Origin of the sequence: Desulfovibrio piger (genome assembly GCF_951793255.1) — a bacterium.
GTDB lineage: Bacteria > Desulfobacterota > Desulfovibrionia > Desulfovibrionales > Desulfovibrionaceae > Desulfovibrio.
In genome coordinates, this window is sequence record NZ_OX636706.1 from 1336756 (window position 1) to 1394426 (window position 57671).

At 64.7% G+C, this 57671-nt stretch carries 47 protein-coding genes (2 of these 47 only partly in view); 22 read left to right on the plus strand and 25 right to left on the minus strand.

Annotated features, from left to right (window positions below):
- Positions 1 to 236: the 3' portion of a translational GTPase TypA gene (gene typA / locus Q4I12_RS06045; RefSeq protein WP_168934940.1), read on the plus strand. 1594 nt of this gene lie to the left of the window's left edge; only the last 236 of its 1830 coding nucleotides appear in the window; the start codon falls outside the window, past its left edge; its stop codon occupies positions 234 to 236.
- 83 nt (positions 237 to 319) lie between these two features.
- Here the strand turns inward: typA and Q4I12_RS06050 are convergent, their stop codons facing one another.
- The 3 genes from Q4I12_RS06050 to Q4I12_RS06060 all read right to left on the minus strand — a co-directional run bounded on the left by Q4I12_RS06050 (position 320) and on the right by Q4I12_RS06060 (position 4122).
- A complete protein-coding gene (locus Q4I12_RS06050) occupies positions 320 to 1816 on the minus strand; it encodes an outer membrane homotrimeric porin (protein WP_302261036.1) in 1497 nt (498 codons plus the stop codon).
- 408 nt (positions 1817 to 2224) lie between these two features.
- On the minus strand, positions 2225 to 2581 hold the full coding sequence (locus Q4I12_RS06055; protein WP_300645734.1) for a cytochrome c3 family protein: 357 nt from the start codon (positions 2579 to 2581) through the stop codon (positions 2225 to 2227).
- A 14-nt stretch (positions 2582 to 2595) separates the two neighbouring features.
- On the minus strand, positions 2596 to 4122 hold the full coding sequence (locus Q4I12_RS06060; protein ID WP_302261038.1) for an FAD-dependent oxidoreductase: 1527 nt from the start codon (positions 4120 to 4122) through the stop codon (positions 2596 to 2598).
- 123 nt (positions 4123 to 4245) lie between these two features.
- Between Q4I12_RS06060 and Q4I12_RS06065 the strand changes: the two genes are divergently transcribed.
- On the plus strand, positions 4246 to 4947 hold the full coding sequence (locus tag Q4I12_RS06065) for a Crp/Fnr family transcriptional regulator (RefSeq protein WP_302261039.1): 702 nt from the start codon (positions 4246 to 4248) through the stop codon (positions 4945 to 4947).
- Positions 4944 to 5681, plus strand: a complete 738-nt coding sequence (locus tag Q4I12_RS06070) for a Crp/Fnr family transcriptional regulator (protein WP_302261041.1) — start codon at positions 4944 to 4946, stop codon at positions 5679 to 5681. Before Q4I12_RS06065 ends, Q4I12_RS06070 begins: the two co-directional genes overlap by 4 nt.
- A 125-nt stretch (positions 5682 to 5806) precedes the next feature.
- Here the strand turns inward: Q4I12_RS06070 and Q4I12_RS06075 are convergent, their stop codons facing one another.
- Positions 5807 to 6154, minus strand: a complete 348-nt coding sequence (locus tag Q4I12_RS06075) for a DsrE family protein (RefSeq protein WP_168934941.1) — start codon at positions 6152 to 6154, stop codon at positions 5807 to 5809.
- 90 nt (positions 6155 to 6244) lie between these two features.
- Between Q4I12_RS06075 and Q4I12_RS06080 the strand changes: the two genes are divergently transcribed.
- The 3 genes from Q4I12_RS06080 (at position 6245) to Q4I12_RS06090 (ending at position 13517) form a co-directional block, all read left to right on the plus strand.
- Entirely contained in the window at positions 6245 to 8389 is a 2145-nt protein-coding gene (locus Q4I12_RS06080; RefSeq protein WP_302261044.1) for an autotransporter assembly complex protein TamA, read from the plus strand.
- A gap of 80 nt (positions 8390 to 8469) precedes the next feature.
- Entirely contained in the window at positions 8470 to 12723 is a 4254-nt protein-coding gene (locus Q4I12_RS06085) for a translocation/assembly module TamB domain-containing protein (protein WP_302261045.1), read from the plus strand.
- 218 nt (positions 12724 to 12941) lie between these two features.
- The gene (locus Q4I12_RS06090; protein WP_302261046.1) at positions 12942 to 13517 is read left to right on the plus strand and encodes a GNAT family N-acetyltransferase; all 576 of its coding nucleotides are present in this window, start codon (positions 12942 to 12944) and stop codon (positions 13515 to 13517) included.
- Between the two features lie 182 nt (positions 13518 to 13699).
- On the opposite strand, the gene Q4I12_RS06095 is transcribed toward Q4I12_RS06090, so the two are convergent.
- Positions 13700 to 14923, minus strand: a complete 1224-nt coding sequence (locus Q4I12_RS06095; RefSeq protein WP_302261047.1) for an MFS transporter — start codon at positions 14921 to 14923, stop codon at positions 13700 to 13702.
- Between the two features lie 181 nt (positions 14924 to 15104).
- Between Q4I12_RS06095 and Q4I12_RS06100 the strand changes: the two genes are divergently transcribed.
- Positions 15105 to 15536, plus strand: coding sequence for a MarR family winged helix-turn-helix transcriptional regulator (locus Q4I12_RS06100; protein ID WP_297139971.1), 432 nt, complete (start codon positions 15105 to 15107; stop codon positions 15534 to 15536).
- A 280-nt stretch (positions 15537 to 15816) separates the two neighbouring features.
- On the opposite strand, the gene Q4I12_RS06105 is transcribed toward Q4I12_RS06100, so the two are convergent.
- From Q4I12_RS06105 to hisI, 9 genes are all read right to left on the minus strand, one after another.
- Positions 15817 to 17019 (minus strand): bifunctional nucleoside/nucleotide kinase/histidine phosphatase family protein, encoded by a 1203-nt coding sequence (locus tag Q4I12_RS06105; protein ID WP_297160534.1) that lies wholly within the window; start codon positions 17017 to 17019, stop codon positions 15817 to 15819.
- A gap of 81 nt (positions 17020 to 17100) precedes the next feature.
- Entirely contained in the window at positions 17101 to 17796 is a 696-nt protein-coding gene (locus Q4I12_RS06110; RefSeq protein ID WP_168934947.1) for a hypothetical protein, read from the minus strand.
- A 651-nt stretch (positions 17797 to 18447) separates the two neighbouring features.
- Positions 18448 to 19647 (minus strand): tyrosine--tRNA ligase, encoded by a 1200-nt coding sequence (gene tyrS / locus Q4I12_RS06115; protein ID WP_006007781.1) that lies wholly within the window; start codon positions 19645 to 19647, stop codon positions 18448 to 18450.
- Between the two features lie 496 nt (positions 19648 to 20143).
- Complete coding sequence (locus Q4I12_RS06120) at positions 20144 to 20872, minus strand: hypothetical protein (RefSeq protein WP_297158549.1); 729 nt, start codon at positions 20870 to 20872, stop codon at positions 20144 to 20146.
- Between the two features lie 2 nt (positions 20873 to 20874).
- The gene (locus Q4I12_RS06125; RefSeq protein WP_302261048.1) at positions 20875 to 22137 is read right to left on the minus strand and encodes a sulfite exporter TauE/SafE family protein; all 1263 of its coding nucleotides are present in this window, start codon (positions 22135 to 22137) and stop codon (positions 20875 to 20877) included.
- A gap of 178 nt (positions 22138 to 22315) precedes the next feature.
- Positions 22316 to 23080, minus strand: a complete 765-nt coding sequence (locus Q4I12_RS06130; RefSeq protein WP_168935822.1) for a YkgJ family cysteine cluster protein — start codon at positions 23078 to 23080, stop codon at positions 22316 to 22318.
- Positions 23081 to 23471: 391 nt separating this feature from the next.
- The gene (locus Q4I12_RS06135; RefSeq protein WP_300706042.1) at positions 23472 to 23795 is read right to left on the minus strand and encodes a hypothetical protein; all 324 of its coding nucleotides are present in this window, start codon (positions 23793 to 23795) and stop codon (positions 23472 to 23474) included.
- Between the two features lie 381 nt (positions 23796 to 24176).
- Positions 24177 to 25070: an ATP phosphoribosyltransferase gene (gene hisG, locus Q4I12_RS06140; RefSeq protein ID WP_204626043.1), complete on the minus strand. Its 894-nt coding sequence runs from the start codon at positions 25068 to 25070 to the stop codon at positions 24177 to 24179.
- Between the two features lie 114 nt (positions 25071 to 25184).
- Positions 25185 to 25577 carry a phosphoribosyl-AMP cyclohydrolase gene (gene hisI / locus Q4I12_RS06145; RefSeq protein ID WP_168935819.1) on the minus strand — a complete coding sequence of 131 codons (393 nt, stop codon included), beginning with the start codon at positions 25575 to 25577 and terminating at the stop codon, positions 25185 to 25187.
- Positions 25578 to 26065: 488 nt separating this feature from the next.
- On the opposite strand from hisI, the gene Q4I12_RS06150 reads away from it, so the two are divergent.
- The 8 genes from Q4I12_RS06150 (at position 26066) to Q4I12_RS06185 (ending at position 34851) form a co-directional block, all read left to right on the plus strand.
- Complete coding sequence (locus tag Q4I12_RS06150) at positions 26066 to 27784, plus strand: DEAD/DEAH box helicase (protein WP_204626042.1); 1719 nt, start codon at positions 26066 to 26068, stop codon at positions 27782 to 27784.
- Entirely contained in the window at positions 27781 to 28248 is a 468-nt protein-coding gene (locus Q4I12_RS06155; protein ID WP_302261050.1) for a hypothetical protein, read from the plus strand. Before Q4I12_RS06150 ends, Q4I12_RS06155 begins: the two co-directional genes overlap by 4 nt.
- A 14-nt stretch (positions 28249 to 28262) precedes the next feature.
- On the plus strand, positions 28263 to 29174 hold the full coding sequence (locus Q4I12_RS06160) for a bifunctional riboflavin kinase/FAD synthetase (protein WP_204674500.1): 912 nt from the start codon (positions 28263 to 28265) through the stop codon (positions 29172 to 29174).
- Between the two features lie 186 nt (positions 29175 to 29360).
- The gene (locus tag Q4I12_RS06165) at positions 29361 to 30908 is read left to right on the plus strand and encodes an SLC13 family permease (protein WP_006007808.1); all 1548 of its coding nucleotides are present in this window, start codon (positions 29361 to 29363) and stop codon (positions 30906 to 30908) included.
- Positions 30909 to 30971: 63 nt separating this feature from the next.
- The gene (locus tag Q4I12_RS06170; protein WP_302261052.1) at positions 30972 to 32744 is read left to right on the plus strand and encodes an adenylyl-sulfate reductase subunit alpha; all 1773 of its coding nucleotides are present in this window, start codon (positions 30972 to 30974) and stop codon (positions 32742 to 32744) included.
- A 14-nt stretch (positions 32745 to 32758) separates the two neighbouring features.
- Positions 32759 to 33085 (plus strand): 4Fe-4S dicluster domain-containing protein, encoded by a 327-nt coding sequence (locus Q4I12_RS06175; protein WP_204626038.1) that lies wholly within the window; start codon positions 32759 to 32761, stop codon positions 33083 to 33085.
- A gap of 135 nt (positions 33086 to 33220) precedes the next feature.
- The gene (locus tag Q4I12_RS06180; RefSeq protein WP_302261054.1) at positions 33221 to 33922 is read left to right on the plus strand and encodes a Crp/Fnr family transcriptional regulator; all 702 of its coding nucleotides are present in this window, start codon (positions 33221 to 33223) and stop codon (positions 33920 to 33922) included.
- A gap of 44 nt (positions 33923 to 33966) precedes the next feature.
- Positions 33967 to 34851 (plus strand): histidinol-phosphatase HisJ family protein, encoded by an 885-nt coding sequence (locus tag Q4I12_RS06185; protein WP_168935812.1) that lies wholly within the window; start codon positions 33967 to 33969, stop codon positions 34849 to 34851.
- Between the two features lie 228 nt (positions 34852 to 35079).
- On the opposite strand, the gene Q4I12_RS06190 is transcribed toward Q4I12_RS06185, so the two are convergent.
- The 10 genes from Q4I12_RS06190 to Q4I12_RS06235 all read right to left on the minus strand — a co-directional run bounded on the left by Q4I12_RS06190 (position 35080) and on the right by Q4I12_RS06235 (position 49318).
- A complete protein-coding gene (locus tag Q4I12_RS06190; protein WP_302261055.1) occupies positions 35080 to 35583 on the minus strand; it encodes an AbrB family transcriptional regulator in 504 nt (167 codons plus the stop codon).
- A 281-nt stretch (positions 35584 to 35864) separates the two neighbouring features.
- A complete protein-coding gene (locus Q4I12_RS06195) occupies positions 35865 to 36695 on the minus strand; it encodes a prephenate dehydrogenase (RefSeq protein ID WP_302261056.1) in 831 nt (276 codons plus the stop codon).
- On the minus strand, positions 36692 to 38062 hold the full coding sequence (locus Q4I12_RS06200) for a 3-phosphoshikimate 1-carboxyvinyltransferase (protein WP_302261057.1): 1371 nt from the start codon (positions 38060 to 38062) through the stop codon (positions 36692 to 36694). The genes Q4I12_RS06195 and Q4I12_RS06200 overlap by 4 nt, the downstream gene beginning before the upstream one ends.
- Positions 38055 to 39236, minus strand: a complete 1182-nt coding sequence (gene pheA, locus Q4I12_RS06205; RefSeq protein WP_302261058.1) for a prephenate dehydratase — start codon at positions 39234 to 39236, stop codon at positions 38055 to 38057. The genes Q4I12_RS06200 and pheA overlap by 8 nt, the downstream gene beginning before the upstream one ends.
- Before the next feature lies 1 nt (position 39237).
- Positions 39238 to 40221 carry a 3-dehydroquinate synthase II family protein gene (locus Q4I12_RS06210; RefSeq protein ID WP_168935808.1) on the minus strand — a complete coding sequence of 328 codons (984 nt, stop codon included), beginning with the start codon at positions 40219 to 40221 and terminating at the stop codon, positions 39238 to 39240.
- A 1-nt stretch (position 40222) separates the two neighbouring features.
- Entirely contained in the window at positions 40223 to 41020 is a 798-nt protein-coding gene (locus Q4I12_RS06215) for a 2-amino-3,7-dideoxy-D-threo-hept-6-ulosonate synthase (protein ID WP_168935807.1), read from the minus strand.
- A 484-nt stretch (positions 41021 to 41504) separates the two neighbouring features.
- The gene (locus Q4I12_RS06220; RefSeq protein ID WP_168935805.1) at positions 41505 to 42584 is read right to left on the minus strand and encodes a DHH family phosphoesterase; all 1080 of its coding nucleotides are present in this window, start codon (positions 42582 to 42584) and stop codon (positions 41505 to 41507) included.
- 7 nt (positions 42585 to 42591) lie between these two features.
- Positions 42592 to 43398, minus strand: a complete 807-nt coding sequence (gene cbiR, locus Q4I12_RS06225) for a cobamide remodeling phosphodiesterase CbiR (RefSeq protein WP_302261060.1) — start codon at positions 43396 to 43398, stop codon at positions 42592 to 42594.
- A gap of 543 nt (positions 43399 to 43941) precedes the next feature.
- Positions 43942 to 46857: an insulinase family protein gene (locus Q4I12_RS06230; protein WP_302262092.1), complete on the minus strand. Its 2916-nt coding sequence runs from the start codon at positions 46855 to 46857 to the stop codon at positions 43942 to 43944.
- 1000 nt (positions 46858 to 47857) lie between these two features.
- Complete coding sequence (locus tag Q4I12_RS06235; RefSeq protein ID WP_302261061.1) at positions 47858 to 49318, minus strand: reverse transcriptase domain-containing protein; 1461 nt, start codon at positions 49316 to 49318, stop codon at positions 47858 to 47860.
- A 450-nt stretch (positions 49319 to 49768) separates the two neighbouring features.
- Here Q4I12_RS06235 and rpsB point away from each other — a divergent pair, with 450 nt between their 5' ends.
- The 3 genes from rpsB (at position 49769) to Q4I12_RS06250 (ending at position 53428) form a co-directional block, all read left to right on the plus strand.
- Positions 49769 to 50530: a 30S ribosomal protein S2 gene (rpsB, locus tag Q4I12_RS06240; protein WP_006007837.1), complete on the plus strand. Its 762-nt coding sequence runs from the start codon at positions 49769 to 49771 to the stop codon at positions 50528 to 50530.
- Between the two features lie 241 nt (positions 50531 to 50771).
- Positions 50772 to 51626: a translation elongation factor Ts gene (gene tsf / locus Q4I12_RS06245; protein ID WP_006007838.1), complete on the plus strand. Its 855-nt coding sequence runs from the start codon at positions 50772 to 50774 to the stop codon at positions 51624 to 51626.
- 188 nt (positions 51627 to 51814) lie between these two features.
- Complete coding sequence (locus Q4I12_RS06250; RefSeq protein WP_297139716.1) at positions 51815 to 53428, plus strand: TerC family protein; 1614 nt, start codon at positions 51815 to 51817, stop codon at positions 53426 to 53428.
- 294 nt (positions 53429 to 53722) lie between these two features.
- Here Q4I12_RS06250 and Q4I12_RS06255 read toward each other — a convergent pair whose 3' ends face one another.
- Positions 53723 to 54829 carry an AI-2E family transporter gene (locus Q4I12_RS06255; RefSeq protein ID WP_168935877.1) on the minus strand — a complete coding sequence of 369 codons (1107 nt, stop codon included), beginning with the start codon at positions 54827 to 54829 and terminating at the stop codon, positions 53723 to 53725.
- A 537-nt stretch (positions 54830 to 55366) separates the two neighbouring features.
- Between Q4I12_RS06255 and pyrH the strand changes: the two genes are divergently transcribed.
- The 4 genes from pyrH to Q4I12_RS06275 form a co-directional block, all read left to right on the plus strand.
- The gene (gene pyrH, locus Q4I12_RS06260; RefSeq protein WP_006007843.1) at positions 55367 to 56083 is read left to right on the plus strand and encodes a UMP kinase; all 717 of its coding nucleotides are present in this window, start codon (positions 55367 to 55369) and stop codon (positions 56081 to 56083) included.
- 40 nt (positions 56084 to 56123) lie between these two features.
- Entirely contained in the window at positions 56124 to 56684 is a 561-nt protein-coding gene (gene frr, locus Q4I12_RS06265) for a ribosome recycling factor (RefSeq protein WP_168935878.1), read from the plus strand.
- Positions 56685 to 56819: 135 nt separating this feature from the next.
- Positions 56820 to 57542, plus strand: a complete 723-nt coding sequence (gene uppS, locus Q4I12_RS06270) for an undecaprenyl pyrophosphate synthase (protein ID WP_297139706.1) — start codon at positions 56820 to 56822, stop codon at positions 57540 to 57542.
- A protein-coding gene (locus tag Q4I12_RS06275) for a phosphatidate cytidylyltransferase (protein ID WP_168935880.1) crosses the window boundary here: on the plus strand, positions 57532 to 57671 show its start. The gene runs 673 nt beyond the window's last position; only the first 140 of its 813 coding nucleotides appear in the window; its start codon is at positions 57532 to 57534; the stop codon falls past the right edge of the window. Before uppS ends, Q4I12_RS06275 begins: the two co-directional genes overlap by 11 nt.

A 57671-nucleotide genomic window follows, 5' to 3' on the forward strand; every position in this document is an offset into this window, starting at 1 on the left:
ACAACGACATCGACGTCAACGCCACCAAGGAAAAGAAGCTCACCAACCTGCGCGCCGCCGGCAAGGACGAGAACGTCATCCTCACCCCCGTGAAGAAGATGACCCTGGAACACGCCCTGCACTTCGTGCGTGAGGACGAACTGGTGGAAGTGACCCCCGTGTCCCTGCGCCTGCGCAAGGTGGAACTCTCCGCCCAGAAGCGCTACCAGATGGCCGGGGCCAAGAAGAAGGCCTAGGTCTCCTTATCCCGGATAGAGGAAGGGCCGGCGGACATGTTCGCATGTCTGCCGGCCCTTTTTTCTTTTTCAGGCGGACAGGCCTAGAAGGTATAGGCAAAGGTCAGGTCGACGTTCCAGATGTCCTGCTTGCTGTAGCTGTCCCCAAGATAGGCGTGGCCGTCCTGCCAGGTACCGGAGTCCATCAGGTTGGCGATGTAGCCCAGCCAGAGGCCGATGCTGAAGTTGTCGTAGACCTGGTAGACGCTGTTGATGTTGAACTCCAGCAGCCCGTCATTGGTGGTCAGATAGATCCCTTCGTAATCGTTGGTGTAGTTCCAGTCCGTGCGGGTGGTGGCGTATTTGACCATGGATGGGCTGTTGGTCCCGCCCCAGTAGAGGACGCGGAAGGTATGCTTGAGGTCTTCCATGAAGCTGACGTCCGCCACCTGGAGCCCCAGGCCCCAGGTACCGGCATAGGTCATCTTCTGGTCCTGCAGGCTGCCGCCGTAATGGACGTCGTCGCCCATGACGGACGAGAACATGCCGTTGGCGCGCAGGCTGGGCAGACGCTCGGAACCGTTCTTGATGTCGCCGTCGTCACCGCTGCCGTACCAGCCGAAGATGCCGGGCCTGCCCCAGTCCGTCTTGTATTCCACAAGGGCCTTGGCCAGCCAGCCCTGCCGCTGTGTGCTGCCGCGTACCGGGTCCACGCCGCGTTCCAGGGCATCGTAGCGGCCCATGCCTTCCACATAGCCGTAGTTGAGCTCGAACTCGATGTTCCAGGGATCGAAGGCCGTGATGGCCACGGGCAAACCGGCCCAGAACAGGCTGCCGTACATCTTGTCGGTATCGAGGTCCGTAAAGCCGCGGGCCCCGGCGGCGGTCATGCCGAAGGGATAGGCCCCCATGCTGGTCATGGGGTTGCCGTCGTTCCAGATCTGGGTGCCGTTGAAGGTGTTCTTGCCGCGGATGCCGTACAGCACCCAGGGGGTCATCTCGAAACCTTCAAGACGCACGGGCAGGGTCAGGCCCCAGATGTCCATGTTGTCGAGATAGTTGGTATTGCCCTCGGCGCTGTAGTTGTCGTTGAAGGGGCGCAGCCAGAGGGCCGAAAGCCCCACGGTCTCCGAGAACTGCCAGGAGGCCACGATCCCGGCCACATCCAGGTTGCCCGCGACGGACGAGTTGCCTGCCTTGGTGGGCAGGGTCAGGTTCTGCAGGCCCATGCGGACCTTCAGGCTGGTGTCGGGCACCTGCCAGTCCATGAAGGCCATGCGGACCTTGATGGCCGAGGTGCTGTCGGCCCCCAGGGCGCCGCCGCCGGCCTGCTGGCCCCACTGGATATGGCCGATCTCGAAATGCACGCTGCCGGACAGGCTCTCCGAGGCGACAGCATCCATCTGGAAGCGGATGCGGGAACGGCTGTTCATGACATCATTGCTGTCGGTCTTGTTCCCGCCGACGGATTTGACGAAGTTCCTTTGTGACAGGCCCATGCCCACCTGCCAGATACCTTTGGCCTTGAAGTCGATGGCCTGGGCATCGGCGGCAGCCAGCGCCATGGTTGCGGCGATAAAGAGAATGGCAAGCTTCTTCATCCTTCCTCTCCCTTGTCTTCGGACACGCGTGAGTGTCTTATTTTTTTATTTAATAAAAACAGTATGTTATAATTTTGCCTGGACAAGCGGCAAGATGCGCACGAAAAAGGCTTTCATGCGCTGCCGTCTACGGTGCCATGCATGGGGAAGATCGAAGGAGCGGCTCTCGCGAGCAGGCAAGGGCAATGGCGGCATGCCTGGCAGGGCATGCTCTTTTTGCCGGAACTCTTGCCAAGGAGGCCTGCGGCAGTCATTATCGGTGTGCTAGCGGAGCCTGAGGCTACCGCAGACCTCACGAACAGCGCAGCACGGCCGTACGGTCCCCCCCGTACGTCCCCCCGGCTGCGGCTGTTACTCCCGGTCTCCCGAGGGAAGGCCGCTGGCAGGCGGCTTTCCCCCGGGACCGGTCTACTTGAGCGTGACCCCTTCGAAGTTCTTCACATGGCAGTAGCTGTTGGCACAGAGCAGCTCTGACTTCTTGTGCTCCTTGTGGCAGGTGTAGCAGGGCACCGTATCGCCCCAGTGCGGCGTATAGTGCGGGTTACGCTTGAACCCTTCCGTTTTCTTGATGAGATCCTGCATGGGACCATGGCAGTTCAGGCAGGCTTCGCTGGGCGGCGGCGTGCGGCCCACTTCTTCCTGGTGGCAGTCCACGCAGGCCAGGTCCTGGTGCATGCTTTTGTGGCTCACATAGCTCCCGGCCCAGGCGGCAGAGCTTGCCAGCAAAAGGGCGGCGGCGATCATGCTCAACGTGCGTATCTTCATGGATTCCTCCGTAACTAGGCCTTGATGTTGCGGGCCCGCTTGGCGATCTCTTCCCCGGCGATCATGCCGAACGCGGCGCAGTCGGGCAGGGAGCAGGCGGTCAGGCGCGTGACGCCGAACACCCCGGCAGAGGCTTCGCCGGCCACATAGAGGCCGGGGATGGGCTTGTCGTCCAGGGCGCTGATGGCTTCGGCCCTGGTGTTGATGAGCACGCCGCCCTGCGTGTAGGAGAGGTCGGGCTCGATGGTGCAGGCCGCAAACGGCGGTTCCGTCAGGGGCACGGACAGGGAGCCTGCGATGTCCTTGCCGAACTCGCTGTCGCGTCCGGCAGCGATGTCCTTGTTGTAGCGGTCCAGGGTGGCCTTCAGGGTCTTCAGGTCCAGATGTTCCTTGGCGGCCAGTTCTTCCAGGGTGTCATAGGGGCGCAGGGCATTGGAGAAGAGCAGGCGCTGGCGGCGCTTGTGGTCGAAGAAGGCGTCCATGGTCTTCTTGTCGTAGATGCCCAGGGGGATGCAGCGGTGCTTCTGCATGTAGAGCAGCATGTTCACGGCCAGGTCCGTACGGGGCATGCTCTCGTCGATGAAGCGCTTGCAGGTCTTGGGGTCGATGACCATGCCCATGCGCAGGTCTTCCGAAGCGATGTAGAAGCCGTAGCGGCCCAGGGTCGTATGCACGCTGCGGGCACCGATGGCCAGGGCCGCGCGCAGGGCACCGGCCGTATTGCCGATATGGCAGCGGGTGGCCATCTCTTCGCTTTGCAGCGGCGCTTCGGCCATGCGGAAGGCCAGGTCGCGGGAATAGCCGCCCGTGGCCAGGACGACGCCGTAGCGGGCCGCATAGCGCTTGGGGAGGCCGCCGGCGTTTTCCATGTCTTCGTTCTTGGACTCGTTGATGAAGTCGTAGCGTTCCCGCATGTTCACACCGGTGACGGCGCCGCTTTCATCCTGGATGAAGCTGTCGAACTTGACGCGGCTGCGGATCTCGCCGTTGTACTTTTTGCGGAAGCTGTCCCAGATGGGGACCATGACGCTGGCGCCGAAGCTCTCGACGCCCTGGTGCACGCGCGGTGCGGAATGTCCGCCGAGGATGATGATCTCGGGATTGAACTTGGCGCCGTTCTCGATGAGGAAGTCGATGGCCCGGCCGGAGTTGCGGGCCACGGTGAGCGTCAGGTCGGGATGGTTCAGGCCGCCGCAGGCGGCGCTGATGTCTTCGGCAAAGGCCTCGGGCGTGTCCTTGATCCCCTGCTTGCGGGTCAGCTGGGAGTTCACGGCGCCGAAGTCACCGGTGGCGATGGCCGAGTTGCCGCCGAGATAGCTCATCTTTTCCAGGACGACGACCTTCTTGCAGCCGTTCTTCTTGGCCGCCAGAGCCGCACACATACCGGCCAGACCGGAGCCGATGACGATGACGTCAAAGACTTCGTCCCATTGTTCCTGGGGCTTGGTCGCCGCATGGGCCACCCCTGCGAGGGAACCCAGCGCCATGCTCGCGGCGCTTCCTGCCAGAAAGGCCCGACGAGAGACATGCTGTTTTGTCATATGCAATCCTCCTGATGGATGTCACAGCTTGTGATTTTTTTCTAAATCGGGCAGGACATGAAAAAAACAGCATCCATCAAGTTTTTTGTTTTTTAAAAAACTTCTTTCCGCTCAGGAGGTTCCATGAAGCGGCGCGACATCCATATGCACGCTGTCTATGTCCAGGGGCTGAACAGGATCTGGGCAGATTTCATGCGCCGGGGGCAGCGCCGGAGGGTGATGGCCTCCTCCCGTTCTCCTGTCGATATCGTCGGTGCCCCGCATGAACTGATCTTCCTCGAGGAAGGGCATGTCAGGGTCTACGGCATGGCCCGGCAGGCCCCGCGCCTGCTGTTGCTGATGGGGCCGGGCTGCCTGGTCAATACGGAGTGCCTGGAGGGCGGCCAGACCTCGCATGGCTATGTGGTCAGGGCCATGACGCCGGTGACCCTGCTGGTACGGGACGTCACCGCATGGTACGAGCGCCGTCTGGCCTGCGAGTATCCCGAGCTGTATGTGAACGTGGTGCAGGCTCTGGCCGGGATCAACCTGCTGTTCCTGTACAGGGCCCATGCCGTGACCTTCGGCCCGGCCCTGTCCCGCCTGTGTGCGCTCCTGCTGGACATCCACGATACGAAGGACTGTCCCGTGCTGCGCCAGAAGGATATGGCCGAGCTGGCAGGCATCACGCCCGAAACGGCATCGCGGCTGCTGGCCCGGCTGGAGGGGTCCGGCTGTCTGGAAAGGGTGCGGGGCGGGAACGTCCGGCTGCTGGATATCCCGCGCATGAGGGAACTGAGCTGTCAGGAGAGGACGTTGATCCCCTGGAGGGATGGTGAGGCATGAACAGGAGGACGCAAGCGGAGTTCTGGCTGGAGCGGCTCAACCAGGCGTGGGAGGCGGTCATCCCGCTGGGGAAGCTGGAGACCTACGAAGATCAGGAGACCCTGCGTGTGGAAGGCTGCCGCTTCTTCCACCTGTTGCTGGAAGGGAACATCGACATGGTGAGCCTGAGCGGTACCGGCAAGGAATGGACCCTGTTCCAGGCCGGGCCCCTGTGCCTGATCAACGACATCCCGGCCATCACCGGGATAGACAACCATGTGCGCTACATCTGTTGCGGGCAGGTCCGCACGGTACGTTTTGAGAGCAGGTTGCTGCGGGATCCGTCTTTTTTTCGCAGCTATCCCGATCTGGCCAGGAACCTGCTGACCACCGTGCTGCACAAGATGGAATTCTTTTTGTCCTATGCCATCGAACAGCAGGAATCTTCGGGGCTGGAACGTCTGTGCCGTCTGCTGGTGCAGCTGACGGGCGGCCGTCAGGGCTCTTTTTCCATCGGGATGGGCCAGAAAGAATGCGGCCTGCATATCGGGATGCATCCGGCCTCTTTTTCCCGGCTGGTCACCGGACTGCGCCGTCGGGGCATCCTGGGCGCGTTCACCCGGCACAGGCTGGAGATCCTGGATGCGGACCGCCTGTTGCAGATCGCCGGAGGCATGTCCGGGACGGACCTGGCGCCTGGGAAAAAGAAAAGGCAGAAGAGGAAAGTCCTCTCCTGCCGGAAAGTTTGCCCGTAAGCGGCCGGCATCGCCGCAGGTCTTTCTGCCGGGCAGGCCGCCCGTGACCAGCTCCGCAGCAGGGCGGCACGCCCCGGGCGCTTCCCGCTGCCCGTCAACACTGCGGGCAGCGGGCAAACATGGGATTACGGTCTGATGTAGGCGAAGCCCTTGTTCTGCAGCTCCACGATCTCCACCAGGCCGGCGGGCACCACTTCGCAACCGGGCCAGAGGTCGGCGGCGGTCATCTTGTTGGCATCCAGGGCGTTCTTGCACAGACGCAGCTTGAGGCCGCGGGCCATGAGCTCCTCGGCGGTCTTCTGCAGCTCGGCCTGGGCAGGCACGAACAGTTTGACGGCCGGGCCGTTGGCCACCAGCACCAGCTCGAATTCCTTGCCGGGCAGGCCGTTCATATAGTTGCGGGCATTGACGAAAGCAAAGGCCAGCACAGCGGGATCATTGGCGTCCACATGGAGGCAGAGATCATACGACATGGGAGACTCCTGAAAAAAGAACTGAATAAGCTCATGGTAACAAAGGGGATTTGTCTTGCCAAGCTGTCTCTCTGCGGCTATGGGATTATTATGCGCCGAACATATATCCTTTTTTCTTTTTTGCTCATGGCCTGCCTCTTGCTGGGGGGCTGCGGCCTGTTGTTCGGCGATGCCGCCGGAGAACTACGTGATGACGGCGGGACCAAGATGCCCGCCGCTCAGGGCGAGCGCATCCCCTACAAGCTGTCCATCGAAGTGGACGGGGAGCGCCGCGCCACGGCGGACGAGAAACGCGCCGCGGCCACGGATCCTGACGGGGAATCCGAGGGCGTGTCCCTGGGCGGCAGCCCGGAGGAGGGCGACGAGGCCGGACCGGCAGCCCCGCAGGCGGATGCCCCCCACCGTGAAGGGACGGGAGCCGCGCCGTCTGCCCCCAAGGGGAACAGTGGCCTGTCGGACAAGATGCGCGACCTGAGCCAGCTGGAGCAGTTGCGCTCCGACCCGCCGGACAGCCTGCTGGCCCTGGAGCGCCGGGCCCGGGGCGATGTGGAGACGGCGGTCAAGCTGCTGCATTCCCAGGGCTATTATGACGGTACGGCGACCTTCCAGATGGACAGCACGACCAAACCGGTCACGGTGCGCCTGCATCTGACGCCGGGCCCCCGCTATGTGCTGGGCCGGGCCTCGGTGCGTTATGAGCCTGTCCCCGTGGTGCCCGCGGCCCTCAAGCACGGCAAGCGGCGGGCGCCGTACAGCGGTCTGGGGGCCCTGTGGGGCGACGAGGCCCGCGAAGCGACCCCGCCCCCGCGTTTTCCCGATACCCTGCGCGGGGTCACCCCCGGTGAACCCGTCACGGCCGACCAGATGCTGGAAGCCGTGGAAAAATTGCCCGAACGCCTGCGCCGCCGTGGCTATCCGCTGGCCCAGGTGAGCAGCCAGCGCTATTTCCTCGACCGCGCGGCCCGTACCCTCAATGCCGAGATCGTGGTGGATACCGGTCCTCCGGCCCTGCTGGGCGAGATCGTGGTGGAGGGCAACAAGGACGTCAGCACGACCTACATCCGCGAACGCGCCCCCTGGAAAGCCGGGACGGAGCCCTGGAACGAGAGCCGGGTGCAGGACTATGTGGACGAGCTCCGCGGCCTGGGCCTGTTCAGCATGGTACGCCAGCGCAACATCAAGGACGTGCCCTCGCCGCGCAAGGACGGCATGGTGGTCCTGCCCGTGCAGCTGGTGGTGCGTGAAGGACCGCCGCGCTCGGTCAGCGCCGCTGCCCGCTATGAGACCGATTCCGGTATCGGTGTGGAAGGGGAGTGGGAACACCGCAACTTCTTCGGCAACGGGGAAAAGCTGGTGGTCTCCCTGCCCATCACGCCCGAAAAGCAGGGGTTGAAGGCGTCGTTCGAAAAACCGGCCTTTCTGGATCGCGACCAGAAGCTGGTGGGCGAAGCCTCCCTGTTGCAGGAATTCACCGATGCTTACGACCGGCGCGGCCTGCGCGTGGGCGCCGGTATCGAGCGCCGCCTGAGCCCCTACTGGTGGGTGGGGGTGGGCGCCTCTTCCGACAGCGGCACCCTCACCGAGAACGACCGTACCAACGAGCCCTACAGTTTCGTGGGCCCGCACCTGCGTATCGTGCGCGACAGCCGCAACAACAAGATCAATCCCAAGCGCGGCTCGGTACTGGAGATCAATTCCAAACCCATCTTCGGCTATTACGACGGCTTCTTCACGGCCCTGGGCACGGAAGTGGAAGGCATGTTCTACTACGCGCCCTTCCGCAAGGGGCCGAACAAGGGCGTCATCGACGACAAGCTCGTGCTGGCGGCCCGTGTGCGCGGCGGCAGCATGGCCGGGGCCGAGATGAACAACCTGCCCAGCACGCTGCGCTATTACGCCGGTGGTGCCGGTTCGGTGCGCGGCTATTCCTATCAGGCCATCGGCCCGCGCAACGACAAGGGCGACCCCAGCGGCGGCCGTTCCTACCAGATCGTCAATCTCGAGGCCCGTTACAAGATCACCGATGAGATCGGCATCGTGCCCTTCCTGGACGGCGGCATGGTCTACGAGGACGCCCTGCCGCAGATCTTCGGCGACATGCGCTGGGGCGCGGGCCTGGGCCTGCGCTACTACACGCCCATCGGCCCGGTGCGTCTGGACGTGGCCACGCCCCTCAATCCCGTGGACGGTAATCCCCCCCTGCAACTCTATATCAGCATAGGACAGAGCTTCTGATGGCCAGCGAATCCGGAACTCCCCCTGTTGTCCCTGACGGCGGTCCGTCGGGCCCTGCTCCCTCGGAAGGGGCAGCGCCCGTGCGCAGGAGCTTTTTCCGGCGCCGTGTCCTGCCGTGCCTGCTGCTGTTCGTGCTCCTGACGTTGCTGGCCGGGGCCGGAGCGGTCTGGTGGCTGCGTACGCCCGGCGGGCAGGACTGGCTGCGGCAGGAAGCCGACGCCCTGCTGGCTCCGCCCCTGGCCGAACAGGGCCTTTCCCTGGAGCTGATCCGTCTGGAGGGGGCCCTGCCGCTGGAGATGGAATGCGCCCTGCGCCTGCGTGATGCCGGGGGCCTCTGGCTGGATGTGCCCCGGGCGCGTGTGGACGTGGGCCTGTCCGTCTTCCCGCCCGGCATCTCGCTCGATCTGCGCCTGGAACACCCCTCTTTGTATCGCCTGCCCCAGCTGCCTCCTTCCCCCGACGAGCCCTCCCCGCCGCTGGCCGAGACGCTGGCCGGGGTGGAGACGGCCCTGAGGAGCGCGCTGGACATCACGGCCTCCCTGCCGGGCTGGCTGCCTTCCCTGCGTGTGCGTGAAGTGGCGCTGGATGGCCTGTGGCTGGGCTCGGCCGTGCTGGACGGCAGTCCGTCCGGCACGCTGGTGGATGCCTCCGGGCAGGCAGCGCAGGACGCGGCTGCTTCGGCCGGAGCGGGGAGTGTGCCTGCGGATGGCCAGACGCCTCCGGCCCCTGCCGTCACTGCGTCTGCCCCTGCTCAAGAGGCGATGACGCCCGGGGCTCCCCCGGCGCCGCCCCTGTCCGTGGCTGTGGCCGCCGTGGAAAGCGCCCTCCGCGTCGGTGAGGGACTGGAGGTCTCGCTGTGCCTGACAGCCGAAGCTGATTTTTCCCTGAGCGGGACCACGGCCCGGGCCGGTCTCCAGGCCTCGTGGCAGCTGGCGTCCGCAGCGGCAGCCGCTGCTCCGGCCACTGAGGAGACGCCTTCCGCCGCTGCGCCCGCTCCCGGATCCGGTGTGACAGCGCCCGGGATGACTCCGGCGGCGGCCCCGGCACAAGAAGCCGGTCCTGTTCCTGCGCAGGAAAAAAGCACGGATACGGCCCCCCTCCTGACGGAAGCGGCAGGACGGTGGCTGCCCGCGCCGCTGGCTCTGCTTTTGACGCCCGGGCAGGCGTCGTCCCTGCGGGTGGAACTGGCCCTGCGGCCCGGTGAGCGCCCCGTGCTGGCGCTGGAGACCCTGCAGGCGGATGCCGGGGCCGTGCGGCTGCGCGGTCAGGGGACGCTGGAGCTTGCGACCGCTGCGGATGTGCTGGCCTCGCCGCTGGCGCTGGATTGCTCGCTTGCCGTGTCTTCCGCTGCGGATGCGGCGGCCCTGCTGCCCCAGGCGCGGGCCCTGCTGGCACCCCTGGGCGACGCCCTGCGTCTGGACATCGGCGTGAAGGGCAGTCCCGGTGCGCCCGAGCCCCGTCTGGAACTGGCCTGCGCCACGCTGGACCTGGGCGGGCATGCCGTCAACGATCTCTCCCTGCTGGCAGGCGGAGAGGCCTTGCCGTGGCCGCAGCTGGCTGCCAAAGGCAAGGTGGAACTGCCGCTCTCCCTGCAGGTGCGCACCGGAAAAGACCATATTTCCACGAAACTGCGCCTGCGGGCCGGGCATGACGGCGCGGCCTGGCTGCTGGGTCTGCCGCAGCTGGAGCTGCACGGCGCCGGTGCCCGTCTGGACGGGGCCCTGCTGGCCCTGCTGCCCGATGCCCCGCAGGAGATGCCTGCCGTTCCTTCTGCTTCGGCGGAAAAGCAGGCCCCGCTCCCTGCGGTGGGAGAGGCCGGGACGCTCCCGGCTCCTGTGGATGCGGCCGGACAGCCCGCAACGGCCCTTCCGGCGGCCCCTGTTCCTGCCTCTGCTGCGGATGCCGCCGCAGCCCCCGTCCCTCCGGCCCCGGCCATCGTGGGCAGCGATTTTGTCCCTGCGCGGCTGCTGGCACAGCTGTTCCCCGATCCCGGGACAAGGCCGCGCCTGTGGGCTTCGCTGTACGGCGAGATAGAAGACTGGGCCGCGCTGGGCCGGGTGCTGGACTACTGGTCGCCGGGCCTGCGCCTGGAAAAGAAGGATGACCGGCCTGTCCGTCTGATGCTGCGTGCGGGCGGTCTGCCGTGTGCCCCGGACAAAGCCGAAGAACTTCCGCTGGCGGCTGTGGCCGGGCTGGCCGATCCGGCCTTCCTGTGCAGCCAGGACTGGCAACAGTGGTTCAGCCTGGATGCCGACGTGGGCTTCCTCCGCCTGTACGACAGGGGAGGCGAGCGTCTGCTGCTGCGCGAGCTGCACCAGCATCTGCGCATCGACGATATTTTCGGCCGGGGAAAGCTGGAACAGCGCCTGGACGTGCGCCAGCTCCATGCGGCCGGTCTGCGGCTGGAGCGGGTGCTCGTGGGCCTGAAGGGCGAACTGGCGACCCCGCTGGAAGCGGAACTGGCCTGCGCCGGAGACATTCGGGCCAAGCTGCGCCTCCGCTGGCAGGGCGACAGGCTGGAGATCCCCGTGTGTGACCTGCATCTCAAGCAGGGCGTGGGCCTGCGCCTGCAGGCAGGGACGGCCCTGGTGCTGGACAAGGACGGTCTTTCCCTGCGCGGTCTGGATGCCCGTATCGCGCCTGCGGGGCGGGTACGGGCCACGGCCAGCCTGAAGCCCGCGGCCATGGATGTGCGCCTGACGCTGGACAGCATGGATCTTGCCCCGTGGCGGGCGGTGGTGCCGGGCCTGCCTTCGGCCGCGCTGGCTTTCCAGAGCCGCCTGCACGGCAGTCCCGCGGCCCCTGCCGGGACCTTCCGGCTGGACGTGCGGCGACTGGAAGTCCCGCAAAGCTCCCTGCCGCCGCTGGATCTGGCCCTGACGGGCAAGCTGGGCGGCAGCAACGGCAAAGGACGTCTGGACACACGGCTGGAACTGCCTCCCTCCACCCGGCAGGCCCTGGGAGCGGAGCAGGCCGGTCTGGAAGTCCGCCTGCCCCTGCATTTTTCCGCCAACGGCCTGCCCCTGCCGGACATGACGGCCCCGCTTTCCGGGCGTATGGACTGGCAGGGCGACCTTGCCCCGCTCTGGCGTCTGGTGCCGGTGGCCGACCGCCGCGTGACCGGACGCCTGGACATGCATCTGGCTCTGGCCGGCAGCCTTGCCGTGCCTACGGCCAAGGGGCGGCTGGAGGTCGCGGGCGGACGGTATGAGGACCTGGCCCTGGGCATCCTGCTGACGGACATCAAGGCCTCGGTGACGGCGGGCAGCGGCAAGGGCCTGAAGCTGGAGCCCGTGCGTGTGGAGGCCTCCATGAGCGACGGGCGCGGCGGCCTGGTGACGGCCGCGGGCAGTCTGCATCCCGAAGGCGGCAGGCTCGATCTGGATGCCGCCATGAAGCGTCTGCGCCCCCTGCGGCGCGCGGACATCCAGGCGACCCTGTCGGGCACGGCCTCGGTCAAGGGCACGCTCATGGCGCCCCAGGTGGCGGCGGACATCACCATCGACGAGGCCCTGGTCAATCTCAACCGCCTTACCGGCAGCAGCGTGACCACCCTGCCCGTGGAAGGCACCAGCGAAGCCCCGGAACCGGTCACGGAAAAGAAGGAAGGACACGGCTCCCTGGACGTGAGCGTCCGGGCGCCCGGGCATATCGCGGTCAACGGCCACGGGCTGGAGAGCGAATGGCAGGCCGGTCTGCGCGTGCGCGGGGCCCTCAACGATCCGCTGGTCATCGGCAGCGTGCGCTCGGTGCGGGGGCAGTTCGACCTGCTCTCCAAGATCTTCACCCTGCGGCCCAGCACCATCTCCTTCAACGGCGGGGCGGTCTCCAACCCCCTGCTGGACGTGACCCTGCGCTACGAAGTGCCGGATATCACGGCCGATGTGCGCGTCAGCGGCTCCGTGCGGCGCATGAAGCTGGAACTGACCAGCACGCCGTCCCTGCCGCAGGAAGAGATCATCTCGCGGGTCATGTTCGGTCGCGGCTCCAGCGAACTGGGCCGTTTCGAAAGCCTGCGTCTGGCCGCCGCCGTGGCACGTCTGGCCGGGTTCGGCTCCGGCGGTCTGGGCGTGCTGGATCTGGGCCGTGCGGTGCTGGGCGTGGACGTGCTGCGCGTCAATTCCGCCACGGACAAGGAGAGCGGTGATGAAGAAAGCAGCCTGGAAGTGGGCAAGTTCATCGGCGAGAAGATCTATCTCGGCGTGGAACAGGGCCTGGAGCCGGACAGCACCGCCGTCATCATGGAACTGGAACTGACCCCGCACAGCAAGGCGGGCATCCGCACGGAGCAGGACAACACCAGCGCCGGTGTCCAGTGGAAGATGAATTACTGACGGAACCGGGACGGTCTGAGGCGCTTGCGGACGCTCCCTTGCGATGGGCAGCCGTATCGCGCCTTGGAGCCCGGAGACGATGGCACTGCTGTCCCCGTCAGAAGCCCGGCCGGATGCGCCTTGCCTGCCGTCGGGCACTGCCTGCGGACGCATCCGGGGGCACCTGCGGCGTACGGGCCTGAGGCTCCTGCGGGTGCTGTCCCTGCAAGGAATAGAGGATGGAACGACTGACCTTCAGCGATGCCGGTCCTGCGGACTGGCCGTATCTGCTGTGCCTGTGGTGGCGCAACGTGCGGGCCACGCACGGCTTCGTGGCGGAGGACTATCTGCGGGCCATCGGGGCTGCCTTGCCGGGCGCCTATCTTCCGGCCATGGAGCGCGTACGTCTGGCCTGGCTGGAGGTCGCGCCCGCTGAAGGCGACGGGAGCGACCATGCGCCGGGGGCAGGAGAAGGCCATTTCCCGACGGGCACGGTAGCCGTGCCCCGTCCCTCTCAGGGGCGCTTGCCGGCGGGCTTTCTGGGCAGCGTGGAGCAACGGGTGGAGATGCTCTTCGTGGAGCCGGGCCTGCGGGGCAGGGGCATCGGTACGGCCCTGCTGGAGGATTTTGGTAGCCGCCATCCCGAGATCCTGCTGGACGTCAATGAACAGAATACGGCGGCCCGGATATTTTATGCCCGCCGGGGCTTCGAGGTGGTGGGGCGTTCCCCGCTGGACGGGGCGGGGCAGCCGTATCCGCTCCTGCATCTGCGCCGCCTGCGGGCCGGGGGCGCCGGGACAGGGCAAACAGCCTGACGCATGGCCTTCCGACGGCCTCGCATCCCTGCCGTCACAACAGGGGGGCGGCATCCTGCCTTTGCTCCGCAGAGGACACAGCGGCGACGTGGCCGCCCAAAAACAGAAACGCCGGGGGGGGACCCGGCGTTTTGGCATCGTCCGGGAGAATGACAATGCCGTCTCTCTGGGGAAGGAGATATCTATGCGGCCGCCACGCGGCGGCCGTGGAGGACGTAGTACAGCAGCACCGCGCCGAGGACCACGAAGGCCAGGGTCTGGTACATGCCGTCATAGCCTGCGGCGGGGATCATGAAGCCGAACAGGTAGGGCCCCAGACCGATGCCCAGGTCGAAGAAGATGAAAAAGGTCGTGGTGGCCTGGGCAAAGCGGGCCTTGGACACCAGCGAGAGCGAGACCGCCTGTCCGGCGGACTGGAAGTTGCCGAAGCCCATGCCCAGGATCAGCCCCGCGGCCAGCAGGACCCAGCTGCTGCTGGCGTGGGCCATCATGGTCAGGGAAAGGGCCGTCAGCAGCAGGGCCGGGTAGAAGATGATGTTCTCGCCGCGCAGGTCGAACAGGCGACCGGTCAGGGGCCGGGTCACCAGGGCGGCCAGGGCGTAGAGCAGGAAGAAAAGGCTGGCCGCGCCGGTCAGGCCGCGTTCCGCCGCATAGGAGGTCATGAAGGCCTGGATGCAGCCGTAGCTCAGACAGGTGATGAGCGCCACCAGCGAAAAACGCACCACACGCGGGTCGATGTAACTGTTGAGCTCAAGGAAGGGCCGGTGGCGGTGGCGCATCTCCGGCAGGTCGTGCAGGCCGAAGAAGATGGCGATGCAGGTCAGGCCGATGCCCAGGCAGGTCTGTGCCAGGATGGTATAGCTGAAATACCGGGAGATGAGGATGCCCAGGAAGGGCCCCAGGGCCAGCGCGAAGGCCGTGCTCATGCTGAACAGGCTGATGCCCAGCCCGTGATGCTGGTGGGGCACCACATAGGCCACGATGGTACCGGTGGCCGTGCCCATGATGCCCACGCCCATACCCATGCACAGGCGTTGCACGAAGAGCAGGGCCAGGTTGGGGACCCAGAAAAAGGCCGCGATGCTGGCCGAATAGAGCAGCAGCCCGGCAAAAAGGATGGCACGGCAGCCGCACAGGGAAAGCAGGTTGCCGGTCAGGAAACGGCCGATGAGGCAGCCGATGACCATGATGCCCGCGGTGAGCCCGGCGCTGCTGAGGCTGGCGCCGTAGGTGGCCCGCGCGTAGGCCGTGCTGGTGACGAACATCAGGTAGTAGGCCGTCATGACCAGCAGGTTGATGCAGGCGACCACATTGAAGTTGCGGTTGAAAATGGAGCGCAGGGCTTCGCCGGTGCTGGCGGTGCTGCGGTCCTGTGTCCGGGGCCGGGATCTGTGTTGGGTGGGCATAGGGATTCCTGGGCGAAATATCGCCATACCGTTGCGTATGCAACGATATACGTCCGGGTGCTTTCCCTTGTCAAGCAGAAAACCTGTCCGGCGGACGGAGCGCTTTTGCCCTTGCAAGGCGCTGCAAGGCTGACTATGAAAAAACGACGTATGCGACCTACATCATTTTTCTGGAGCTGTTGTGGAACTGACCTATAAGTGGATCGCGCTGGCCAACCGGCATTACCTCATGTACCTGAACAAGCGTCTTGCTTCGTACGGTCTCAGCGGCAGCCAGTATCTTTTCATCCTGAACATCTGCCGCCAGCCCGGCCTGACCCAGGACAAGCTGCCGGACATCATCCACATCAACAAGAGCAACGTCACCCGTGCCCTGGCCCATCTGGAGAAGCTCGGCTTCATCCGGCGTGAGGTCAACCCGCAGGACAAGCGCACGGCCGCCGTCTTTCCGACGCAGAAGGCCCTGGACGTGTACCCGCACGTGCTGGAGATCATCCGGGGCTGGGACGCTTCGGTGACCAGCCCGCTGACGGAGGACGAGAAGCACACCCTGCAGGCCCTGCTCAAGCGCGTGGTGGCCTCGGCCCACGAGTACCGCAGCACCGAGGGCTAGGGGCCAGGTCCTCCCGCCAGAAGTCTTGGGGACAGCTGTCGCTGCCCATGCCGTGCAGGGACGGTATGGAGCCGGGCCGGGAAGGTCTTCCGGCTTCGCGCCATGCACAGGGCTGTTCCCACCCATGTCTCTCCCGCAGCGTCCCTGCAACCAGCACATGCGACAGGCACGAGCCCTGTTCCCTGCGGGGAGATATGAAAGAACAACGAGCGGCGCGGACGATTCGTCCGCGCCGCTTTCTTTCGGGCATCTTGCCGTGCCCTTGCGTGCGTTCCCCGCTCTAGTAGCTGATGCGTTCGATGAGCTTGCGGCGGGGCGTGAGCGAGATGTGGTAGTACTGGTTCTGCGGCACGTTGATGTAGGGGATGTCCTCCTCGCGCTGGCGCAGGAACAGGGAGAGGATGACCCGGTTGATGGCCTGGTGGCCCATCAGCATCACGGGCAGTTCACCGGCCAGGAATAGGGCCCGCTGCAGGCCGCGCCGCACACGCTCACGGAGCATGGCGTAGCTTTCGCCGTGCGGATAGGCGTAGTGGTATTTGTCTGCGTTACGGCCAGCCGTGATCTCGGGCATGGTCTCACGGATCTCGCTGTAGCACATGCCTTCGCAATCCCCGGCCCAGATCTCGTCGAATTCCTTGAAGGCCATCACGCGGGTCTCGTGCCGTCCGCGCAGCAGGGGCGCCGCGGTTTCGTGCGAGCGCATGCGCGTGGAGGTGAACACCCAGTCCAGTTTCTGGTCGCGCAGGTGCAGGGCCAGGGCCTCGGCCTGCATCCGGCCTTTGGCCGTCAGGGGCGGATCGCCGCCGATACGGCCCTGCACGTTGTATTCCGTCTGACCATGCCGCGCCAGGTACAGGCTCTGCACCCACCAGCTGACCACGATCTCGCGGATGGCGGGATAGTAGGGGGAGCCTTCGCAGGGCTGTTCCGCCAGGATGCGGCTGGACATGGTGTCCACGCACAGCCAGTACTGTTCCTTGCCCACAGGCTCGTAGATGGCTTCGTAATAGCCGATGCGGCCCACAAAGCTCGCCAGGGCCTCGTCCTCGGTATAGCCCGCGTATTCCGGCAAGCGGGTCTTGTTGCGGATGCAGGCATTGAGCAGCACGGGGTCTTCATTGACGCATTCCAGAAAGAGCACGGGATGATCCGTGAGGGTCCTTTCGATAAAGGCCCGCCGTGCGCGACTGACGTTGGTGGCATCCAGGATGGCTACGTCACCTTCCCGGTTCAGCCATTCTTTGGCCCGGATCAGGTTTTGCCGGCAGATCTCCTCGCGGATCCTGCGACCTTCGGCATTGTCCGGGGAATAGAACTCCGGCAGGGTGGATTCCGCCCCCAGCAGTTCGCGGCGGACGTCGCCGTTGTTGAAGATGGCTGAACGGAAGCCGTCAGCCGCCAGGCCGCCGCAGATGCGCCGGGCCAGACGGGACTTGCCGCGTGCGGGCAGGCCCACCATGACGAGATAGAGCTTGTGCATGAGACTCCTGTGGGGCGTTGGTCTGTACGGATATCAAGAGCCGCCCGGCCGCGCGAGGGGCAGGGCCGGACATCATGCCGGTCAGCGGGCCGCAGGGGCCGCCTTGGGGGCCGCAAGCTGTTCCAGGGCCTTTTTCAGCGGCTTGCCGGGATGCTTGCCGCACCACTCCAGCAGGGCGTCGCTTTGGGCGGCCATGTTCCCCAGCTCCAGGGGACGGTAGGGGCGGTCTTCCTTGAAGGCCTGATAGCCGTCCCACCAGAGGACCAGCGGCAGCCAGTTGTCGCCCTGCCGGCGGAAGGTGCGGCAGGGCTGGGAGAGCTTTTGCCGCGACAGCTTTTCGCGCACTGCCTGCCAGCGTTCCGTCAGGCGGGACATGGGGGCCGCGGCGCAGGCGTCATGCAGGCGTATGGGCAGGCTGGAGGTCCACTGCTCGCCCTGCTGCCAGAGCTGGAAGGGGAGATCCTCCTTGCCGCTGCGGGCCGCCACATAACCGTCCAGCCATTCCAGCGGCACGTCCAGGCGCAGGCCGCCTCCTGTTTTTTTCCTGTCCACCGCCTGTTCGGCCAGAGGCCGGCAGATCAGGGCCCCCACGCGCAGGTCGCTGTCTTCAGGGCTGCTGCCCAACAGCAGCATCTGGCCGGGTTCCGCCTCCTGCACCGTGATGGTCAGGGGCGATGATACGGGTTTTTGGGGCTGGGCCGCACCGGCAGCAAGGGGGCTCAGCAGCATCAGCAGCAGAAAAGCCGCGCACAGCGGGCTGAAGGACGTGTTTCGCATAATTTACTCCTGCCGCAGGATAGCATTGTCGACCGGGGGATTGGAAGCGGGTTTGTCGTGGGGGAAGGGGCGTTTTGGGGCAAAACTGTCCCTTCCTCCATGCCCCCCCGGGAAAAACCTTATTCGGGTGTGGACGACAGGCCCCGCCGTTGTCTGAAGGTCGGGGTCATCGGGGCGTGCCGGAAAAGGGAACGGATGGGGCCCCTCCGGGAATGCAGGGCGTTTTCGCAAATTGTCGGAGGGTGCGACGAGTCCTGTCATGACAACCGGCAAGGGCAGGTGATGGGAAAAGGCTCCGGGCTGTGGCGACAGGAAAGCAGCAGAGGGCGTTGAAGTACCGGCAGGGCGGGGCCGCTCCGGACTCAGGGGCGGGAGGAACGGCTCAAAAAACTTGCCGAATGAGGAACAACAAGCGGATACGGGCTGCCCGCTTGATGTTCTCCAGGCCGGCCAGGGCTCTGGCAGTGCAAAGCATCCCGTGTGCCGGCTGGATGATCGGGGAAGGATGGCCCTGCCCGCGAGACGGCGACGGGGACCGGCGTACGGACCAGAGTGAAGTTTTTTGAAGGGGTGGGGGAGCGCGAGGGGGCGGGGGGACTTTTTGTTCACAAAAGTCCCCCCGCCCCCTCGCAAAAAAACAGCTGCGGCAGGCTAGGCCGTGACGGTCAGGCGCAGGAAGCGCTTCTTGCCCAGCTTGATGACGTATTCACCGGCAGCCAGGGGCGACATGGCGTCGTCGCAGCGCTGGCCGTCCACGGACAGGGCGCCTTCCTTGATGAGGCGCTTGGCTTCGCCGCGGCTCTTGACCAGACCGGCGGCTTCCAGGAAGGCGGGCGGGGTGCTGTCGTCGCCCTGGGCGCAGGTGTGGCAGGGGGCGTCGTCCGGCACGCCGCCGCTGGCAAAGACGGCATTGAAGCCCTGGCGGGCCTCGTCGGCGTCCTTTTCGCTGTGGTAGCGGCTGACCATTTCGTGGGCCAGCATTTCCTTGGCGGCCTTGGGATGCACGCGGCCCTGGGCCACGTCTTCCTTGAGGGTGGCGATCTCTTCCAGAGACTTGAAGGACAGCAGCTCGTAGTAGCGCCACATGAGCTCGTCGGAGATGGCCATGACCTTGCCGAAGATCTCGGAGGGAGCTTCGTCGATGCCGATGTAGTTGCCGTAGGACTTGGACATCTTGCGCACGCCGTCCAGGCCTTCCAGCAGGGGCATGGTCAGGATGCACTGGCTTTCCATGCCGTAGTGGGCCTGGAGGTTGCGGCCCACCAGCAGGTTGAACTTCTGGTCGGTGCCGCCCATTTCCACATCGGCCTTGAGGGCCACGGAGTCATAGCCCTGGCAGAGGGGGTAGATGAATTCGTGGATGGAGATGGGGCGCTGCTCGCGGAAGCGCTTTTCAAAGTCGTCGCGTTCCATCATGCGGGCCACGGTATAGCTGGAGGCCAGACGGATGAAGTCCGAGGCGTCCATCTTGCCCAGCCAGTGGGAGTTGAATTCCACGATGGTCTTTTCGGGGTCGAGGATCTTGAAGACCTGCTTCTTGTAGGTCTCGGCATTGGCGATGACCTGTTCCTCGGTCAGGGGGGGACGGGTCTCGGAGCGGCCGGTGGGGTCGCCGATGCGGCCGGTGAAGTCACCGATCAGGAAGATGATCTGGTGGCCCAGTTCCTGAAAGTGGCGCATCTTGTGCATGACCACGGTGTGGCCCAGATGCAGGTCGGGAGCGGTGGGGTCAAAGCCCACCTTCACGCGCAGGGGCGTGCCGCGTTCCAGTTTCTTGCGCAGTTCCTTCTCGTCAATCAGTTCCGCCACGCCGCGTTTGATCACGGCCATTTGGCGATCAATATCCATCATCGAACTTGTCCTTGCGTGGAGTTGGCCCGTTACGGGCGTTATCCCGGCAGGATAGCCTCGGCAAAGCGGGGGTGTCAATGTCCCGCAGGGGAAAAGGACGAAAAAGGGAGGCATGCTCCAGGGGAGGGAAAGGCCGTGCCCCCGGGCGGCAGGGAAGGCTGCGGACCGGTGGTGCGCAAGGGATGGCGGGAACGGGGAACAGGCGTCCCGTGCGGCTTCAGCTCCGTCGCGGGCAGGGCCCGTGGGGAAGGAGGACAGCCAGCGTCGGTTTTTTGGGAGGGACGCGGGCAGGCCGGGACGCCGCGGCAGGCGGGGCGGCGGGAAAGGAGAGGGCAGAAACAAGGAGAGCCGCAGGGCCGGATGACGCTCGAAAGGGAAGAGACGAGGGAAGCGACAAAGGTATCTCTTCGGCATGTCCGGGGACGGGAATGAAAAAGGCGCCGACGGTTGCCCGTCGGCGCCTGACGTTGCCCGCCTGGAAAGGCCAGACCGGGAACTAGCCTTCCTGCTTGACCTTGGACTTGGTCATGGCAAGGCCAACGCCTTCAAACAGCTCGAAGATGGCGAAGCCATACCAGAGCGTGTAGATGACGTAGAAGATCAGCATGCCGCTCATGAGCCAGATGTGATCCGACACCTTCACGGGTTCCACGCTGTAGAAGTTGTTGCCGGGTTCCACGGCGCGGCGCAGGACCTGGTCAACGACCTGGGCCTCGGCGATCAGGCGCTGCTTCTGCAGTTCCTTGATGGAGGGGCTCAGCACATACCACCAGGCCGCGGCGGCCTTGAGGGCATGGGTGCCGTCGTAACGGGCGCTCACGGTGGCGTCGTCGTTGTGGTACAGGCTGTCGGCGTCGGTGGTGGCGGCGTTCAGCATGGCGGCCAGGTTGCCTTCGTAGGAGACCTTGGCGCCGTCAGCGCTGGCGGTCATGCCGGCCTTGGTCAGCACCTGCACGGCGGTCTCGGCCAGTTCGGCCTTCTTCATGGTCACGGTGACCTTGACGTTGACCTTTTCCACGGTCTTCACATGTTCACGCACGCTGGGGATGAAGTAGGAAGAACCCTTGGAAAGTTCGTTGAACACGTTATCGGCGTACTGGAGGCCGGTCAGGTGGTTGCCCTTTTCGTCACGCATGATGGGGGTGAGCAGCACACAGAACAGGACCAGGAACGAGATCAGCAGGATGGAACCCCGGACAAAGGGGCCTTTTTCATGAATAAGCATAATTAGGCCTCCCCTCTGAGCTTGCCGAGATTAAGGAAGAACTTGCTGAACACCCAGAGGCCGAAGAAGGCGACGACCACCCAGAAGATCACGTTGCCCACTTCTTCGATGATATTCACCACGGACATGGACCAGTCGAGGTATTCCATTTCGACCAGCTTCTTGGGCAGGGTGGCGGCGCGGTTGATGAAACCGGAGATGATGGACACGGCGTAGAAACCGCGGATGTGCACGCCCTTGACGACCTTGGTGGTCAGAGCGCCCACCTGGATGCCCAGCAGGGAACCCAGCAGCATGCCCACGGCCAGGGTGTAGAACACGTAACCGTAAATGGCGTACTGGCCCACGGAAGCCAGACCGGCGGTGAAGATGATCTGCAGGATGTCGGTACCCACGGTGGTCATGGAGGACACACCGAAGATGTACACGAACATGGGGAAGGTCACGAAACCGCCGCCCACACCCATGATGGCGGCCAGCATGCCCACGACCACGCCACCGGCGGCAACGATCCAGCCGGAGATGCGACGGCCACCAGGCACCAGGTCTTCGTCAAAGGTGATCATGGGGGGCACGTTCAGGCTCTGCAGCTTGACGGAAAGGCTGGTCATGCCGGCGGTGCCGCCGTGAGCGTCGCCGCTGTCGGCCTGGGTGCCGCGGGTGGCTTTCAGGAAGTCGAACAGAGCGTAGAAGCCCAGGAAGCCCAGCAGCACGGCGTAGATGGTGCTGATGAACATTTCGGACAGCAGCGGGTCGGCATTGTACAGGCCCTTGTTGATGGCACCGCCCACGAAGGTACCGGCACCGGAGCCTACCAGAAACGCGATGGCCAGTTTGACGGACACGTTACCGAGCTTTTTGTGGACGGTGGTGCCCATGATGGCCTTGGCGAAGATGTGGAACAGGTCCGTACCGACGGCCAGGATGCCCTTGACGCCCGCGGCCATCAGGGCCGGGGTGATGATGAAGCCGCCACCGGCGCCGATGCAGCCGGTGATGAGGCCGGCCGCCAGACCGACGGCGATGGAGGCCAGGAAAATGGTGGTGGTGTAGAAGGCCGGCGCATACGCGCTTTTGCCGCCCAGCATTTCGTGGGCTTCATAGGCTTCGGCACCGCACACGAGCAGGATGGGCGCGGCCAGGGCCAGCAGGAACAGCATCTTTTTGCGGTTCTTGATGATGGACGTGGAGACTTCCAGGTCCCATTTGGCGTAGGCCTGCGAGCTGCTTAACAGAAATTGATACAGTGATCTGCCAAAACTCATAACTCCTCCCGGTATGTTTGCCGTCAAAAACAGCAAAAAACATGCCATTTGTGCAAAAAATCCCAATCGCCAGCTAACATGCCGTAACCAAAAGAGATACGAAAAACAAAAACAGCCTGCTCCCCTGATGGAAAGCAGGCTGTCAGATGTCAGCTTTTTTTACAGTTGCAAAAAAAAGCTACTTTTTGTTCAAACCTTCGCTCTGTCCGAAGATGACCAGTTCCAGCCAGTCCAGAGCAAAGTCCAGCGTGGCTTCGTCGGATTCCATGACGGCCTTCTGGCGCTCTTCGGTGATCTCCACGCGGCGGAAGATGCCCATTTTTTCGATGAGTTCGCGGAATTTGTCCAGCTGGTAGAGGCAAAGGATGACCATGGTGGCCATGCGCGGTTCCAGCGGCTTTTCCGTGGCCTTGACCATGGCCATCAGGCGCATGTAGCGGTCGTTGGCGGCATTGTACTCGTCCAGTTCCTGGCTGGCCAGCCAGGTCTGGGCCGTCCATTCCTTGCCTTCGTCAAAGCCGTGGCAGTGGGGCTCACGCACCAGGAAGAAGCGTTCGTCCACGCCCTCGTGACCCATCTTGGTGCCGCGGCCCAGGGGGTAGAAGCGGCAGGCGCCGGGGCGGTTCTCGTACACGGAACAGCCGCCGGGCGTCACGAAGGGACAGGGCTCGCCGGGGCCTTCCAGCATGCGCAGCAGAGGCAGGGGGAAGCCCGTGTCGGGGAAGGTGCGCATGCGGGTGAAGTCGTTGAGGAAGGCCTCGCTGGGCATGTTGTTCATATGGCGGCGCAGGCGCAGCACGTCATAGGGGGTCAGGGGCAGGGTCAGTTCCGCACAGCAGCGGTTGAAGCAGGGAACTTCGGGATGGCAGGCAAAGCAGAAGGTCTTGCCCGGTTCCAGCTCGGGCAGGTTTTCCATGAATTCGCGGCTGGCGTCTTTTTCCATGATGCGTTCTCTTGTTGGAAGGTTGTGGGAGCGGGACAGTGCTTGAGAAAAATTTCCCTAACGCACGCTGTCCTGCTTGCTTGTATCCTCTTCCGGGGTTTGCTGCAAACTTTTTCGTTCCGGAAGACGGGCTGCGGTGCCGGGGGACGCGTCGCAGCCTCTTGGCAGGGCATGTCCGCTGCGGTGCAGGCATCGCGTGCGCTTCTGCCGTAGCGGAGCGGGAGCTTCCCCCCCCCTGGCCGGTGTCACGGGGTGCCATGCCTTCCCTTTTATGTGGAGAGGAGCGGCCATGCAGCGTGTGCCCGGGCCCCTGTTGGGGAGAACGGGTGTCCTCCACATGGTGCAGCGCCGGGACTGCGGAGACCTGCGCAGGGGCTGCAGGGCGGGGTCCTCAGTCGCGACGGCCCGGACGCCAGGAGCCGTCCCGCTGGATGCGGGGCCGGGGCAGACGGTGCTGGCCTTCGGGACGCAGATGGTGCTTGTTGCGGAAGTCGTCGTAGCCCTTGCGTGCGGGATTGCCCTGCCATTGCCGCTGGGCGGGACGGGCGGAAGACCGGACGGAGGACGAAGGCTGCCGGACAGAGCCGGTCGCGGCGGCCACGCTGGTGACGGAGGACGGGAGAGGGCCGCTTTCTGCGGACACCTGCGCGGCGAAGGCGGGAGCGATGCCCAAAAGGCAGAGGACGGTCAGCAGGCGGAGAGGCTGGCGATACATGACGGGACCTCGTGGCGGGGGACAGAAGGGGAGAGAAAACAGCCATCTTGAGGGGGCGCCCCGTGTCTGGGCATCCGGATTTTGAAAAAAAGGCCGGAAACCACCGGACGAGACGACATGATCATGGCCTTTCCCCGATAACAAAAAAGCGACCCTCTCCCGCAGGAGATGCCGCTGCCTGTCCTTTCCCATATCCCCCAGCCCCGAATGGCGGGTTTGGGGGAGGGAGGGGGTGCGGGGGAGGGAGCCCCTTTTTGCCGCGAGCAAGCGACCGAAGGCGGCTTGCAAGGGCCGTGCCCGTTGCGACGAAGGAAGCTACGGGCATCGACAGCAGAGATAAGGGGGGCCCTCCCCCACAGACATTTTTTTCGTCAGGCCCTGCTAGATGACCTTGTTCAGGGCGTATTCGATGATGCCTTCGGCCCCGGCGTCGCGCAGACGGGGGATGAGGTCGCGCACCACGTCGATGTTGACCACGGTTTCCACCGAGAGCCAGGCCTCGTCGCGCAGGGGCGAGACCGTGGGCGAGTTCAGGGAGGGCAGCATCTCGAGGATGGCGTCCAGGTTGGAGGCCGGGGCGTTCATCTTGATGGCCACCAGGCTTTCGGCGCGCAGGGCGCCCTGTAGGAGCAGGGTCAGCTGGTCGATCTTGGCGCGCTTGCGCGGGTCGGCCCAGGCTTCCTTGTTGGCGATGATGACCGGGTAGGAGCACATCACTTCGTCGATGATGCGCAGGCCGTGGGCCCGGATGGTGGTGCCGGTCTCGGTCACTTCCACGATACCGTCGGCCAGGCCTTCCACGACCTTGGCTTCCGTAGCGCCCCAGGAATAGAAGACGTTCACGTCCACGCCCACGCGCTTGAAGTAATTGCGGGTCAGGCCTTCCAGCTCGGTGGCGATGCGCTTGCCGGCCAGGTCCTGCGGGCACTGGTAGGGGGAGTCACCGGCCACGGCCAGCACCCAGCGGCAGGGGCGGTTGGACGTCTTGGAGTAGACCAGATCCGCCACGTGCACCACCTTGTCTTCATGACCGCCTTCCGTGAGCCAGTCCAGGCCGGTGATGCCCACGTCCAGGATGCCCGCGGCGATGTAGCCGCCGATCTCCTGCACGCGGCACAGCGAGGCCGTGATCTCGGGGTCATTGATGTCCGGGAAATAGTTGCGCGTATGCTTGCGGATCTTCCAGCCGGCGCGCTCGAAAAGGTTGATGGTGGCGTCTTCCAGCGAGCCCTTGGGCACGCCCAGTTTGAGGATGGCCTGCGATTCTTCGCTCATCGTGTCTACTCCGGCAGGCGAAAGGCCTGCTGCTGTGTTGTTTGGGCCATGCGCCGCATGGCTCCTTCCCAGAGACGGGCCCGAAGGCCCGAAGAAAGCATCGTGCGGTCCCGGCTACTTGGTGCCGTAGACCTTCCGGGGATCGAAGACCACGGGGGAGCACTCGCGCACCACGCCGTTGTCCCATTCCCGGTAGAAGCAGGAACGCCGTCCCGTATGGCAGGCCGCGCCGCCGATCTGCTCGATCTTGAGCAGTACGGTGTCGCTGTCGCAGTCCAGGCGGATGGAAAGCACTTTCTGTACGTTCCCGGACGTGCCGCCCTTGTGCCAGAGTTCCTTGCGGCTGCGGCTCCAGTAATGGGCCTCGCCGGTTTCCAGGGTACGTTTCCAGGCTTCTTCATTCATATAGGCCAGCATGAGCACTTCGCCCGTGGCCGCGTCCTGCGCGATGGCGGGGACCAGTCCCTTGGAAAAATCGGGACCGAAATCCGGCTGTAGTTGCGCCATGGCTCCCTCCGAATCAAAAAAACATGCTCCGGTGCCCCTGTCCGTACGGCGGGTGCGCCGGTGAGGCCTTTCAGGCTAGCCGCATTCTTGCCCGGACGCAAGCGGCGCCCGCATCCGGCGGCCTTTTTTCACAGCCTGTCCGCTGCCGGTGACAGCCTGGCGACGCCAGGGTGACAAGAGCCGTGCCCCGCGCCTTTTTGCCGCCCCTGCGTACGGGGACGCCTCGGGCGCTGCCTGACGGAAAGGTGGGCGGGCTTTCAACAACGGGGCCCGCCCTGCACCCGGCAAAAGGGGCGCCCCTGTCCGGCCGACGCCATCGCGAAGGCCTTTGCAGGCCGCGCCCGTGCCCGTCGCGGGAGGGCCCCGGCGGCGCCTTGCGCATGGGCGCCGCTTGTGGCAGGTTAGTGCGTTTCCGCCATCAAAAGAATAACCCATCCGCATCGGCGGCAGACGGGATCCCCCCGGCCGCCGTGCGTCAGAGAGCCATCATGTCCGACATCACCGATCCTACCTGCCCCGCCTCCGCCGGAGAGGCCGCGCAGGAACAGGCCGCCCCTGCGGCCGAACTTTCCACCCCCGGCGCTTCCCTTGAGAATTTTTCCGTGGCCGAGCCCGAGAACGCCCTGCCGCGCGCCACGCTGGAGACCCTGCCCGAGACCATCGCCGCCGCCTGCGGCCGTGCGGGCTGGACGTCCCTGATGCCCGTGCAGTCCCTGGCCCTGCCGTACCTGCTGGAAGGCCGCGACATCATGGTGCAGTCCCGTACCGGCAGCGGCAAGACCGGCTGCTACCTGCTGCCCCTGGTGCCGCGTCTGGATCCCGAACTGCACGCCGCCCAGGCCCTGATCCTGGTGCCCACCCGCGAGCTGGCCGTGCAGGTGGAGCACGAGGCGCGCACCCTGTTCGAAGGCACGGGCATCCGTCCCGTGGCCGTCTATGGCGGCGTGGGCTACAAGAAGCAGATGGACGCCCTGCGTGACGGGGCCCAGCTTGTGGTGGGCACGCCCGGCCGCGTGCTGGACCATCTGCTGCGCCGCACCCTTTCGCTGGACGACCTGGACGCCCTGGTCTTCGACGAAGCCGACCGCATGCTGTCCATCGGCTTCTACCCCGACATGAAGGAAGTGCAGCGCTACCTGCCGCGCCGCCGCATCCACACCAGCATGTTCTCGGCCACCTATCCGCCGCACGTGCTCAAGCTGGCCGGGGAATTCCTGACCGAGCCTTCCATGCTCTCCCTCTCGCAGAAGGAAGTGCATGTGGCCGAAGTGCAGCATCTGTTCTGCCAGAGCCGTCCCATGGACAAGGACCGCGTGCTGGTGCGCCTGCTGGAGACCGAGAACCCGGCATCGGCCATCATCTTTTGCAACACCAAGGCCAACGTCCATTATATCACCGGTGTGCTGCAGGGCTTCGGCTACAACGCCGACGAGCTGTCGGCCGACCTTTCCCAGGCCCGTCGCGAGGCCGTACTGGACAAGATCCGCCAGGGCAGCCTGCAGTATCTGGTGGCCACGGACGTGGCCGCGCGCGGTATCGACATCCCGGCCCTGTCCCACGTTTTCCTCTACGAGCCCCCGGAAGACCATGAGAGCTACATCCATCGTGCCGGCCGCACGGGCCGTGCCGGGGCCGCCGGTACGGTCATCTCGCTGGTGGACATCATGCAGCGCATGGAACTGGAGCGCATCGCCCGTCATTACAAGATCGCCCTGCGCGAGATCCCCGCTCCCACGGACGAGGACGTGGCCGTGGTGGCCGGTGCGCGCGTGACCACCCTGCTGGAGAGCCGTTTCCGCAAGCTGACCGGTCTGGAGAAGATGCGCGTGGCCCGTTATGCGCCGCTGGTACGCGAACTGGCCAGCCAGGCCGAGGACGACGAGAACGGTCTGCTGCTGGCCATGCTGGTGGATGCCGCCTATCAGGAGAGCCTGGGCCATGTGCAGCAGCTGCCCGAAGGCCGCAGCGAATCTTCCCGCCGTGGTGACGGCGAGGGCCGGGGCCGCAAGCGTTCCTCCCGTCGTCGCCGTGATCGCGGGGACAAGGCCGCCGAGGCCGCCGCTCCCGCCGCCGAGGCTGTTGCGGACGCCGCGCCCGCGGCGGATGGCGGGGATGCTCCCGCCCCTGCCGAAGGGGAGGGCACGGCCAAGCGCCGCCGTCGTCGCCGTCGTCGCAAGCCTGCGGCTGAAGGTCAGGCAGAAGCATGAGCAGTCTGATGGCCGTCCGTGCCGATGCGGTACGGGAGGCCCTGGACAATTTCCCCGTCCTGCTCCTCGATCTGGATGCGGGACGGGCCCTGCACATCCTCGGTATCGGCCGTCTGCAGTTCCGGCGTCGTGCCCGGCTGCTGGCGGAGTGGCGCGGCCTGTGCATGGCCCTGTGGCGTCTGGCCCTGCAGCGCTCCTTCCCCGAGCAGGCCGAGGCCATGTTCCGGCAGTTCCGGGAAAGCTTCGGGCAGAGCCATACGGACAAGACCTCGGCCCTGGCCCTGGAGCGTGTCCCGGCCTACTGGGAGGTGCTGGCCGAGCGGGGCGATGCGGACTTTCGTCCCGTGTCCCGTTTTCTGGCCGCTGTCTTTTTCGAGGACGAGGCCCGCGCACAGGCCATGGCCCTGCGCCTGATGCTGTATGTGCGGCAAACCTATCAATCCATTTTCGACCGTCTTATCTGAGCAACTGGACCATCATGGATACTTCCCCTTCCGCGTCTCCCCGCGCCACGGCCGTCACCATCGGCAATTTCGACGGCGTACACCAGGGCCATCAGGTCCTCATCCGCCGAGCGCTGACCTACAGCCAGCAGTTCGGCCTGGATTGCGTGGTCATCACCTTCTGGCCGCATCCGCGCGTGCTTTTCGGCAGGCCGCATCAGCCCCTGACCAGCCGGGCCGCCCGCATGCGCCTGCTGCAGGGCCTGGGCGATCTGCGTGTGCTGGAGCTGCCCTTCACCCACGAGCTGGCCGCGCTGTCGCCCGAGGAGTTCGTCCGGCAGCACCTGCTGCCGCTGCGGCTCAAACATCTGGTCATCGGCCACGACTTCACGCTGGGGCGCGGCCGCAGCGGCCAGCCTGATGTGCTGCGTGCCCTGGGCGAGAAGTACGGCTTTGACGTGGACCAGCTGCCGCCGGTGGAAGTGGGCGGGCATGTGGTCAGCTCCACCTGCCTGCGCGAGCTCATCGGCAAGGGCGACGTGGCCACGGCCGCCAGCCTGCTGGGCCATGCCTACGGCTGCGAGGGCCTGGTGGTGCACGGCGAAGGCCGCGGCACCGGCCTGGGTTTCCCCACGGCCAACATCGCCATCCCGGACACCATGCTGCCCGCGCCGGGCGTCTACGCCACCCGCGTGGTGGTGCCGCACCTGGGCAAGACCCTGCAGGCCGTGACCAACATCGGCCGCAAGCCCACCTTCGGGGATTACGGCCTGAGCATCGAGAGCTTCCTGCTGGATACGGATCTGAACCTCTACGGCAGCGAGCTGCGCCTGGACTTCGTGGCCCGTCTGCGCGACGAGAAGCGTTTCGACTCCGCCGATGCCCTGGTGGCCCAGATCCGCACCGACGTGGCCCGGGCCCGCGATTTGCTGACCATGTATTTTTAGCCCTGCCTGGGCTGTGCTGTCGAAACGGCAGTCATGGACATGCTCCATGACTACCGTTTTTTGTTGAACGGGCGCTAAGCCCTGGTCTTTTTTTCACGAACTATCGGCGGGCTGATAGATTGAGAATTTTTTCCCAGATAGGTTGCAGGCAGATGTTCCGTTTTGTCATGAAAAAAGGAGTCTGCCATGCCTGAGCAAACCTCTGCCGGTTCCGGTTCGTTTTTGCAGTACCTGGCCGGGAACCTGCGCCGCAACGGACGCAGCCCCGTGCGTGTCTACACGGGCTTCGTCATCGCCTGGGCGCTCTTTTTCCTTTTCTGGACCGTGCTGCCGCCCTTCCCGGGCCTGACCCACAACGGCATGGCCGTGCTGGGCATCGTGCTCTGGGCCAGCGTCATGTGGGTCAGCGAGGCCATGCCCACGGGCATCACCGGTATCTCCATCCCCACGCTGCTGCTCATCACCCAGGCCATCCCCTGGCAGGGCGGCAAACCGCCCATGTCCATCATCTTCGCCGGGTTCACCAACCACGTCATCTGGCTGTGCCTGTTCGCCTTCCTGGTGGGGGCCGTCATGCAGCTGGTGGGCCTGGACAAGCGCATCGCCCTGGGCATCCTTGCCCGGCTCAAGGCCTCCAGTGTGGGCCGCGTCATCTGGGGCATGTTCTTCGTGAACATCGTGCTGGGCTTCCTGGTGCCCGCGGCCAACGCCCGCGCCGCCACCCTGCTGCCCGTGGTGCAGGGCATCTGCCGCCTGCTCGGTGATACGCCGGAAGAACGCGCCGCCAAGAAGGCCATCGTCATCCAGTCCCTGGTCTACGGCTCCATGATCTGCGGCATGTTCATCATGACCGCCCACCTGCCCAACATGATCATGGTGGGTATCTTCGACAAGGCGGGCTTCAGCAACCTCAACTACCTCAACTGGATGCTGCTGCAGGCTCCCTACCTGGGCATGTTCGCCCTGACGCAGGCCTGGATCCGCTGGCATTTCGGCACGCGCAAGGTGCATATCGCCGGCGGAGTGGAGGCCCTGCAGAAGAAATACGACGACCTCGGTCCCATGACCATGCCTGAAAAGGTGCTGCTGGGCATCTTTGCCCTGGCGGGCATCATGTTCATGACCGGCAAGGGCAGCTTCATCGCCGAGCTGCACCACCAGCCTCTGGGCGTCATCGGCCTGCTGGGCATGCTGGTGCTCTTCGCGCCCGGCCTCATGCCCTGTTCCTGGAAGTCCGTGCAGGAAAAGACCATCTGGGGCACCTTCCTGCTGCTGGGCGGCGCCATGACCATGACCACGGCCATGACCCAGTCCGGTCTGGCCCAGTGGCTGGCCGACCACATCCACGCCTGGGTGGTGGGCATGAGCTGGTGGCAGGCCATCCTGACCATGATGGTGGGCACGCACATCATCCGCCTGGGCATGCTCTCCAACGTGGCGGCCGTGGCCATGCTGGCGCCGGTGGTCTTTGCCATGGCGCCCAAGCTGGGCCTGCATCCCGTGGCCTTCACCATGCTGGTCTGTGACACGGATACCTTCGCCTACATCCTGCCCACCCAGATCACCGCGGCCGTCATCGCACACGGTACGGATACCTTCTCTTCCACGGACTACGCCCGTGCCGGCTGGGTCTCCGTCTGTATCGCCATCGCCTATGGCCTGCTGGTCATGGCTCCCTGGTACGCCCTGTGGGGCATGCCCGTCTGGGACGCCAGCGCCCCCTGGCCCTTCTAGCCCTTTGCCGACCTGCCGGGGCGGTATGGCCCCGGCTCCAACAGCTTTTTACAGGAGAACATCATGGCCAACATCCCTGCGGCGCACATGCGCCAGTTCACCCCTGAAAACCTGGACGATATCGAGACCGTCGTCGTCGAGACCGACCTGCTCATCATCGGCGGCGGCAATGCCGGCTGCTTCGTGGCCACGGAAGCCGCCCTGGTGGATCCCAACGTCCGCGTCACCATCATGGAAAAGGCCGAGATCATGCGCTCCGGTGCCTGTTCCGCCGGTATGGACGCCATCAATACCTACATCCCCGAAGGCAAGACCCCCGAAGACCTGGTGCGCTGGAGCCGTGCCCAGGTGGGCGGCGGCCCCCTGCGTGAGGATCTGGCCCTTTCCAATGCCCGCGAGCTCAACGAGTCCGTGGACGATCTGGAACGCTGGGGCCTGCCCATCCTGCGCGACGAGCAGGGCCGCATCCGCTACCGCGGCAAGTGGGACATCTCCATCCACGGCGAGCAGCTCAAGCCCATCATGGCCGAGAAAGCCCTGGAGAGCGGCGCGGACGTCTACAACCGCGTGACGGCCACGGCCCTCATCATGCACGAAGGCCGCTGCACCGGCGCCATGGGCTTCGGCGTGCGTGACGGCAAGTTCTACATCTTCCGCGCCAAGGCCACGGTGGTCAGCACCGGCGGGGCCGGTACCCTGTACAAGTCCTATACCGCCGACAGCACCGACAGCGGCGCGCAGATCTGGATGTGCCCCTACTGCGTGGGCACGGGCTACGCCATCGGCTTCCGTCAGGGCGCCGAGCTCACCAGCTTGGAACAGCGCTGGGTGGCCACGCGCACCAAGGATTTCTGCGGCCCGGTGGACACCATCTCCGTGGGGTACGGCGCGCCCATCATCAACGCGCACGGTGAGCGCGTCATGAGCCGCTACGAACATCTGGGCGGGGACGCCGCGCCGCGCTACATCCGCGCCAATGCGCCCATGGAAGAATGGCTGGCCGGTCGCGGCCCCTGCTATTGCGACACCACCCACCTGACCCCCGAAACGGCCAAGGCCATGATGGAGGACTACCTCAACGAGCGGCCTTCCTTCGTGCTCTTCCTGGCCAGCCGCGGCCAGGACGTCACCCGCGAGCCCATCGAGATCTACGGTTCCGACCCCTACATCCTGGGCGGCCATACCGGCGGCGGTTTTTGGGTGGACATGCAGCGCATGACCACCATCCCCGGCCTGTTCGCCGCGGGCGAGACCGCAGGCGGCAACCCCAACAAGTTCGTGGGCGGCTGCTGCGCCGAAGGCAAGCTGGCGGCCCGCGGGGCCATCGCCTACATGAAGGATCTGGAGCTGCCGCCCCTGGACATGGCGGCCGTGGAGCAGGAAAAGGCCCGCGTCTACGCGCCCCTGCTGGCCCGGGACGAAGACGGCGTGCGCCCCGTGGAGATGAAGGAACGTCTGCAGCGCCTGATGGACGAATACGCCGGCGGCGTGTCGCAGTTCTACCGCACCAACGAGGAGCGTCTGGACTACGCCCTGAAGCACATCGCCATGCTGCAGTCCCAGTTCGGCTACCTGCGTGCCCGCGACCTGCACGAGCTCATGCGGGCCCACGAGACCATGGACAGGGTCGATGTGGCCGAGGCTGTGGTCCATCACCTCAAGGCCCGCAAGGAGACCCGCTGGGCCGGCTGGCAGACCCGTTCCGACTACCCGGAACGCGACGATGCCAATTTCGACTGTTTCATCGAATCCCGGCGCGATCCCGCCACGGGCAAGGTGGAGACCTTCACCCGTCCGTACGAGCAGCTGATCCCCGGTGACCGTTATACCGCGTAAGCAAGGAGCCAACCATGCCCCCGAGAATAGATCTGAACAAGTGCAACGGCTGCGGCGGCAAGCCCGAGACCGCCTGCGAGATGGTCTGCCCCGGCGACCTCATGATGCTGGACCCCGAGACGGGCAAGGCCCGCTGCCGGGCCACCGGCGAATGCTGGGACTGCATGTCCTGCATCAAGGTCTGTCCCACCGGTGCCCTGCAGACGCGCATGCCTTACCAGCTGGGCTACTACAAGGCCAGCCTGCGCCCCATCATGGGCAAGGACTGCATCACCTGGAAATGCCGTGATATTGACGGAAATGAATATACATATAAGTATGTCAACCGGATACGTCACTAGAACACGACACGGCTAAGGCCGGGTCCGGGAACGCGCTGCCGGTGCGCCGCAATGTCTGGTTGCGGCGCACCGGTTCCGGCGTCTGTACGGCAGACAGGGAACGCCTCTTCACGGGCCTGGTGCACGGGAGGCGGCATGCGCAGTTTCTGGCATCTGGAAAAAGGGGATTTCTTCGACGGCATAGAAGAGGGCAAGGAACACTTCCTGCGCAGTGCCCAGCGCATCGAACTGAAAAAGAACGACATCGTTTTTTTTGAAGGCGACGCGGGCGGGGCCTGTTTTTATGTGGCGTCCGGGCTGCTGCGCATCTTTTGCGTGACCGAGGCCGGAAAGGAATCCACTTTTTTCCTGCGCACCGCGGGCGAGATCTTCGGCCTGTCGGAGGTCCTGCAGGACCTGCCCCGCAAGGTCAATGCCCAGGCCCTGGCCGCTTCCGTCATCTTCCGGCTGGACAGGCAGGCGTTCGACGATCTGCTGTCCCGCAATTACGCCCTGGCACGGCGGGTCATCACCGTCATGGGCAGCCGTCTGCGCTATCTGGGCGACAGCCTCAGCGCCCAGACCTGCGATGTCCGCCACAGGGTCGGCCGTCTGCTGCTCTCGCTGGCGCACGAGAGCCTGCGCGACCCGGCCGCCTGGGAACAGCCGCTGGCCCTGCCGGTAAGCCTTTCCCAGGGTCAGATGGCGGCCATGGTCTGTTCCACGCAGCCCACGGTCAGCGAGACCCTGCACCAGCTGCAGGACGAGGGCCTCATCGACATCCGCGGCCGGGGCATCGTCATCAGAAGGCCGCAGGCCCTGCTGGCGGCCCTGGAATCTCCTGCGGATCGCGCTTGAGTCCTGCCGCGCTCCGGCATAAGGTGTCCGCCGGAGGAATCACGATGCTGGCAGACCTGCATACCCATACCAACACGTCCCACGGACACCACAGCGCCGCCGAGATGTACGAGGGCGCCGCCGCGGCCGGGCTGGACCTCTTCGGCCTGAGCGAGCATTCCCCCCTGCCGGAGGAATATGCCTGCAAGCTGTATGTAGCGGCGTTCCCCGGCAATTTCCGCCAGTTCGTCCAGGATGTGCAGGCCTTGCGGCAGCGGGAGCTGGAGCGGGAAGACCGGCCGCTGCCCCTGCTGGGGGTGGAGCTGGACTGGCTGCCCGACTACCCCAGGCATATGTGCCGTTTCCTTTCCTGCTGGCCGTTCAGCTATGTGATCGGCTCCCTGCATTATGTGGGGCTCTTCCCGGTGGCGCGTCCCAACACCTGGACCGACGGCCGGGAGGCCGCCTATGCCCGCTACCGGGAATATTATGAAGAGATGGCGCGCATGGCGGCCAGCGGGCTGGTGAACGTGGCCTCGCATCCCGACTTCATCAAGCGGGCCTCCTATGATTTGTTCCATGCGTGGCTGCGCGAAGAGGGCAGTCTGGACGTAGTGGCCGGCGCCGTGCAGGCCATGGCCGATAACGGGGTCATCATGGAAGTCTCGTCGGCCGGATTGCGCCAGCCCTTTGCCGAGCCCTATCCCTGCCCGGCCATCATGCGCCTGGCCGCCGACTTCGGCGTGGACGTCTGTCTGGCCTCCGATGCCCACGACAAGGCCGATGTGGGGGCGGGGCTCGCTGACGTGGCCCGCTACGCGCGCTCCTTCGGCTTCCGTTTCGACACCTTGCCCCTGCGGCCGGACGACATCGCCACCCGGCCCGCCGTGCTGGCGCAGGCCCTGGACTATCTGGACGGCCCGTTGCCGCGCCTGCGTTTTTCGCTGTAGTTTTTCGGGAAAGGCATCCTCTGTCCGGTCCCCGACGGTATGCGGGCGAGGACACACTGAGGCATCATGGCTCCGGCAGCACCGGAGCTTTTTTTATGGCATCCGGTAAGGGAGCGGCGGGGATGTGTCCGCGCTGTTTTGATGATATGCGGCCCGCCGTTGCCGCAGGACTGTGGCTATCCGGCCCGGGAGGGGACGCTCCCCCCGGCCGTTTTTTTATGGCCGGTATCAGCTGTGCGGCAGCAGACGGTGCAGCAGCCAGCCTAGGAACGGCGCCAGCAGCAGGACGGTGTACAGGCGCACCAGATGGAAGGCCAGCACGGCAGGGGCGTTGGTGCCCAAGTCGGAGGCCATGCCCACCACGGCCTGCAGACCGCCGGGGCTGGTGGCCAGGATGGCGCTGCCCGCGTCCAGCCCGGCCGAGCGGCAGATTAACCAGGCCCCCAGGGCACCGGCCACGACGAGCAGGGCCGTGGAGCCGAACATCAGGGGGGCCATGGCGCGGATCTCCAGCAGGGTGCCGCCGGTCATCATGTTGCCGACCATGACGCCGATGGCGATCTGGGCCCCCAGCTGGAACAGATGGGGCGTATCGGTCTCCACATGTCCCAGCATCTTGACGGCCAGCACGGCCACTACGGCCCCCAGCATGGCACCGCCGGGGATATGCAGGAAGAAGAACAGCAGACCGCCCACGATGCCGCAGGCGATGAGGAGCAGGAAGGTCGTCATGGGTCCTCCATGGGTTGCAAGAGAGGGGACCATGATGCGGCAACAGGGTCGCGGCGGTCAAGGTTGCGCCGGCAACGATTTTTCGGGGTCGCCGGGAGCGGCATGACGCCGCCATGGGGGAAGGGCGAGGGATGGGATGATGGAGCAGAAGCTGATGGCGCTTGGGCGGATCGCTCCGCCGCTATGGGCGTGGCCGGAGGAGGGCGGTCACAGGTCACCGCCGGACAAAGCAGGAAAAAGGGGAAGGAAAGCGCTTGTCCAGGGCGCTCCCTTCCCCGCTGTCATTTTTTCCACCACCACTGCGCGCGGCGGCAGAGCAGTTCGATATCACCGGCAGCGGCCACGTTGAGCATCTTGCGATACTGGCGCACGGCCTCATGGCTGTACGGATTGGCCTCGAAGAGGCCGGTGAACATGGTGCCGTCCTCGGTGAGCATCTTCTCTGCCGCGTGCAGGCGGCGGCGGAAGGAGGGGGTGATATAGGGCAACAGGTCTTCCTGCCCTGCCAGCAGGGCAAAGTAGGCCAGGTTGGTGATGAAGTTCATGTTCTGGACGCGGGCCATGGCGCGGTCGTGCTCGTCGGCCGTGGCCCGGAAGGTGCTGCACCCCAGGGCCCGGAAAAAGGCCTCCACCAGGGCCGTGTCTTCCTCGCGGGCCGTGCGGCCGGGCGTGACGGTCACGGGCAGGCCGTCCTCGTCGGGCGTGGCCGGGCCGAAGAGCGGGTGCGTGCCCACCACCGGGCCGGGCCAGATGGCTTCCATCTGCTGCAGGGGGCGCACCTTCACCGACGTGATGTCGGCCAGGATGGCCGTGGCGGGCAGATGGGCGCAGACCGTGGCGGCCACGTCGGCAAAGACGGCCGCGGGCACGCAGAGCAGCGCCAGGGCCGCATCCTTGCAGGCCGGGGCCAGCACCGCGTCCGTCAGGGGCACGTCCACGCCCCGCATGTCCAGACCGGCGGCCTTGCCGCGGCGGCAGAGCATGGCGCCCATGCGGCCCCGGCAGCCAACGACCAGCACGGCGCGTCCCCGCAGGGAGGCCGCGGCTTTCGCGGGCACGGTGCCGGTGCCGTCTCCGTCCGCCCTGGGCGTCGCCGAGCTGTCCGGGCTCACAGCAGCCGCTCCCAGACCTTCCAGAAGGTGGGGAAGGACTTGCGCACCACCAGCGGATCGTCCAGCAGGGCGTCCATGCGCTTGCCGTGGGGCAGGCCCAGCAGGGCCAGGGACATGGCGATGCGGTGGTCGTTGTGGGCCGAGAAGCGCGCGGCCTCGTCCCAGACCGGGCCGTCGGGGCCCGTACCGTGGACGGTCAGGCCGTCGTCATGTTCGTCCACACGCACGCCCAGACGGGCCAGCTCGGTGGCCGGGGCGGTGATGCGGTCGGATTCCTTGATGCGCAGATGGGCCACGTTGCGCACCCGGGTGGGCCCCTGGGCAAAGGCGGCCAGCACGGCCACCGTGGGCACCAGATCCGGGCAGTGGCCCATGTCCACGTCCACGCCGTGCAGGGCCGAAGGATGCACGGTGATGGACGTGCCCTCCACCTCGGCGCGGGCGCCCATGGCGCGCAGGATGTCCAGCATGGCGCGGTCGCCCTGCAGGGAATCGGCCCTCAGGCCGTCCACACGCACGGGGCGGCTGCCCAGGGCACCGGCGGCCAGCAGGTAGGAGGCCCCGGACCAGTCGCCTTCCACCTGATAGCTGCCCGCACGGTAGGTGCCGGGCTGCACGGTGATGCGCAGGCCGTCGGGGCGGGCGGTGTGCAGGGCGCGCCAGCCGCCGTCGGGCAGGAGCTGCCACGGGCCGTCGGGCTCGCGGGTCTCCACGCTGAAGCGGATGCCGAAATCTTCCAGGCAATGCAGGGTCAGGCCCACATAGGGCCAGGACACGGCCTTTTGTCCGCCCAGTTCCACACAGAGGGGAGCCGGGGCCAGCGGCGCTGCCAGCAGCAGGCCGGAGAAATACTGGCTGGAGGCATCCATGCCCAGGCGCACGCGGCCGCCGTTGCGGGCGGGATCGAGGCCCGCGGCCCGCAGCAGCAGGGGCGGACAGTCGGGACGCTGCTCGAAGCGCACGTCCGTGCCCAGGGCCTCCAGGGCGCGGGTCAGCTCGTCGATGGGCCGCTCGTGCATGCGCGGCGCGCCGTGGATGCGGAACAGGCCGTGACCGGCGGCCAGCACGGCGGTCAGCAGGCGGCAGGTGGTGCCGGATTCGTGCACGTCGCAGCTCAGGGGCGTGTCCGTGCCGCCCCGGGGACGGCCGTCCATGCCGGTGACGCGCCAGCCGCCTTCCTCGCCGGGCAGGGCTTCCATACGGGCACCGGCGGCGCAGAGGATGGCGCGGGTGCATTCCAGGTCGCGGCTGTCCAGCACATGGTGCAGCTCGGACGTGCCGTGGGCCAGGGCCGCGCCGATGCAGTAGCGGTGCGAGATGGATTTGGAAGCCGGGGCCCGCACGCAGGCGGTATCGGGACTAGGCATGGCTGTCCTCCACGTCGTCCAGGCCGATGCGGTCCAGCTGCGGGCCGGTGGCGTAGCTGCCCAGGATGCGGAAGCTGGTGCAGGTCTCGGCCAGCTTCCGGAGCAGATCCTCATACTGGGGGGCGGTCAGGTCGCATTCCACGTCCGTGAAGAAGACGTACTTCCAGCACTGGCCGCGCAGGGGGCGGGACTCCAGCTTGCGCATGTTGATCTTGTGCTCGGCCAGCAGGGAGAGCACGCCGGAGAGCGCACCGGACTTGTCCGGCAGGGTGAAGAGCATGGAGGTCTTGTCCGCGCCGGTATGGCCGGGCACGGGCGTGGTGCGCGGCAGCTTGTCCAGCTGTCCCACGGGCTTGGGGCCGATGATGACGAAGCGCGTCCAGTTGCCGGGCTCGTCCTCGATGCGGCGGGCCAGGATGGAAAGGCCGGTCATGTCGGCCAGCTTGCCGTTGCCGATGGCCGCGGACTGCGGATTGGCGGCGGCCATGCGGGCCGCGGCGGCGGTGGACTCCACGGGGATGAGGCCGGCCTGGGGCAGATGGCTGCGCAGCCAGCCGCCGCACTGGGCCAGGGGCTGGGGATGCGAGTAGACCGTGGTGATCTCGGCCAGGCTGGCGGCGTGGCTCAGCAGACAGTGCGAGATGGGCGAGAAGAGCTCGGCCTGGATATGCACGTCATACTTGAGGAACAGATCGAAGCTGACGCCCACGGTGCCCTGCAGGGAATTCTCCAGCGGCACCACGCCCAGCTCGCAGCGGCCGGAGTGCACGTCGGCGAAGACCTGCGGCAGGTCGTTGCAGGGGTGGAAGCTGGCGGCATGGCCCAGATACTCCACACCGGCAAAATAGGAGAAGGTGCCTTCCGGGCCCAGATAGGCCACGTTCTGCGGGCGCTGCAGGGCGCGCGACGAGGAGAAGATCTCGCGCCAGATGGCACGCAGGTGCTCTTCGGGCAGGGGGCCGTCGTTCTTGCGGGCCAGGCCGTCCAGCACTTCGCGTTCGCGCAGGGGCTTGAACACGATGCCGGGGTCATCGGCCTTGATGCGGCCCACTTCCAGGCTCAGGGCGGCGCGACGGTTGAACAGGGCCAGCAGTTCCTGGTCCACGCTGTCGATCTCGCCGCGGATGGCGGTCAGGCGCTGGGGGGCGTCGGAGGGGGAATGTGCGTCGGCCATGCTACACCTCGCGGATCTCTTCCTGGATGCGCATGCCGAAGTGCCGGCCTGCCTGATCCAGACGGCAGAGCACCGTATCGCCGGGCTTGAGGCTGACCACGCTCAGGGGCGTGCCGTCAGGGGCGGTCAGGCGGATGGTCTCGGCGTTCTGCAGGAACACGGCGCCGCGCTTGGGGCCTTCGGGGGTCTCGGCCTCGGCTTCCACCAGCAGCATGGGGCGCACTTCGATCTTGACCCGGCCCACCGTGGCCACGCTGGTCTGGCCGTCGGCGCCCACGATGAGCACTTCCTGCCCTGCGGCCAGTTCGCCCAGGTAGCAGGTCTTGTCATGGGGCAGGCGGGCATAGGCATGCACGGCCCCGGCATTGACCCTGAAGGGACGGGCGGCCACATATTCGTTGTGTTCGGTCTCGGCATGGACAAGGAAGGTGAAGGCGCTGGAATTGCCCACCAGCATGCCCTGGCCGCGCTTGAGCAGCGAAAGGGTATCGGCGCAGACGCGGTGCCCCAGGCCCACGGGTTCCACGCGGGTGATGACGGCTTTCTGCAATTCCTCGCGTCCCTGCGAGATCTTGCACTGGGCCACGATGGCCTTGAGTTCGGCCAGAGCCTCGGGCAGGACCACGATGCCGTCCACGCCGCGTTCCAGGATGCCGGCGGCCAGACGGGCCTCTTCCAGGCTGCCCGCCTCGGCCAGCACGTTGTCGGCCTGGGCCAGCAGGTTCTCCACGGGGATGATCTCCCAGCCGCGGGCCAGGCAGGCGGTCTCACCGGCCTTGAGGCGGGCCACCAGGGCCTCCTCGTCGGCCTTGACGTTCAGCGGCACGCTGGCCACGTCCTCGCAGGCCCAGACGGTGCAGCGGGAAAGGGCGGCCACCTTCTCCACCTGGGCGCGGGGCACGATGACCCCGTCCACACCGGATTCCAGGGCCAGGGTCACGTCGGCCTTGCTGAACGGTTCGCAACGGTAGTAGATGCGGGCCATGCTATTCTCCCACGATGGCCAGGGCTTCTTCCACCGTGGCGTTCTCATGCACGATGGCGCGCAGGGCACGCACGAGCTGGATGCGGTTGGGATGCTGGAACACGTTGCGGCCCATGGAGATGCCCGCGCCGCCGGCCTTGATGGCATCGTGCACCATCTGGAGCACGTCGCGGGTGGAATCCATGCGTTCGCCGCCGGCGATGACCACGGGCACGCAGCAGGAGGAGACCACGTCGGAGAAGCTTTCCATGTCGCCGGTGTAGGGCACCTTGACGATGTCCGCGCCCAGTTCCACGCCCACGCGGGCACAGTGGGCCACCACGTCGGGGGCGAAGCCGTTCTTGATGGCCGGGCCGCGGGCGTACATCATGGCCAGCAGGGGCATGTGCCAGTCGTCACAGGCGGCGGCCACGCGGCCCAGGTCGGCCAGCATCAGGCGCTCGTTGGGATCGCCTAGGTTCACATGCACGGAGACGCAGTCGGCGCCGTGCTTGATGCCTTCTTCCACGGTGCCCACCAGGGTCTTGGTGTTGCCCTGGGGAGAGAGCATGGTGGAGGCGGACAGGTGGACGATGAGGCCCACATCCTTGCCGGCGTTGCGGTGCGAGCAGCGGACCAGGCCCTTGTGCATGAGCACGGCGTCAGCGCCGCCCACGGCCATGTCGTTGACGGTCTCGCGCATGTCGATGAGGCCGTCGACGGCACCGATGGTCACGCCGTGATCCATGGGAACGATGATAGTGCGGCCGGTTTCACGATTGATGATGCGTTCCAGACGAACCTGTTTGCCAAGGTACATGGGATCTCTCCTTGTGGAATGGAGCCGTTCCGGCGGCGCTGGATACAAAAAAAGGGCCGCCGGCTAATGCCTGCGGCCCCGAAACTCTCTGACAGAAGATGTCAGCAAAGCTCCTGACCACAGGCTCCGCTAAAGTACGCAAAATAAAACCAGCTAAAGCAAAAGCCGGTAGCAGCGTAGCAGGAGGTGGCAGGAACGAAACGGGACATCTTCAAAACTCCAACAGTTTCCATGAACGCTACGCCGCAGCCCGGGGCTTGTCAAGAGTCGCTCGTGAAAAAAATTCCTCCAGCCGGAAAATGGCGGGAGGTAATTTCGTATCTTATTGTTTTTATTGAATTAAAAAATTAATTTCCTGCATAGGGGAACACCGGCAGCGCTCGCAGCGGCGGTGCGCCGCTCCCTGCGGAGGCACCACTGCCGCAGAAAAAAAGGGCAGCTGACGCGAACGTCATCTGCCCTTTCTGCCTGATTGTCGTGCGTCTTACGCCCCGTGGGCCAGGGCCTGGACGGGAGCGGGCTCCAGCGTTTCGCTGTGCACGGCCTGCTGCCCGGCATTCTCGGCCAGGGGCGCGGCGCTGGCCGTGACCGGGCGCAGCTTGCGGCTGTGCAGACGCTGGAAGATGAAATCCGCAGGCTTGGTGCCCGCCGGGATGGCGGCAAGGGGGAATTCCGCGCGGCCCAGGTTGCGGTGGCCGCCGGCGGAGCCCACGTCGTAGAAGCAGGCGTCGGCCAGACGGCCGATGTCGCGGCTGCCGTCACCGCGGAAGATGACCACCACGGTCTTTTCCACCACGCCGCAGACGGCGATCCACTTGAGGCCGTGTACACGGGTGAAGAAGTCGGCCACGGCCACCAGCAGGTCGGCGCTGTCCACCTCGTTGAGCCAGACCATGGCCCCGCCCCGGCAGTCGCGCAGGGAGCGGAACGCGCGGGAGAAAAGGGGCAGCCAGGCGCGCAGGTACTCGCTGCGGATGATGCGGCGCAGCAGGGTGGCGTCGGCATGCTTGATGAGCCACTGGTAGGCGCGCAGGTCGTCCTCGCCGCCGGAACGCTCGAAAGTGGCGGTATCCGTGCGGATGCCGTAGAGCAGCGCCGTGGAGAGCAGCGGCCCGGGCTTGATGCGCAGACCCTGCAGGTAGCGGGTCATCATGGTGCTGGTGGCACCGAAACCGGGGCGGATGTCGCAGAAGGGCGCCTGCGGCAGCTGGCCTGCCGTGAGGGGATGATGGTCGATGATGAGGTCGAAAGTGATGCCCTGGAACGCCGGGTTGTGGTGGGGCTGGGAGTCCACCATGGCGAAATTGGTGTAGAGATCGGCCTTTTCGGGCTGCCAGAGCTTGGCCGGGATGCGCAGGTAGCGGATCATGGCCAGGTTGTCGGGCCGGGTGACTTCGTTGATGCGGAAGATGTCCACACCGCGCACACGATGCGCCATGATGCGCTTGAGCGCCAGCGCCGAGGCCAGGGCGTCCGGGTCCGCCGAGATGAGGATGGCCCAGCGCTGATCCTTGGTCAGTGTCTGCCGCCACTGTCGCATCTGCGCTACATAGGGATTGGTCATGACCGCTTTACTCCGCTGTTTTGGCGTTGTTGGGGCCGTGCGGGCAGCCGGGGGACACGGTATCCGGCTGGCTGGCCAGCAGGTCGCGCAGGAGGGGCAGGGATTCCTCCACCCCCTGCCAGCGGAAGATCTCCAGCAGATGACGGCAGTTCCCGGGCAGACGGCCGGCCAGTTGCCGTGCCAGATGCTGCTGGGCTGCCGTGAACCGGTGCAGCGCCAGATGCTGGTCCTGGGTGCCGGGGGCGCTCCAGTGGACCAGGGCCGCTGTCTCGGGCAGGGGAGATGCCCAAAGTGCGTTTTGAGCATAGCCCATGAGGTGGCCGACGTCCAGACAGAAGCCCAGTCCGTGATCGGCCGGAAAGCCGCGCCCCAGGCCGGCGATGTCGCAGATGTCGGTGTTCTCCAGCAGCAGGGGGATCTTGCTGCGGCGCTGCCAGCAGGCGGCGGCCTGACGCAGGATGAAACGCTGCAGCACGGGGCTGCCCTTGGGGGCATGGAGCACGGCGCCCCAGGGCTTGAGCCAGACCACCCGGTCAAAGACGCGCAGGGCCAGCTCCACGGCCACGCGCACGGCTTCGGCATCCATCTTGCGCGGCCAGGGCAGATCCACGGGCAGGTGGACATGCCAGCTCAGGGGCAGGTCCGCCAGCGCGGGGGGCAGGTCTTCGTCGTCATAGGCAAGGCAGGAACGGGCCTCAAAAAGGCACAGGGCCACTTCATCGACGCGCCCGGCCAGAAAGCGGGCATTGTCGGCCACATTGGCGGGCATGACAAAAGAAGGAGCGCCGATGACGGGGCCGGGGGTCTGCTTCATGGAGCCTCCTTGGGAGCAGGGAAGGGGAACGCCTTGGGGGAAGGGCTCCCGGATACGGGCAGGGATGGCCGTTGCCTGAAGCCATGGCGTCCGGGGATGCGGAAGATCGAAGGCATCCCGGACCGGCAGCAGACCGGCTGCAGCGCGGCAAGACGGCATCCGGGCAGCAAAGCCCGTGCGGGGCCCTGCCTGACGGTTTCCTGAAAAGGTAGGTATTCCAGAGGGAAAAGGCAATACCAGGCATTGCTGCCGCTACGGGCGGGAGAGCTGAGGGCCTCCCGTGCCACAGGCCGTGTCCTGCGTCAGAGTCCGTCCCGGCTCCGTCCACGGCGGCATGGATCGGGAAGGGCGTACCGGTCCCTGTCCCTGCGGGCCGGGACGCCGGAGAGTCAGCGCCCTTGCCGTGTCCGCCCCGGTGGAGTTGCCGGGCCGGTGGGCTCGGGCGGGAGGAACGGAAAAGGGGAAGGGGAAAGCCTTCGCCGCGGCGCAAGCTATCCCCCTTCCCCGGATGGTCATGTACGCATCCAGGCCTCAGGGCCGGGACTAGAGCAGTTCCTGCGTCTGCCAGCCGTGGGCCTCGGCGGCGGCGCGGGTCTGGGCACCGCCCAGTACGCAGGTCACGCCGTGGCCGGCGGCTTCGGCCAGCACGTCGGCGAAGTCGCGGAAGTGCTGCGCCGTGGTGCCGAGGATCTCGTCACGCATCTGCTGGCGGGCTTCCTCGTCGTCCCCGGCCAGATGGCGGGCCAGGCCCTGCGCACCGCGGGCGTCGGGCAGCAGGTAGCTGTCCAGGTCGCCGATGGCGCCCACGATGGCGCTGGTGAGCTGCTCCTTGTCGGGACGGAAGGAGCGCAGGTAGTCGGCCATCTGGTCATAGGCGGTCAGGGTGTCGTCCACGTTGGGGTCGCGGTAAGAGGCGCAGACCAGGGTACCGCCCATGCGGTCCAGCATGCAGAAGGCGCCGTAGGCCCCGCCGCGCACGCGCACGCGCTCCCACAGATAGCCCATGCGCATGTAACGCAGGATGACGCTGGCCGAGCCGTGGTAGGTGTAGCCCAGGTCGTAGAGGTTGGCCGCCTTGCCCACATAGTTGATCTGGGCCGGGGCCAGGAAGGCTTCGGCGGCGGGCAGACCGTCGCTGAAGGGCGGCAGGACCAGGGTCGCGTCACGGCCGGCGGGCAGGGCGGCCAGCAGGTCGGCGGCCTGCCGCTGCACGGCATCCAGACCGGCGGTCTCGGCCGTGCAGTCCACCAGTACGTCGGGGCTGGCCACGATGAGGCGGCGCAGCTCGTCCAGATCGGCCAGCAGGCTGTCGGGATCGCTGTCCAGACGCTGCAGGTGTTCGCGCACGGCCATGAGCTGGCTGATGCCCGACAGGCGTTCGGCCAGCAGGCCGGAGGGCGTGAAGTGGGCGCGCAGGCGGGAACCCACGGCCGAATGACCGGCCGCCACCAGACCGTGCTCCAGACGGGCCTTGTCTTCCAGCAGCATCTGGCGCAGGCGCTCCAGACGCACGGCGCGGTCGGTCAGGGGCTCCAGCAGGATCTCGCGGAAGATGTCGAACAGGTCGGGCACCTTGTCGTAGACGGCCTTGCCGGCCACGCTCAGATATTTGACCAGGCCGCGCTCCCCGCGGGTGGTGGCCAGCAGGGGATCGGCGCCCACACCGCCGGTCTTGGCGGCCATGCGCGCGCCCAGTTCGCTGAAGTCGCGGCGGGCGGTGCCCACTTCGGTGAGGCTGCGGGCAAAGAGGGGCAGCAGGGGCTCCAGGCGGGCCGGGACGGCGTTCAGGGGCAGGAGCAGGGCCGTATAGGCGATGCCGCTGGTGGGCAGGTCGTGGGCCAGCCAGGTCTGGCCGCCGCTCAGGGCCTCCCGCACGCAGGGCACGGGCGTGTTGCGCAGAGGCAGGGCATCCATGCCCAGGCTGGGGATGGTGGCCAGGGCCTCGGGGCTGTCCGGAGCGGACTGGGCGGCCTGCAGACGGCTGGTGGCCTCCACCAGCTCCTGCCGCTCGGCGTCGGAGCAGGCCTCGTACACGGCGGCCAGGCGGGCGGCCTCGCGGTCCTCACGGGCCTTGGCCAGCCGGGCGTCAGGCAGCAGCACCACGGTGGCGCGGTGTTCGTTGTTGAGGAAGTGGTCGCGGATGGCGTTCTCGAAGACCTTCTCCCCGGCGGCCAGACGGGCCTTGATGTCGGCCAGCGGGCCTTCCCAGGCCAGCGGGGCCAGCGGGTCGCCGTCGTAGAGCCAGGTGGACAGGGCCTGGATCATGGCCGAGAGGCCGCGCGGGAAGCGGCCGGAATTGTTCTCGCGGTAGGAGAATTCCACGCTGTTGACGGCGGCTTCCACGGCGGCGGGGTCGATGCCGTCCTCGGCAAGGTCGGCGAGGGTCTCGAAGATGAGCATCTCGGCGTCCTGCACCTTGCGCGGGTCCACGCCCTTGAGACCGGTGGAGTAGTACATCTGGCGCAGGTCGGTCTCCAGGCCGCAGCCGGTGGTGTCCTCGCCCAGGCCGGAGCTGATGAGGGCCTTGCGCAGGGGAGAGCCCGGCAGGCCTTCGAGGATGTGCTCCAGCATCTCCATGAGCAGGGCCTGATGCACGTCGCCGCGTTCGCCCAGCAGCCAGTTGACCGTGAACAGGGCCGTTTTCTGGCCGTCGGTGGCGGCGTAGGGCACTTCCACCTGCCGGGGCGTGTCGCGGCGGGGCTGCAGGGGCACGGCGGAGTCCACCGCGCGGGCGGTATAGCCCTGCAGGGCCTCGGCCACGATCTCCAGACGCTTTTCTTCCGGGTCATCGCCCCAGAAGAAGAAACGCGCGTTGGAGGGATGGTAGTAGCGGCTGTGGAAATCGCGGAAGGCCTCGTAGGTCAGGTCCGGGATGACTTCCGGGTTGCCGCCGGAGTCCAGGCTGTAGAGCATGTCCGGGAAGATGGCCTGCTGGCTCTGTTCGGCCAGCACGGAATCGGGCGAGGAGTAGGCGCCCTTCATCTCATTGTAGACCACGCCCTTGTAGGTCCAGGGGCCCTTGGTGTCCTCGGCCTCCACGTGCCAGCCTTCCTGACGGAAGATGTCCTCGCTGATGCGGGGATGGAAGACGGCGTCGATGTAGACGTCGATGAGGTTGTAGAAGTCCTGCAGGTTGGCGCTGGCCACGGGATAGCAGGTCTTGTCCGGGAAGGTGAAGGCGTTGAGGAAGGTCTGGAGCGAGCCCTTGAGCAGCTCCACGAAGGGTTCCTTGACCGGATATTTGTCCGAGCCGCAGAGCACGGAATGTTCCAGGATGTGGGCCACGCCCGTGGAGTCCGTGGGCGGGGTGCGGAAGCTCACGCCGAAGCACTTGTTCTCGTCGGCATTGCTGACGGAGAGCAGCTGCGCGCCGGTGACGCCGTGTTTCCAGAGCCGGGCCGTACCGCCCACTTCGTGCAGGCGGCGCTCGGTGACGAGTTCGAAACCATGACTGTTCATGAGGGATCCTTTCAGGGAAGGTTCGTTGGTAAGATTCATATGGTTCGGCTATACTATGGAGCCTGCCGCTTTGCAAAGAGCGTGCTGGCGCCCCGGCGCAGGACCCTTTGCCGGAACGGCGGCCGCGGACTGTATAAAAAAAGCACATGGGCCGCCTGTTGCGGGGCAAAGCGTCCAATTTTTTTACAACCTGCCGGAATGGCGGGAAAAAGTGTTCAATTTCTGTACAGGTGCCGGGGCCAGGGAAACGCCTTTTTTAAACCTTATTTTGTAATTTATTGTTTTTATTATGAAAATATACTTTGGCACGGCGATTGCTTTATCCCGTACAACAACGGCATCGTCCGGGACGGGCCCTCCGGTCCGCCACCACTACGGGGACAGCGCCGAACAGATATACATGCCATACCATCTTCTTCCTTTTTGGAGGTCCGTCATGGAACACCACAAATTTCTTACCGTCCGCGCTACCGCGGCAGCCGCATGGCCTCTTTGCTGCCTCGGCCCGCGACAGACCGCGGTAGCGTGGACAGCCTGACGGACCTCCTTCGAACCTGAAACGAACATCCTCCGCTTCTTCTGAGACCTCCTTCCCCCGGTCGGCCTGTCCCCCCCCAGGACCGGCCGGGACTGAAAACAGCAACCTCCTTCCTCCTGAAAAAGTCCCTCCCCGGCCGGCTCGTCCCTCCTTCGGAGCCGGCCGGGAACATACCGACCTTCCTCCTCCTGATACCCCCCGGCAGCCCCGCCCCCCCTTGAGGGGCTGCCGGTGATCCCGGAAAATTTCCCGCTAGCGGAGAACATCGGACCCGGCCACGTGCCGCGTCACGGCTCCGTTACCGGTACGGCCACGGAACGGCAGCAGCCCCTGCCATGTCGCCTTCAAGCGCCGGCAGGCAACGCCGCAGTCTTCCCCGGTCAGGCTCCCCGTTTTGGGGAGCCTTTCTTTTTGGTGGGACATAAAAAAAAGCCCCCCTGTAAGTAGGGGGTCTTATAAAATCTAACTATTATAAAATCCATTAAAATGCAACCCATTTAGTTTAATTCCCTTTTTGAGGGCATTGTAAAGTAATCTGAAGCTTGGTATACAATATCCTTTATTTTTATTTTTCTCGTAGTCTTTTATAAAAACTGTTGATTTTTTATACTTAAATATATGTTGCATATTAAGTAGGGTGTAACGCCGTCGCAGAGCCCGCATAAGAGAATTTGCCATCCAGCCATCAAGCGATTTTAATTGTTCGACGTCATCTATAAGAGGAAAATTACTAAGAAGACCTTTAAAATGAATTTGTGCGGTACCTCCAAAGAGAAACTCCTGTATTTTTTTTTCTGATAAATCTCCATAGATATACCTTCTAATTTCCTGAAGGGTGACCACAACATCTTTATCATCAAATATAGTTACATTTCTATTGCAAATGGTATTGTGTTTTATAGGTTGGATGAGATGTTTATAGATTATATAAGATATTTTTTTCTTAATTCTCACTATTATTTTTTCATTTAATCCAATATGTTGTGGGGTGATAGAGTAACCAAGATAACTGATGCTTGTCTTTGTTTTGCTGAGTTCTTGAGGCTTTGCAGTTTCCTTTACAAGTAAACTGATACCTTCTGATTTATCAATATTTAATGGGATAGCAGATTTTTTTGAAAATTCACTAATAATTTCTGCGCCTTCACATATTTTTTCATATTTATTTGACCATAATATTGTATCATCTGCATATCTTGCAAAATTAATTCCAGCGCTTTCGAGAGATTTATCTAATGATAAACATGCCGCGTTAGCAAGAAATAGTGAAATCGAGGTTCCTTGAGGCACTCCGACATTACTTTGCTGTGTTGATAAGAAAGATTTTATTACATGCATCTCTGTATTTGAAATGAAAAATTTGTTTGATTCTAACGCATTAATGATAAATTTGTGAGAAATCTTATCAAAAAATTTTGAAAAATCATATTCTGCAATAAATATTCTATCATGGCTGATGATGTTGTTAAAAATATTCTCAACAGCATAATGTGTTGTCTTATCATTACGATAGGCATATGAATAAGAACTGAATTTATAACTATTTTTATGCATTAAAAAATCAAAAAATAGCCGTGAAATGGCTGCATCTGGAATTTGAAAAATTGAAAGAATACGCTTTCCTCCACTAGGTTTGGGGATTTCTTTTTTTATTGGAGGGTTAGGTTGATATTCATGTTTTATAATTTTTTTTGAAATACTATGTGCGATTTGGTCAACTCTTCGCAACGTGTAGAAAGGATTCGTTAACTTTTCCACTCCCCAGTAGATAGGAGTTTTTATTTGTTTAACTCTACATATGTTAAAATTTTTATTTTCACGATAAATATAGTCAGTAAGCCAATTGAGATAATTATGATAGCGAGAAATATGTTTTTTACATTCCTTAATAATTGCTTTTTTTACCATTTGTTCAAAAATCATAATTACCTCCAAATATAAAAAAACCCGCATAGGACGCTATGCGGGCTCGGGTGAACCGTAAGTAAAGTAAATTCTACTTCTGTGCCACCTATATAGAGTAAGGCGACACGCCACCAAGGTTTCCTTGGCATCCGATGAGTCCTTAACTAAGCAGCTGGGAACATATATCACCGTGACGTCGGCACCCGATACCACCTCTAAGGTGAATAGTAGTTTTCTATATCAGTAAATATTTTTTTACAAGTCCTTATCGGGGCTTGCCATTTGCGGGCTTTTGGTCTATGGAAGCTCGTTCATCGAAGCACACTCCGGCAGCGGCCCGGGGTGCCCGGCAATGCGCTACGGCGCATTTTTCGTTGTCTTCCGGTCATGGGGCCGGGGGCGGCGGCAGGCCGGGTTGCAGGGTCTGGGCCGGTGTGGAAGATCACAACCCTTTTGGAGGATTGAAAAATGGCTTACGTCAGCATGAAGCAGATGCTGGAAACCGGCGTGCATTTCGGTCACCAGACCCGTCGTTGGAACCCCAAGATGCGTCCTTACATCTTCGGCGCCCGCAACGGCATCCATATCATCGACCTGCAGCAGACCGTGAAGCTGTTCCGCGTGGCCTATGACAAGGTGGTCGACACCGTGGCCAACGGCGGCAAGGTGCTGTTCATCGGTACCAAGCGCCAGGCCCAGGAAGCCGTGGCCACCGAAGCCACCAAGGCCAACCAGTACTACGTGACCAACCGCTGGATGGGCGGCACCCTGACCAACTTCGTCACCATCCAGAAGAGCGTGGAACGCCTGAAGAAGCTGGAAGGCATGTTCGCCGACGGCAGCATCAACCGTTACCAGAAGAAGGAAATCCTGCTGCTGGAACGCGAAATGCAGAAGCTGGAACAGACCCTGGGCGGTATCAAGAACATGGATCGCCTGCCCCAGCTGGCTTTCATCATCGACCCCCATCGCGAAGACATCGCCGTGAAGGAATGCCGCAAGCTGGGCATCCCGATCGTGGCCGTGACCGACACCAACTGCGACCCCGATGTCATCGACTACATCATCCCCGGCAACGATGACGCCATCCGCGCCATCAAGCTGTTCGTGACGGCTTTCTCCGAAGCCTGCCAGGAAGGCGAAGCCCAGATGAAGGACGGCGCCGCCGTGGAAGCCAACGCCGAAGAAGCCATGCAGAAGGCTGCCGAGACCGAAGCTGCCGCCGAGTAGTTCCGGTACGGTCTTCTGACCTCGGGCAACGCTGTTGCCCCGGGCATCGGTCCTGCTGATGTCCGCGCCCGGACGGGGATGCCCCGTGGCGGGCGACGCAGGAACCGGAGCAGCAAGGCTCCGGCCCCCCCATGCTTCAAAAAGGTGGCGGCGCGGCTTTCGGGCTGTGCCGCCACCCTGCGCACTGCGCGATTTTTTTGGAATCTTGCTCCGGCCCAGGCCGGATACACAGGAGAATACAATGGCTATTTCCGCCGCTATGGTGAAGGAACTGCGCGAAAAGACCGGCGCCGGCATGATGGACTGCAAGAAAGCCCTGGTGGAAGTGGACGGCGACCTGGAAAAGGCCGTCGACTGGCTGCGCCAGAAGGGTATGGCCAAGGCTGCCAAGAAGTCCGGCCGTGCCACCAGCGAAGGCCTGGTGATGGCCGCCGTGAGCGCTGACGGCAAGACCGTGGCCATGTCCGCCCTGCTGTGCGAGACCGACTTCGTGGCCCGCGGCGAACAGTTCGAAGCCCTGGCCGCCAAGGTGGCCCAGAGCGTGCTGGACAGCAACCCCGCCGACGCCGAAGCCCTGAAGGGCCTGGTGGGCGAAGACGTGACCCAGCTCATCGCCTCCGTGGGCGAAAACATGCAGCTCGGCAACTTCACCCGTCACACCCGTGAAGACAACGAAGTGATCGGCCAGTACATCCACGCCAACCGCAAGATCGGCGTGCTGGTGGACCTGGTGTGCGACAGCGCCGCTACCGCCGCCAAGCCTGAAGTGCAGGAACTGGCCAAGAACGTGGCCATGCAGGTGGCCGCCACCAACCCCATGGCCCTGGACGGCGCCAGCCTGGACGCCGCCGCCATGGAACGCGAGCGTGAAGTGTACCGCCAGAAGGCCCGCGAAGAAGGCAAGCCCGAACAGATCGTGGAAAAGATCGCCGAAGGCGCCGTGAAGAAGTTCCAGAAGGAAGTCTGCCTGATGGAACAGCCCTACATCCGCGACGACAAGAAGAGCATGACCGAAGTGGTGCGCGAAGTGGCCAAGGCCGCCGGTGGCGACATCAAGGTCGCCGGCTTCAGCCGCATCCAGCTGGCCGCTGAATAAGCTGTCCGCCATGAAGATCCCAGGAGGGGCTCCGGCCCCTCCTTTTTTTTGGCCCTTTTCCCGGCCATGCCGACGCTTTCCTGACGGACGCCGGCGTATGCTGCCTCCATCCAGTCCGGGACTCCGTGCGGAGCGGGAGGGCCGGGCATCACTTCAGCATCACTGCCGCAAGGAGGCGGAAAGCTCCCATGTGGGATTTCTCGTGGATCGCCGATCCCTCGGCCTGGGCCGGGCTGGGCACCCTGATCGTGCTCGAGGTCGTGCTGGGCATCGACAACCTCGTTTTCATCTCCATCCTCACCTCGCGCCTGCATACGCAGGAACAGCGCCGCCGGGCTTTCCTCACCGGTCTTGGTCTGGCGCTCGTCATGCGCCTGGTGCTGCTTTCCGCCATCGCCTGGATCGTCAGTCTGACCGAGCCTCTGGTCACGATCTTCGGCAAAGCCTTCTCGTGGCGAGATTTCATCCTCATGGGCGGCGGCATCTTTTTGCTGCTCAAGGGGACCATGGAGCTGCACGAGCGCCTGGAAGGCGGCATGGCCGAATACTCCTCGGCGCCCACGCGCTCGGGCTTCTGGCAGGTCATCATCCAGATCCTGGTGCTGGATGCCGTGTTCTCCCTGGATTCCATCATCACCTCGGTGGGCATGGTGGACCATATCCCGGTGATGATGCTGGCCGTCGTCGTGGCCATGCTGGTCATGGTCATGGCCGCCGCGCCGCTGACAAGTTTTGTGGAGCGTCACCCCACGGTCATCATCCTGTGTCTGGGCTTTTTGATGATGATCGGCCTGAGCCTGCTCATGGACGGTCTGGGGTACCACATCCCCAAGGGCTATCTCTACGCGGCCATCTGCTTCTCGGTGCTGGTGGAGATCTGCAACCAGGTGGCCCTGCGCAACCGCCGCAAGCGCATCAGCATGCGCGACATGCGTGAATCCATGGCCATGGCGGTGCTGGGGCTGCTGGGCGGCGGACGTCCCGGCGAGGAAGAAGCGCGGCGCGATGCCGCGGCCCTGGCCAGCGAGAGCGATGCCCAGCCCCTGTTCGAGCCGGAAGAGCGCGACATGGTGGCCCGCGTGATCCGCCTGAGCGGACGCACGGCCCGCTTCATCATGACCCCGCGCCACCGGGTGCGCTGGCTGGACAGCGAGGCCGACTATGCCACGGCCTGCCGTTTTGCCAGCGAGAGCCTCTCGCCCTGGCTGCCGGTGCTGGACCCGGACAGGGACGAAGTGCTGGGCGTGATCCATACCGGGGATCTGGCGGCCGTGACGCCCCAGGGGCCCGTGACGGGCACGGAGCGTCCCGGTACGGCAGCGCCGCAGGATGACGGCAGCGGGCGTGTCTGGAGCGTGCGGCCCCTGCTGCGGCCCGCGCCCACGATCTTCGAGCATGCCTCGCTGACGGAGATGCTGGAAACTTTTCGCGAAGAACCCACGCCCCTGGCCTTCGTGCGTGACGAATACGGCAGCGTGGTGGGCTGCATCACGCCCACGGATCTGGTGAGCGTGCTGGCAGGCCAGATGGGCGACATGCCCGCCGGGCCCGAAGCCTGCCGCCAGCCTGACGGCTCGTGGCTCATGCCCGGCCGCCTGACCGTGGATGCCGTGACCTCCTGGCTGGGCATCCACCTGCCGCCGCGCAGCTCCTCGGCCACACTGGCGGGGCTGTTGCTGGAGGCCCTGGGGCATATCCCGCACGAAGGCGAGCGGGTGCGCATCCAGGGCTGGCGGATGAAGATAGTGAAGATGGACGGCAACCGCATCGACGAGGTGCTGGTCCGCCGTCTGGAACATTAGCTGTCTCGGCGGGGCGGCGTCTGCCGCCGGTGCCCGGAAGGGCATGCCGGACGGCCCGTGTGTCCCGGGCCGCTGCAGGACGCCGGGGATGGGAACATCCCCGCCGGGACAGCAGGATTGACCGGAAGCAAGGAATCAGGTTCTCCTCCTTTCCCCTTTTCCTTGCTGCCGGAGCGGCAGCTGTGGGAGGCTGTCGCATACAGGGGACGGGTGCCGTGGATCCCGTCCCCTATCTTTCACCTGCCGGGGGGCAGGTAATGGAAGGCCACCCGCCGTTGCGGGTGGCCTTTTGCGTCATGCCGCAGGGCCGTCCCCGTCCGCATCCTGTGCGGGGGCGCTGCCGTCCAGCGTCAGGGGCGGCTTGAATTCGTCCATGAATATCTTCCAGACCGTCACGAAGAGCACGGCCAGCATGGGGCCCGTCACGAAGCCGTCCATGCCGAAGAGCGAGAAACCGCCCAGCGTGGAGAGCAGGACCATGAAGTCCGGCAGCTTGGTATCGCGCCCTACCAGGACGGGGCGGAGGATATTGTCCGCCAGACCGATGACGAAGACCCCGTAGGCCAGCAGCACCACGCCGGACACATAATCGCCCGTGAGCAGCAGGTACCCGGCCACCGGCGCCCAGACCACGCCCGCGCCCACCACCGGGATGAGCGAGAGCAGGGTCATGACCACGCCCCAGAGCACCGGGGCCTTGATGCCCAGTATCCAGAAGATGAGACCGCCCAGCGCGCCCTGGGCCATGGCCACCAGCAGGCTGCCCTTGACCGTGGCCCGCAGCACTTCGGCGAACTTGGCGAAGAGCAGATCCTCGCGGTGGTCGCCAAAGGGCAGGGCCCGGATGAGCAGCACGCGCAGCTGCTTGCCGTCGCGCACCAGGAAGAAGGCCAGATAGAGCATGATGCAGAGGTCCACGAGGAAGTTCACCGTACTGCCGCCCAGGGCCACGGTGTTGCGCGCCACCAGCCCGCTGACCTTGACCGCCAGCTCGGAAAGTTTCTGGGTGATGACCTCGGGGCCGTAGCCGTAGCGGGTGAGCCAGTCCTGCACGCCGGGCGCCACCTCGCGCAGCTTTTCCAGCGTCTCGCGGATGTCATGTCCGCCGGACGTCAGGCGGCCGTAGAGATTGGCCACCTCGTTGATGAACGTATAAAAAATGTACGCGCAGGGCACGATGATGAGCACCAGGCTCAGGATCACGCAGGTCAGCGCCGCCAGGTTGCGGCCCATGCTGCGGCGTTGCAGGGCATCGTAGACGGGAGTGGAGAGCAGGGCGATGACGATGCCCCAGAAGATGACATCGAAGAAGGGGCGCAGCATCCAGAGGAAAGCCAGCGAGACGCCGGCCAGCAGCAGGAGGAAGGCGCGATCTTCAAAACGGTTGTTGCATTCGAGCATGGGGACTCCTTGCCGGGTCTGCGCGCGGCTTCGGTTCGGGACTCTTTCCGATACCGCAAAAGACGGGGGCAGGCAAATAGGCTCCCGCTCCGGTTGCGTTCCCCGGCGGTGTCCGTATGCGTATCGGGGCGTCCGTTTGCGACGCCTCACCATCCGGGCTCGATGCAGGGGGCGGCGACAAAGGCATGCCCGGCGACGCGGAGGGGAACGACGCGGGGTGTTTTTCCGCATGTCCTCCCGGCCGGGGAAACCGCAGGGACGTCCCGGCGGGGCAGGGAAGGAGGCGGCGGGCGGGAGCGCATGTCGCCCCGGCCATACGGCGTCCCTTGCCCGTACGGCGTGCCCGCCCCGGTCGTACAGGCCGCCTTGCAAAGGGCCGTCCCGTGCCGTCCTGCGGGGGCGGCATGGTAAAAGTGCTTTGAGATAGCGACGTTTTTTGCTATGATGAAAAGAGCGCGTCCGAATGTCTGCTGTTCGGTATCGGACGATCCATGAAAGCAACAGCCGGCGTGGCCGGCTTCAACCAAGGCGGAACATATGGCTGAACTCAAGTACAAGCGCGTGCTGCTCAAGCTGAGCGGCGAGGCCCTGGCCGGAGAGCAGAAAACCGGTATCGACCCCGAAACCGTGGGCACCATCTGCAAGGAGATCGGCGGATTGCTCGACATGGGCGTGGAACTTGCCCTGGTCATCGGCGGCGGCAACATCTTCCGCGGCCTTTCCGGTTCCGCCAAGGGCATGGAACGTTCCTCCGCCGACTACATGGGCATGCTGGCCACGGTGCTCAATGCCCTGGCCGTGCAGGACATGCTGGAAAAATTCGGCTACCCCACCCGCGTTCTGTCCGCCATCGACATGCAGGAAGTGTGCGAGCCCTTCATCCGTCGCCGCGCCATGCGCCATCTGGAAAAGGGCCGTGTGGTCATCTGCGCCGCCGGTACCGGCAACCCCTATTTCACCACCGACACCACCGCCGCCCTGCGCGGCATGGAACTGCAGTGCGATGCCATCATCAAGGCCACCAAGGTGGACGGCATCTACGACAAGGACCCCGCCAAGTTCCCCGATGCCGTCAAGTACGACAGCCTGAGCTATGACGAGACCCTGTCCCGCCATCTGGGCGTCATGGACGCCGCTGCCTTTGCCCTGGTGCGCGACAACAACGTGCCCATCATCGTCTGCCGCATGCTGGGCGGCGACATCCGCCGTGCCATCCTGGGCGAGCAGGTGGGCACCATCGTGCACGACTGCTAGTCACGATCTTTTCGAACTCTACAGTCCGTAAGGAGATTTTATGGATATCGATACCATCCTTCTGGATACCGAAGACCGCATGGAAAAAGCCATGGCCGCTCTGGAGCGCGACTTCCAGAAACTGCGCACCGGTCGCGCCACCACCGCCCTGGTGGACGGTATCAAGGCCGATTACTACGGCACCCCCACCCCCATCTCCCAGATGGCTTCCGTGGCCGTGCCCGACAGCCGCACCATCACCATCCAGCCCTGGGACAAGGGCGGCATCTCCGTGGTGGAGAAGGCCATCCTCAAGTCCGACCTGGGCCTGACCCCGGTCAATGACGGCCGCATCATCCGCATCAACATCCCGCCGCTGACCGAAGAGCGCCGCAAGGAGCTGGTCAAGGTGGCCCGCAAGTACACCGAAGACGCCAAGGTGGCCGTGCGCAACGTGCGTCGTGATGCCAACGACTCCCTGAAGAAGCTGGAGAAGGAAAAGACCATCACCGAAGACGAACAGAAGAAGGCCGAAGCCGAAGTGCAGAAGCTGACCGACAAGTTCGTGGCCGATGCCGACAAGCGCAGCCAGGCCAAAGAAAAGGAAATCATGGACATCTAGTGTCCGCCTTCCGGGAGCGGCCCTGCCGCTCCCGGACGTTTTCCGCAGCCCGGCCAGCCCCAGGGGCACCGGGCCGTGTTTTTTTCGGCACGGTCATGTTTTCCGGGCCTGTCGTCCCCGGTTCAGAGAGGTACCATGAGCGAAACGCTTACCCATCTTCCCGTACACCTGGCCATCATCATGGACGGCAACGGCCGCTGGGCCCAGGCCCGCGGTCTGCCGCGCGAGGCGGGGCACCGTGCCGGTGCCGAGACCGTGCGCACCATCGTGACCGAATGCCGCCGTCTGGGCATCCGCCACCTGACCCTGTACACCTTTTCCAGCGAGAACTGGTCGCGGCCCAAGACCGAAGTCTCGGCCCTGTTCTCCCTGCTGCTGGAATTTTTGGGCCAGGAAGTGCCCCGCATGGAGCGCGAGGGCATCCGCCTGAACATCCTGGGCGACATGGAGGCCCTGCCCCTGGCCGCCCGTACGGCCCTGCGCCACGGCCTGCGCCGCACGGCGGCCAATACGGACATGGTGCTCAACCTGGCCCTCAACTACGGCGGCCGCGCCGAGCTTGTGCGCGCCGTGCGCGGCATGATGGCCGAGGGCCTGCGCCCCGAGGACGTCACCGAACAGAGCCTGGCCGACCATCTGTACACCGCCGGACAGCCCGACCCCGATTTCCTCATCCGCACCAGCGGAGAACAGCGCCTGAGCAATTATCTGCTCTACCAGTGCGCTTACAGCGAATTCTACTTCACCCCCACGCCCTGGCCCGACTTCGGCGTGGAGGCCCTGCACGAGGCCCTGGCCGTCTACGCCGGACGCTCGCGCCGATTCGGGAAAACCCAGGAGCAAATCAATGGCCGTTGATCACGCCACCGACATCCGCCGCACCATCACCGGCCTCGTTCTGGCCGCCATCGTCGTTCTTGCCCTCGTCCTGCGGGGCTGGGTGCTGCTTGCCCTCATCCTGCTGGTGGCGGCGCTGGGCCTGTGGGA

Excerpts from the sequence above, each read along its gene's own strand:
- Q4I12_RS06130 (WP_168935822.1), bottom strand. The coding sequence starts at position 23,080 with ATGGAAAAAGACGCCAGCCGCGAATTCATGGAAAACCTGCCCGAGCTG.
- Q4I12_RS06060 (WP_302261038.1), bottom strand. The coding sequence starts at position 4,122 with ATGACAAAACAGCATGTCTCTCGTCGGGCCTTTCTGGCAGGAAGCGCC.
- Q4I12_RS06190 (WP_302261055.1), bottom strand. The coding sequence starts at position 35,583 with ATGACGACCTTCCTGCTCCTCATCGCCTGCGGCATCGTGGGCGGTCTG.
- Q4I12_RS06170 (WP_302261052.1), top strand. The coding sequence starts at position 30,972 with ATGGCCAACATCCCTGCGGCGCACATGCGCCAGTTCACCCCTGAAAAC.
- Q4I12_RS06255 (WP_168935877.1), bottom strand. The coding sequence starts at position 54,829 with ATGCTCGAATGCAACAACCGTTTTGAAGATCGCGCCTTCCTCCTGCTG.
- hisG (WP_204626043.1), bottom strand. The coding sequence starts at position 25,070 with ATGAGCGAAGAATCGCAGGCCATCCTCAAACTGGGCGTGCCCAAGGGC.
- Q4I12_RS06120 (WP_297158549.1), bottom strand. The coding sequence starts at position 20,872 with ATGCTTATTCATGAAAAAGGCCCCTTTGTCCGGGGTTCCATCCTGCTG.
- pheA (WP_302261058.1), bottom strand. The coding sequence starts at position 39,236 with ATGGCCGACGCACATTCCCCCTCCGACGCCCCCCAGCGCCTGACCGCC.
- Q4I12_RS06125 (WP_302261048.1), bottom strand. The coding sequence starts at position 22,137 with ATGAGTTTTGGCAGATCACTGTATCAATTTCTGTTAAGCAGCTCGCAG.
- cbiR (WP_302261060.1), bottom strand. The coding sequence starts at position 43,398 with ATGAAGCAGACCCCCGGCCCCGTCATCGGCGCTCCTTCTTTTGTCATG.
- uppS (WP_297139706.1), top strand. The coding sequence starts at position 56,820 with ATGAGCGAAACGCTTACCCATCTTCCCGTACACCTGGCCATCATCATG.
- Q4I12_RS06055 (WP_300645734.1), bottom strand. The coding sequence starts at position 2,581 with ATGAAGATACGCACGTTGAGCATGATCGCCGCCGCCCTTTTGCTGGCA.
- Q4I12_RS06110 (WP_168934947.1), bottom strand. The coding sequence starts at position 17,796 with ATGCGAAACACGTCCTTCAGCCCGCTGTGCGCGGCTTTTCTGCTGCTG.
- Q4I12_RS06165 (WP_006007808.1), top strand. The coding sequence starts at position 29,361 with ATGCCTGAGCAAACCTCTGCCGGTTCCGGTTCGTTTTTGCAGTACCTG.
- rpsB (WP_006007837.1), top strand. The coding sequence starts at position 49,769 with ATGGCTTACGTCAGCATGAAGCAGATGCTGGAAACCGGCGTGCATTTC.
- Q4I12_RS06075 (WP_168934941.1), bottom strand. The coding sequence starts at position 6,154 with ATGTCGTATGATCTCTGCCTCCATGTGGACGCCAATGATCCCGCTGTG.
- Q4I12_RS06135 (WP_300706042.1), bottom strand. The coding sequence starts at position 23,795 with ATGTATCGCCAGCCTCTCCGCCTGCTGACCGTCCTCTGCCTTTTGGGC.
- Q4I12_RS06235 (WP_302261061.1), bottom strand. The coding sequence starts at position 49,318 with ATGATTTTTGAACAAATGGTAAAAAAAGCAATTATTAAGGAATGTAAA.
- Q4I12_RS06155 (WP_302261050.1), top strand. The coding sequence starts at position 27,781 with ATGAGCAGTCTGATGGCCGTCCGTGCCGATGCGGTACGGGAGGCCCTG.
- tyrS (WP_006007781.1), bottom strand. The coding sequence starts at position 19,647 with ATGATGGATATTGATCGCCAAATGGCCGTGATCAAACGCGGCGTGGCG.
- Q4I12_RS06210 (WP_168935808.1), bottom strand. The coding sequence starts at position 40,221 with ATGGCCCGCATCTACTACCGTTGCGAACCGTTCAGCAAGGCCGACGTG.
- Q4I12_RS06215 (WP_168935807.1), bottom strand. The coding sequence starts at position 41,020 with ATGTACCTTGGCAAACAGGTTCGTCTGGAACGCATCATCAATCGTGAA.
- Q4I12_RS06095 (WP_302261047.1), bottom strand. The coding sequence starts at position 14,923 with ATGCCCACCCAACACAGATCCCGGCCCCGGACACAGGACCGCAGCACC.
- Q4I12_RS06105 (WP_297160534.1), bottom strand. The coding sequence starts at position 17,019 with ATGCACAAGCTCTATCTCGTCATGGTGGGCCTGCCCGCACGCGGCAAG.
- Q4I12_RS06200 (WP_302261057.1), bottom strand. The coding sequence starts at position 38,062 with ATGCCTAGTCCCGATACCGCCTGCGTGCGGGCCCCGGCTTCCAAATCC.
- Q4I12_RS06180 (WP_302261054.1), top strand. The coding sequence starts at position 33,221 with ATGCGCAGTTTCTGGCATCTGGAAAAAGGGGATTTCTTCGACGGCATA.
- Q4I12_RS06230 (WP_302262092.1), bottom strand. The coding sequence starts at position 46,857 with ATGAACAGTCATGGTTTCGAACTCGTCACCGAGCGCCGCCTGCACGAA.
- Q4I12_RS06220 (WP_168935805.1), bottom strand. The coding sequence starts at position 42,584 with ATGACCAATCCCTATGTAGCGCAGATGCGACAGTGGCGGCAGACACTG.
- Q4I12_RS06175 (WP_204626038.1), top strand. The coding sequence starts at position 32,759 with ATGCCCCCGAGAATAGATCTGAACAAGTGCAACGGCTGCGGCGGCAAG.
- tsf (WP_006007838.1), top strand. The coding sequence starts at position 50,772 with ATGGCTATTTCCGCCGCTATGGTGAAGGAACTGCGCGAAAAGACCGGC.
- Q4I12_RS06185 (WP_168935812.1), top strand. The coding sequence starts at position 33,967 with ATGCTGGCAGACCTGCATACCCATACCAACACGTCCCACGGACACCAC.
- Q4I12_RS06070 (WP_302261041.1), top strand. The coding sequence starts at position 4,944 with ATGAACAGGAGGACGCAAGCGGAGTTCTGGCTGGAGCGGCTCAACCAG.
- hisI (WP_168935819.1), bottom strand. The coding sequence starts at position 25,577 with ATGGCGCAACTACAGCCGGATTTCGGTCCCGATTTTTCCAAGGGACTG.
- Q4I12_RS06065 (WP_302261039.1), top strand. The coding sequence starts at position 4,246 with ATGAAGCGGCGCGACATCCATATGCACGCTGTCTATGTCCAGGGGCTG.
- Q4I12_RS06090 (WP_302261046.1), top strand. The coding sequence starts at position 12,942 with ATGGAACGACTGACCTTCAGCGATGCCGGTCCTGCGGACTGGCCGTAT.
- Q4I12_RS06250 (WP_297139716.1), top strand. The coding sequence starts at position 51,815 with ATGTGGGATTTCTCGTGGATCGCCGATCCCTCGGCCTGGGCCGGGCTG.
- Q4I12_RS06160 (WP_204674500.1), top strand. The coding sequence starts at position 28,263 with ATGGATACTTCCCCTTCCGCGTCTCCCCGCGCCACGGCCGTCACCATC.
- pyrH (WP_006007843.1), top strand. The coding sequence starts at position 55,367 with ATGGCTGAACTCAAGTACAAGCGCGTGCTGCTCAAGCTGAGCGGCGAG.
- Q4I12_RS06080 (WP_302261044.1), top strand. The coding sequence starts at position 6,245 with ATGCGCCGAACATATATCCTTTTTTCTTTTTTGCTCATGGCCTGCCTC.
- Q4I12_RS06050 (WP_302261036.1), bottom strand. The coding sequence starts at position 1,816 with ATGAAGAAGCTTGCCATTCTCTTTATCGCCGCAACCATGGCGCTGGCT.
- frr (WP_168935878.1), top strand. The coding sequence starts at position 56,124 with ATGGATATCGATACCATCCTTCTGGATACCGAAGACCGCATGGAAAAA.
- Q4I12_RS06150 (WP_204626042.1), top strand. The coding sequence starts at position 26,066 with ATGTCCGACATCACCGATCCTACCTGCCCCGCCTCCGCCGGAGAGGCC.